The 56,594-nt window shown below is 65.5% G+C and carries 54 protein-coding genes and 1 riboswitch (1 of these 55 running past the window's edge); of the genes, 16 read left to right on the top strand and 38 right to left on the bottom strand.

The features are described from left to right. The 6 genes from A7V84_RS13350 to A7V84_RS13325 form a co-directional block, all read right to left on the bottom strand. A protein-coding gene (locus A7V84_RS13350; protein WP_033534969.1) for a multidrug efflux RND transporter permease subunit crosses the window boundary here: on the bottom strand, positions 1-143 show its 5' end (the start). Its footprint begins 2,953 nt before the window's first position; 143 of the gene's 3,096 nt are visible here — the first part of the coding sequence; the start codon lies at positions 141-143; the stop codon falls past the left edge of the window. Next, complete coding sequence (locus tag A7V84_RS13345; RefSeq protein ID WP_063491592.1) at positions 140-3,247, bottom strand: MdtB/MuxB family multidrug efflux RND transporter permease subunit; 3,108 nt, start codon at positions 3,245-3,247, stop codon at positions 140-142. Before A7V84_RS13345 ends, A7V84_RS13350 begins: the two co-directional genes overlap by 4 nt. A 6-nt stretch (positions 3,248-3,253) precedes the next feature. Next, the gene (locus A7V84_RS13340) at positions 3,254-4,510 is read right to left on the bottom strand and encodes an MdtA/MuxA family multidrug efflux RND transporter periplasmic adaptor subunit (protein WP_063491593.1); all 1,257 of its coding nucleotides are present in this window, start codon (positions 4,508-4,510) and stop codon (positions 3,254-3,256) included. 188 nt (positions 4,511-4,698) lie between these two features. After that, the gene (gene zapD / locus A7V84_RS13335) at positions 4,699-5,451 is read right to left on the bottom strand and encodes a cell division protein ZapD (RefSeq protein WP_025515431.1); all 753 of its coding nucleotides are present in this window, start codon (positions 5,449-5,451) and stop codon (positions 4,699-4,701) included. 47 nt (positions 5,452-5,498) lie between these two features. Further along, complete coding sequence (coaE, locus tag A7V84_RS13330; RefSeq protein ID WP_063491594.1) at positions 5,499-6,140, bottom strand: dephospho-CoA kinase; 642 nt, start codon at positions 6,138-6,140, stop codon at positions 5,499-5,501. 10 nt (positions 6,141-6,150) lie between these two features. Then, positions 6,151-6,909 carry a prepilin peptidase gene (locus A7V84_RS13325; RefSeq protein ID WP_033534965.1) on the bottom strand — a complete coding sequence of 253 codons (759 nt, stop codon included), beginning with the start codon at positions 6,907-6,909 and terminating at the stop codon, positions 6,151-6,153. A gap of 136 nt (positions 6,910-7,045) precedes the next feature. Here A7V84_RS13325 and A7V84_RS13320 point away from each other — a divergent pair, with 136 nt between their 5' ends. Next, positions 7,046-7,777, top strand: coding sequence for a copper resistance protein NlpE N-terminal domain-containing protein (locus A7V84_RS13320; RefSeq protein WP_025515425.1), 732 nt, complete (start codon positions 7,046-7,048; stop codon positions 7,775-7,777). Here the strand turns inward: A7V84_RS13320 and A7V84_RS20780 are convergent. The 4 genes from A7V84_RS20780 to A7V84_RS13300 form a co-directional block, all read right to left on the bottom strand. Further along, positions 7,707-8,078, bottom strand: a complete 372-nt coding sequence (locus A7V84_RS20780) for a response regulator transcription factor (protein ID WP_165720825.1) — start codon at positions 8,076-8,078, stop codon at positions 7,707-7,709. The two genes, A7V84_RS13320 and A7V84_RS20780, sit on opposite strands and share 71 nt — an antisense overlap. 108 nt (positions 8,079-8,186) lie before the next feature. After that, entirely contained in the window at positions 8,187-9,029 is an 843-nt protein-coding gene (gene panC, locus A7V84_RS13310) for a pantoate--beta-alanine ligase (RefSeq protein ID WP_025515422.1), read from the bottom strand. Between the two features lie 32 nt (positions 9,030-9,061). Next, positions 9,062-9,949: a segregation and condensation protein A gene (locus A7V84_RS13305; RefSeq protein WP_025515421.1), complete on the bottom strand. Its 888-nt coding sequence runs from the start codon at positions 9,947-9,949 to the stop codon at positions 9,062-9,064. Positions 9,950-9,971: 22 nt separating this feature from the next. Further along, complete coding sequence (locus A7V84_RS13300; protein ID WP_025515420.1) at positions 9,972-10,160, bottom strand: DUF3460 family protein; 189 nt, start codon at positions 10,158-10,160, stop codon at positions 9,972-9,974. A gap of 115 nt (positions 10,161-10,275) precedes the next feature. Here A7V84_RS13300 and A7V84_RS13295 point away from each other — a divergent pair, with 115 nt between their 5' ends. Then, entirely contained in the window at positions 10,276-11,733 is a 1,458-nt protein-coding gene (locus A7V84_RS13295; RefSeq protein WP_025515419.1) for a DHA2 family efflux MFS transporter permease subunit, read from the top strand. Continuing rightward, on the top strand, positions 11,720-13,228 hold the full coding sequence (glpK, locus tag A7V84_RS13290) for a glycerol kinase GlpK (RefSeq protein ID WP_063491595.1): 1,509 nt from the start codon (positions 11,720-11,722) through the stop codon (positions 13,226-13,228). The genes A7V84_RS13295 and glpK overlap by 14 nt, the downstream gene beginning before the upstream one ends. 12 nt (positions 13,229-13,240) lie before the next feature. Here glpK and A7V84_RS13285 read toward each other — a convergent pair whose 3' ends face one another. The 6 genes from A7V84_RS13285 to A7V84_RS13260 form a co-directional block, all read right to left on the bottom strand. Continuing rightward, entirely contained in the window at positions 13,241-13,657 is a 417-nt protein-coding gene (locus A7V84_RS13285; protein ID WP_063491596.1) for a CopD family protein, read from the bottom strand. A gap of 19 nt (positions 13,658-13,676) precedes the next feature. Continuing rightward, positions 13,677-14,690, bottom strand: a complete 1,014-nt coding sequence (locus A7V84_RS13280; protein WP_025515415.1) for a Bug family tripartite tricarboxylate transporter substrate binding protein — start codon at positions 14,688-14,690, stop codon at positions 13,677-13,679. Between the two features lie 76 nt (positions 14,691-14,766). Next, positions 14,767-15,507: an amino acid ABC transporter ATP-binding protein gene (locus A7V84_RS13275; protein ID WP_025515413.1), complete on the bottom strand. Its 741-nt coding sequence runs from the start codon at positions 15,505-15,507 to the stop codon at positions 14,767-14,769. A 51-nt stretch (positions 15,508-15,558) separates the two neighbouring features. Then, positions 15,559-16,656, bottom strand: a complete 1,098-nt coding sequence (locus A7V84_RS13270) for an amino acid ABC transporter permease (protein WP_025515412.1) — start codon at positions 16,654-16,656, stop codon at positions 15,559-15,561. 1 nt (position 16,657) lies between these two features. Beyond that, positions 16,658-17,848: an amino acid ABC transporter permease gene (locus tag A7V84_RS13265; RefSeq protein WP_025515410.1), complete on the bottom strand. Its 1,191-nt coding sequence runs from the start codon at positions 17,846-17,848 to the stop codon at positions 16,658-16,660. A gap of 114 nt (positions 17,849-17,962) precedes the next feature. Beyond that, a complete protein-coding gene (locus A7V84_RS13260) occupies positions 17,963-18,979 on the bottom strand; it encodes an amino acid ABC transporter substrate-binding protein (RefSeq protein ID WP_025515408.1) in 1,017 nt (338 codons plus the stop codon). A gap of 251 nt (positions 18,980-19,230) precedes the next feature. On the opposite strand from A7V84_RS13260, the gene A7V84_RS13255 reads away from it, so the two are divergent. The 3 genes from A7V84_RS13255 (at position 19,231) to cheD (ending at position 21,657) form a co-directional block, all read left to right on the top strand. Next, a complete protein-coding gene (locus tag A7V84_RS13255; RefSeq protein WP_025515407.1) occupies positions 19,231-19,902 on the top strand; it encodes a cell division ATP-binding protein FtsE in 672 nt (223 codons plus the stop codon). Further along, the gene (locus A7V84_RS13250; RefSeq protein ID WP_025515404.1) at positions 19,899-20,807 is read left to right on the top strand and encodes a cell division protein FtsX; all 909 of its coding nucleotides are present in this window, start codon (positions 19,899-19,901) and stop codon (positions 20,805-20,807) included. Before A7V84_RS13255 ends, A7V84_RS13250 begins: the two co-directional genes overlap by 4 nt. A gap of 172 nt (positions 20,808-20,979) precedes the next feature. Further along, positions 20,980-21,657, top strand: coding sequence for a chemoreceptor glutamine deamidase CheD (gene cheD / locus A7V84_RS13245; protein ID WP_025515402.1), 678 nt, complete (start codon positions 20,980-20,982; stop codon positions 21,655-21,657). Between the two features lie 47 nt (positions 21,658-21,704). On the opposite strand, the gene A7V84_RS13240 is transcribed toward cheD, so the two are convergent. After that, complete coding sequence (locus A7V84_RS13240; protein ID WP_063491597.1) at positions 21,705-25,292, bottom strand: indolepyruvate ferredoxin oxidoreductase family protein; 3,588 nt, start codon at positions 25,290-25,292, stop codon at positions 21,705-21,707. 161 nt (positions 25,293-25,453) lie between these two features. Here A7V84_RS13240 and mutY point away from each other — a divergent pair, with 161 nt between their 5' ends. Beyond that, on the top strand, positions 25,454-26,527 hold the full coding sequence (gene mutY, locus A7V84_RS13235) for an A/G-specific adenine glycosylase (RefSeq protein WP_063491598.1): 1,074 nt from the start codon (positions 25,454-25,456) through the stop codon (positions 26,525-26,527). 6 nt (positions 26,528-26,533) lie between these two features. Here the strand turns inward: mutY and A7V84_RS13230 are convergent, their stop codons facing one another. The 3 genes from A7V84_RS13230 to A7V84_RS13220 are packed head-to-tail and all read right to left on the bottom strand — an operon-like array spanning position 26,534 to position 30,006. Beyond that, positions 26,534-27,487 carry a Bug family tripartite tricarboxylate transporter substrate binding protein gene (locus A7V84_RS13230; RefSeq protein ID WP_025515391.1) on the bottom strand — a complete coding sequence of 318 codons (954 nt, stop codon included), beginning with the start codon at positions 27,485-27,487 and terminating at the stop codon, positions 26,534-26,536. 33 nt (positions 27,488-27,520) lie between these two features. Then, entirely contained in the window at positions 27,521-28,276 is a 756-nt protein-coding gene (locus A7V84_RS13225) for a 3-oxoacyl-ACP reductase (protein ID WP_063491599.1), read from the bottom strand. Further along, complete coding sequence (locus tag A7V84_RS13220) at positions 28,273-30,006, bottom strand: acetolactate synthase catalytic subunit (RefSeq protein ID WP_063491600.1); 1,734 nt, start codon at positions 30,004-30,006, stop codon at positions 28,273-28,275. The genes A7V84_RS13225 and A7V84_RS13220 overlap by 4 nt, the downstream gene beginning before the upstream one ends. Before the next feature lie 132 nt (positions 30,007-30,138). On the opposite strand from A7V84_RS13220, the gene A7V84_RS13215 reads away from it, so the two are divergent. Continuing rightward, a complete protein-coding gene (locus A7V84_RS13215; protein ID WP_025515386.1) occupies positions 30,139-30,819 on the top strand; it encodes a GntR family transcriptional regulator in 681 nt (226 codons plus the stop codon). Here A7V84_RS13215 and A7V84_RS13210 read toward each other — a convergent pair. Then, positions 30,816-31,625, bottom strand: a complete 810-nt coding sequence (locus A7V84_RS13210; protein WP_025515384.1) for a helix-turn-helix transcriptional regulator — start codon at positions 31,623-31,625, stop codon at positions 30,816-30,818. The genes A7V84_RS13215 and A7V84_RS13210 overlap by 4 nt on opposite strands. A gap of 85 nt (positions 31,626-31,710) precedes the next feature. Between A7V84_RS13210 and A7V84_RS13205 the strand changes: the two genes are divergently transcribed. After that, a complete protein-coding gene (locus A7V84_RS13205; protein WP_025515383.1) occupies positions 31,711-32,481 on the top strand; it encodes a class I SAM-dependent methyltransferase in 771 nt (256 codons plus the stop codon). Between the two features lie 33 nt (positions 32,482-32,514). On the opposite strand, the gene metH is transcribed toward A7V84_RS13205, so the two are convergent. Further along, entirely contained in the window at positions 32,515-36,288 is a 3,774-nt protein-coding gene (gene metH / locus A7V84_RS13200; RefSeq protein ID WP_063492548.1) for a methionine synthase, read from the bottom strand. A gap of 91 nt (positions 36,289-36,379) precedes the next feature. Further along, a riboswitch (cobalamin riboswitch) is annotated at positions 36,380-36,542 on the top strand. Between the two features lie 77 nt (positions 36,543-36,619). On the opposite strand from metH, the gene A7V84_RS13195 reads away from it, so the two are divergent. The 6 genes from A7V84_RS13195 (at position 36,620) to A7V84_RS13170 (ending at position 43,304) form a co-directional block, all read left to right on the top strand. Beyond that, a complete protein-coding gene (locus tag A7V84_RS13195) occupies positions 36,620-38,572 on the top strand; it encodes a TonB-dependent receptor domain-containing protein (RefSeq protein WP_063491601.1) in 1,953 nt (650 codons plus the stop codon). A 14-nt stretch (positions 38,573-38,586) separates the two neighbouring features. Continuing rightward, positions 38,587-39,480, top strand: coding sequence for a helical backbone metal receptor (locus A7V84_RS13190; protein WP_063491602.1), 894 nt, complete (start codon positions 38,587-38,589; stop codon positions 39,478-39,480). A gap of 117 nt (positions 39,481-39,597) precedes the next feature. Further along, positions 39,598-40,392, top strand: coding sequence for a thiazole synthase (locus A7V84_RS13185; RefSeq protein ID WP_025515374.1), 795 nt, complete (start codon positions 39,598-39,600; stop codon positions 40,390-40,392). Beyond that, the gene (thiD, locus tag A7V84_RS13180) at positions 40,389-41,219 is read left to right on the top strand and encodes a bifunctional hydroxymethylpyrimidine kinase/phosphomethylpyrimidine kinase (protein ID WP_025515372.1); all 831 of its coding nucleotides are present in this window, start codon (positions 40,389-40,391) and stop codon (positions 41,217-41,219) included. Before A7V84_RS13185 ends, thiD begins: the two co-directional genes overlap by 4 nt. Before the next feature lie 72 nt (positions 41,220-41,291). Beyond that, positions 41,292-41,972 carry a protein-L-isoaspartate O-methyltransferase family protein gene (locus A7V84_RS13175; protein ID WP_025515370.1) on the top strand — a complete coding sequence of 227 codons (681 nt, stop codon included), beginning with the start codon at positions 41,292-41,294 and terminating at the stop codon, positions 41,970-41,972. Positions 41,973-41,975: 3 nt separating this feature from the next. Continuing rightward, the gene (locus tag A7V84_RS13170; protein ID WP_033534960.1) at positions 41,976-43,304 is read left to right on the top strand and encodes a TolC family outer membrane protein; all 1,329 of its coding nucleotides are present in this window, start codon (positions 41,976-41,978) and stop codon (positions 43,302-43,304) included. A 6-nt stretch (positions 43,305-43,310) separates the two neighbouring features. On the opposite strand, the gene rfaE2 is transcribed toward A7V84_RS13170, so the two are convergent. The 16 genes from rfaE2 to A7V84_RS21505 form a co-directional block, all read right to left on the bottom strand. Continuing rightward, the gene (gene rfaE2 / locus A7V84_RS13165; protein ID WP_025515367.1) at positions 43,311-43,799 is read right to left on the bottom strand and encodes a D-glycero-beta-D-manno-heptose 1-phosphate adenylyltransferase; all 489 of its coding nucleotides are present in this window, start codon (positions 43,797-43,799) and stop codon (positions 43,311-43,313) included. A 35-nt stretch (positions 43,800-43,834) separates the two neighbouring features. Next, complete coding sequence (locus tag A7V84_RS13160) at positions 43,835-44,722, bottom strand: ferritin family protein (RefSeq protein WP_025515365.1); 888 nt, start codon at positions 44,720-44,722, stop codon at positions 43,835-43,837. A gap of 163 nt (positions 44,723-44,885) precedes the next feature. After that, positions 44,886-46,439 (bottom strand): ubiquinone biosynthesis regulatory protein kinase UbiB, encoded by a 1,554-nt coding sequence (ubiB, locus tag A7V84_RS13155; protein WP_063491603.1) that lies wholly within the window; start codon positions 46,437-46,439, stop codon positions 44,886-44,888. After that, positions 46,436-47,077: a ubiquinone biosynthesis accessory factor UbiJ gene (locus A7V84_RS13150; protein WP_025515361.1), complete on the bottom strand. Its 642-nt coding sequence runs from the start codon at positions 47,075-47,077 to the stop codon at positions 46,436-46,438. The genes ubiB and A7V84_RS13150 overlap by 4 nt, the downstream gene beginning before the upstream one ends. Positions 47,078-47,178: 101 nt before the next feature. Further along, a complete protein-coding gene (locus A7V84_RS13145; protein WP_063491604.1) occupies positions 47,179-48,336 on the bottom strand; it encodes a DegT/DnrJ/EryC1/StrS aminotransferase family protein in 1,158 nt (385 codons plus the stop codon). Beyond that, positions 48,333-48,950 (bottom strand): sugar transferase, encoded by a 618-nt coding sequence (locus A7V84_RS13140; RefSeq protein WP_231886776.1) that lies wholly within the window; start codon positions 48,948-48,950, stop codon positions 48,333-48,335. The genes A7V84_RS13145 and A7V84_RS13140 overlap by 4 nt, the downstream gene beginning before the upstream one ends. Then, positions 48,937-49,572 carry a DapH/DapD/GlmU-related protein gene (locus A7V84_RS13135; protein ID WP_025515356.1) on the bottom strand — a complete coding sequence of 212 codons (636 nt, stop codon included), beginning with the start codon at positions 49,570-49,572 and terminating at the stop codon, positions 48,937-48,939. Before A7V84_RS13135 ends, A7V84_RS13140 begins: the two co-directional genes overlap by 14 nt. A gap of 8 nt (positions 49,573-49,580) precedes the next feature. Then, on the bottom strand, positions 49,581-50,738 hold the full coding sequence (locus tag A7V84_RS13130) for an aromatic ring-hydroxylating oxygenase subunit alpha (RefSeq protein ID WP_025515355.1): 1,158 nt from the start codon (positions 50,736-50,738) through the stop codon (positions 49,581-49,583). Beyond that, positions 50,735-51,343: a PglD-related sugar-binding protein gene (locus tag A7V84_RS13125; protein WP_025515354.1), complete on the bottom strand. Its 609-nt coding sequence runs from the start codon at positions 51,341-51,343 to the stop codon at positions 50,735-50,737. Before A7V84_RS13125 ends, A7V84_RS13130 begins: the two co-directional genes overlap by 4 nt. After that, positions 51,340-52,065, bottom strand: coding sequence for an SDR family NAD(P)-dependent oxidoreductase (locus tag A7V84_RS13120; protein WP_025515353.1), 726 nt, complete (start codon positions 52,063-52,065; stop codon positions 51,340-51,342). Before A7V84_RS13120 ends, A7V84_RS13125 begins: the two co-directional genes overlap by 4 nt. Next, entirely contained in the window at positions 52,062-52,694 is a 633-nt protein-coding gene (locus A7V84_RS13115; protein WP_063491605.1) for a hypothetical protein, read from the bottom strand. Before A7V84_RS13115 ends, A7V84_RS13120 begins: the two co-directional genes overlap by 4 nt. After that, a complete protein-coding gene (locus A7V84_RS13110) occupies positions 52,666-53,754 on the bottom strand; it encodes a ketoacyl-ACP synthase III (protein WP_025515350.1) in 1,089 nt (362 codons plus the stop codon). Before A7V84_RS13110 ends, A7V84_RS13115 begins: the two co-directional genes overlap by 29 nt. Then, the gene (locus A7V84_RS13105; protein ID WP_063491606.1) at positions 53,754-53,993 is read right to left on the bottom strand and encodes a phosphopantetheine-binding protein; all 240 of its coding nucleotides are present in this window, start codon (positions 53,991-53,993) and stop codon (positions 53,754-53,756) included. Before A7V84_RS13105 ends, A7V84_RS13110 begins: the two co-directional genes overlap by 1 nt. Positions 53,994-54,012: 19 nt before the next feature. After that, positions 54,013-54,732, bottom strand: a complete 720-nt coding sequence (locus tag A7V84_RS13100) for an ABC transporter ATP-binding protein (protein ID WP_025515347.1) — start codon at positions 54,730-54,732, stop codon at positions 54,013-54,015. Position 54,733: 1 nt separating this feature from the next. Further along, entirely contained in the window at positions 54,734-55,516 is a 783-nt protein-coding gene (locus tag A7V84_RS13095) for an ABC transporter permease (protein ID WP_052125753.1), read from the bottom strand. 109 nt (positions 55,517-55,625) lie between these two features. Continuing rightward, positions 55,626-55,814: a hypothetical protein gene (locus A7V84_RS21505; RefSeq protein ID WP_127070906.1), complete on the bottom strand. Its 189-nt coding sequence runs from the start codon at positions 55,812-55,814 to the stop codon at positions 55,626-55,628. Between the two features lie 197 nt (positions 55,815-56,011). Between A7V84_RS21505 and A7V84_RS13090 the strand changes: the two genes are divergently transcribed. Then, positions 56,012-56,594, top strand: a 583-nt coding sequence (locus A7V84_RS13090; protein ID WP_204246500.1) for a hypothetical protein, incomplete at its 3' end; no start/stop codon positions are given.

Genomic DNA, 56,594 nt, shown 5'->3' with positions numbered 1-56,594 from the left:
GAGACCGAAATGGTCGGGATATCCACCTGCGGCAACGGCGCCACGGGCAGGAAGCGATATGCCAGCAGGCCCACCAGCACGACTGCCAGCGCCAGCAAGGTCGTGGCGACCGGACGCAGGATGAAGGGGGCCGACAGATTCATGCAGAGGCCCTGGCGGACAACGGATCTTTGCGGCGGTGCGCCAGTCGGTCGAACATCAGATAGATCACCGGCGTCGTGAACAGGGTCAGCACCTGGCTGAGCAACAGCCCGCCCACCATCACCAGCCCCAGCGGCTGGCGCAGCTCGGCGCCCGTTCCGGAGGAGAGCATCAGGGGCAAGGCCCCGAAAAGCGCAGCCAGCGTGGTCATCAGGATGGGCCGAAAGCGCAGCAGCGCGGCCTGGTGGATCGCGGCCTGCGGCGACATGCCCTGCTTGCGTTCGGCCTCCAGGGCAAAGTCGATCATCATGATGGCGTTCTTCTTGACGATGCCGATCAGCAGGATGATGCCGATGATGCCGATCATGTCCAGGTCGGTGCCTGTCAACAGCAGCGCCAGCAGCGCGCCCACCCCCGCAGAGGGCAGCGTGGACAGGATGGTCACCGGATGGATGAAACTCTCGTAGAGCACACCCAGCACGATATACATGGTCACGATGGCCGCCAGGATCAGCCAGAGCGTGCTGGACATGGAGCCCTCGAACGCCAGCGCCGCGCCCTGAAAGCGCGTATCGATGGCGGCAGGCATGCCGATCTCGTGCTCGGCGGCGGCAATGGCCTGCACCGCCTCCGACAGCGATGCCCCAGGCGCCAGGTTGAACGACACCGTCACCATCGGAAACTGGTCCAGACGTGCGATCGCCAGCACCGTGTGGCCTTCGGTAATACGGGCCACGGACGACAGCGGCACCTGCCCGCCATTGGCGGTCGGCACATGGATCTGGCCCAGGGCGCTGGCATCGCGGCGGAACTGGGGCAAGACCTCCAGCACCACGCGATACTGGTTCGACTGAGTGAAGATGGTGGAGATCAGGCGCTGGCCGAAGGCGTCGTAAAGCACTTCGTCGATGGTCGCCGCCGTGATGCCCAGCCGGGAGGCCGCATCGCGGTCGATCTCGACCCAGGTGCGCAGCCCCTGATCCTGCAGGTCATGGCTCACGTCGGCCAGCAGCGGGATCTGCCGCAAGCGCTGCACCAGCTTCGGCGCCCAGGCGCTCAGCTCGGCCAGATCCGGATTGGACAACGTCATCTGGTACTGCGTACGCGCCACCCGGTCTTCGATGGTGAGATCCTGCACCGGCTGAACGTACAGCGTCATGCCGTTGTGCATCTGCGCCACGCTCTGCTGCAGGCGCCGCATGACGTCAGGCATGGCGCTGCTGCGCTCGGCCTGCGGCTTGAGGGCGATCTGCATGCGGCCGGTATTCAGGGTGGCGTTGCTGCCATCGACCCCGATGAACGACGACACGGCCGCCACATCCGGGTCCTCGGCCACCTTGGCGGCCACTTCGCGCTGGCGCTGCGACATGGCGACAAACGAAATGCTCTGCGGCGCCTCGGTAATGCCCTGCAGCAAGCCAGTGTCCTGCTGCGGAAAGAAGCCCTTGGGCACCAGGATGTACAGCAACACCGTCAGGGCCAGCGTGGCAACGGCCACCACCAACGTGAGGGGCTGGTGGCGCAGCACCACCTTGAGCAGGCGATCGTAGCCGGCGATCAACCGGTCGATCTGCGCCCCGCTCCAGCGATGGAAACGGCCCTCGACCCGCTCATCCTCGCGCTTGAGCAGGCGGGCGCACATCATGGGCGTGAGCGTCAGCGAAATGGCCAGCGAAATCAGGATCGCCACCGCCAGCGTGACGGCGAACTCGCGAAACAGCCGTCCCACCACGTCCTGCATGAACAGCAGCGGGATCAGCACCGCGATCAGCGACAGCGTCAGCGACACCAGCGTGAAGCCGATCTCGGCCGCCCCCTTGAGCGAGGCGCGCATGGGCGACTCGCCCTGCTCGATATGCCGCGCGATATTCTCGATCATGACGATGGCGTCGTCGACCACGAAACCGGTGGCGATGGTCAGCGCCATGAGCGTCAGGTTGTTGATGCTGAAGCCGGCCAGATACATCACCCCGAAGGTGCCGATCAGCGACAGTGGCACCACCACGCTGGGGATGAAGGTCGCGGTGGCGCTGCGCAGGAACACAAAGGTCACCAGCACCACCAGGCCAATGGCCATCAGCATCTCGTGCTGCACATCGCGTACCGAGTCGCGGATGGTCTGGGTGCGGTCCGCCACGATCTGCAGGTCGAGGGTAGCCGGCAGGGCGCTGCGCAATTGCGGCAGCATGGCGCGGATGCGGTCGACCACGTCGATGACGTTGGCGCCCGGCTGTCGCTGTACGTTCAGCAGGATCGCCGGCTCGCCGCCCACCCAGGCCGCCTGGCGGACGTCTTCGGCTGCCTCGACCGCCTGCGCCACATCCGACAGGCGCAGGGGCGCACCGTTCTTGTAGGCGAGGATCAGGCTGTTGTAGTCGGTCGGCGTCTTGAGTTGGTCGTTCGCATCGATGGTGGTCGAACGCAAGGGGCCGTCCAGATTGCCCTTGGGTTGGTTGACGTTGGCGCCCACCACGGCGCTGCGCAATTCCGACAGGCTCATTCCGGCTGCGGCCAGCGCCTGCGGGTTGACCTGCACGCGCACCGCAGGGCGCTGCCCGCCAGCCACGCTCACCAAGCCCACGCCCGGCACCTGGGAGAGCTTCTGCGCCATCCGGGTATCGACCAGATCCCGCACCTTGGGCAACGGCACTGTGGGCGAGGTGATGGCCAGGGTCAGCACGGCGGCATCGGCCGGATTGACCTTGTTGTAGACCGGCGGCACCGGCAGATCATTGGGCAGCAAATTGGAGGCCGCATTGATGGCCGCCTGCACCTGCTGCTCGCCCACATCCAGCGGCAGGTCCAGCCCGAACTGCAGGGTGATGACCGAAGCCCCGCCGGAACTGATGGACGACATCTGCTTGAGCCCCGGCATCTGGCCGAACTGACGCTCCAGCGGCGAGGTGACCAGCGACGTCATGACATCGGGACTGGCGCCCGGATACAGCGTCACCACCTGGATGGTGGGATAGTCCACTTCGGGCAGCGCCGAGACCGGCAACAGCCGGTAGGCGATCAGGCCGGCGATCAGGCCGGCGATCAGGATGGCCACCATCGACAGCACGGTGGCGATCGGCCTCAGGATGAAAAGGCGCGACAGATTCACGGCGCCTTACCGGGTGGAGGCAGGGCGCAGGCTGCCCGGCTCGCCAGCAGCCTGCGCCGCGGTGGCGGGCGGCGCATCCGCGGCCGGGCGGCTCACCTGCACCTTGGTGCCGGCGCGCAGGCGATCCGTGCCCTCGACCACCACACGGTCGCCGGCCTGCAGGCCCTTGTTGACCGCGACCCAGGCGCCATTGATGGCGCCCAGCTCCACCGGCCGCACCTCGACGGTATCGTCGGCCTGCACCAGAAAGACATAGCTCCCGATGGACCCTTGCTGCACGGCCGCGACTGGTATGGCGGTGACATCGGGACGCGTTTCCACCAGCAGATGCACATTCACGAACTGGTTGGGGAAAAGCGCCTGGTCGGCATTCTCGAAGCGTGCCTTGAGTTTCACGGTGCCCGTGGCCACATCGATCTGGTTGTCTACGGTTTCCAGCACGCCGCTGGCCACCAGCTCGGTGTCGCTGCGGTCATAGGCCTGCACCACCGGCTGGCGACCGGCGCGCAATTGCGCCAGCACCTGTGGCAGCTGGGTCTCCGGCAAGGAAAACACCACCGCGATCGGTTCGGTCTGGGTAATCACCACCAGCCCGTTGGCGTCGCCGCTGGAGACCAGGTTGCCCTGATCCACCAGCCTCAGCCCCAAGCGTCCGCTGATCGGCGCCGTGATATTCGAATAAGTCAGGTTCAGGCGGGCGCTGTCCACCGCCGCCTGATCACTCTTGACCAGCCCTTCGTACTGGCGCACCAGTGCGGCCTGCGTGTCCAGTTGCTGGCGCGCGATCGAATCCTGCTTGAGCAGGGTCTGGTAGCGCTTGAGGTCGCGCCGCGCATTCTCCAGTTGCGCCAGATTCTGCTGCTGCTGCCCGAGGGCCTGCGCCAGCGCCACCTCGTAAGGACGCGGATCGACCTGGGCCAACAGGTCGCCCGCCTTGACGGTCTGCCCCTCGGTGAAGGCCACCTTGACCAGCTCACCGCTGACCTGGCTGCGTACCACCACCGTGTTGTAGGCCGTGACCGTGCCCAGGGCGCGCAACACGATCTCGATATCCTGGCTGCGCGCGGCCTCGACCTTGACCGGGATGGCCATGTTCATCAGGGAGGCCGGCCCGCCCGGCCCGCGCGGTCCACGCGCTCCTGCCGCAGGCTGGGCGGGCTTGAAGACGATCCAGGCGATGCCGGCGAGCACGGCAAGCAGCACCAGGATGAGCAACAGCCGGCGACGACGCACAGGCGCTTGAACGGACGACGATTCAGACATGGGGCGCAACCACGAAAGCCCGTGGAGAAAGAAGGGACAGGGAGCAGCTATTCTCCCTCAGACCGCTTCCTTGCGGCAGGGTTCTTGCCGGCTTCTGAAATGGAGCGCAACAGGTATGAAGCGTTTTAATGCGTCCCTATATTTGGAACGCTGCTATTGCCCCGTGCGGGGCGCGCCGGCCAGCCGCCTCAGGCCGCACACAAGGCCATCTCGAACCCGACATTGCGGCAGATCTGCTGCGGCTTGAGTTCGCCGCTCTGTGCGGAGAAACGAATCCACACCATGTACTTGTTGGCGCTGATCTCGGGAAAACAGCCGGGTTCCGGGTCAACCCAGACGCGCAACAGCTGATAGACCTTGCCGCCCAGCATCTGCTGGTAGGCGCCGGCCTCGGCCAAGGCCTCGGTGCGATGACCGGCGCCGCGCAACAGGCGCAGCACCAGCGTCAGGCCATCCTGCAGCGCCTGAAAAGGCTGGATCCAGCTTCTCAGATCTGCCAGCCGCTGGGCTTCGGGGCGGTTCTGCCAGGCGTGATAGGAAGGCATGTCCATCTGGGTGGCGCCGCCCGGCACGCTGAAGCGACCCCGCAGGCTGCCGAGCCATTCGTTCTCGCGCAGCACCTGCCCCGTCTTGCCGACGACCGACAAGGCCGCAAACACGCGCTCCAGTTCCTGGAGCATGGACTCGAGGGCGTCCTGGGCCACACCGGGATGATCGCGCAATCCGCCAAGCGCCAGACGCTGGCGCTCAAGATCCTGAAGCACCGCGCCTTTCATGTCGGTGCGCTCGCAAATGTCCAGAATATCGAACAACGTCGTCATCGCCACCTGATGCAGGCGGTGGTCTCCTGCGCCGGAGAAAAACACCAGGCGGTCAAAGAGATACTCCAGCCGCAGATAGGCCCGGATACGTTCGTTGAAGGGATATTCGTAAAGAGTCACGCTGGCAACAAGCCCGTCTGAGATCGGCCGGCAGGCCGGGGTTGTGGTCAAGAATGGCCGGCCGCCGGTTCCTGCGGCCGTCCCTGTCCGCTAGCCATGGACAGATAACGCGTATGCAGATGTCGGGTCCGCGCCAGCAGGGTATCCGTCGTGGTGTTGCCATCGTTGACGATGACATCATCGGCGGCTGCCAGACGGGTCGCTCGCGCGGCCTGTGCTGCCATGATACGCCTGATGACGGCCTCCGTCAGCCCGCTGCGTTGCTGCACGCGGGCGACCTGGGTTTCCGGGTCGCAATCGACGACGCAGATGCGATCGACCTGCTTGCGCCAACGCCCCGACTCTACCAGCAAGGGCACGACGAACACCAGATAGCACCCCTGCGCGCCGGCCACCGCCAGGCGCGTCTGCTCGCCGATCAGGGGATGCAGAATGCCTTCGAGACGCGTGCGCGCGGCCGGTTCGAGAAAGACATGCGCGCGCATCCAGTCGCGATCCATGGCGCCATCGGCACGCAAGGCCTGCGCGCCGAATGCCTCTGCGATGGCGGGCATCGCCAGCCCCCCGGGCTGGGTCAGCGCATGCGCAATGGCGTCCGTGTCGATGACCGACGCGCCCCACTCCGCCAACCTGTCGGCCACCCAGGTCTTGCCCGAGCCGATACCGCCGGTCAAACCTATTTTCAACATGCTTGCCTCATCAAAACCATGCCAGCCCGTCAGGCCGCCACCACAATACGCACACACCGGCCAGGGCAAGACAGGGTGCAAACGGCTGCGGCCTGTCGTGGCCGCGGCGCACGCGATCCCACACCCCCACCGCCACCCCGAGCAGGCTGGACAGCAACAGGACCGGCAACAGCATCTCCACGCCCAGCCAGGCGCCCAGCGCGGCCATCAGCTTGAAGTCGCCCTGACCCATGCCCTCGCGACCCGTGATGCGTCGAAAGGCCTGGAAAAACAGCCACAGAAAACCATAACCCACCACAAGCCCCGCCAGGGCATGGATAGGCGGCGCAAATGCACCACCCAGATTGACCAGCAGGCCAGCCCACATCAGCGGCAGGGTCAGCATGTCCGGCAACAGATAGCTGCGCCAGTCTATCCAGGCCATCAGGGCCAGCGCCAGGCAATACGCCATGGCAGCCCAGGCCAGCCAGCCCATCCCGTAGCGCCACAGGCAACCGCCGAACAGCGCCGCGAGCAACAGTTCGGGCCAGGGCGTAGTCCAGCCGGCCCGGCGGCGCAGCCGTCGCGACGTCAGCCGCCACCCGATGCCCGGGCAGGCGCGCGGCCAACCCGCCGGGCGCGCTGCCGGCGCCACCCGCGCCGCTTCCTGCCCGCGCCAGCGTCGCCGCAGCACCGCGGGCACGCAATGACTCCAGAGCGCCAACAACCCGCCCAGCGAAAAGCCGGCCAGCAAAGCCAGCGCAACGAGGGGAATAGCGGCAGGCAGCATGGTGCAAAACGCTCCGGGATCAACGGACAGGCAGACACGGCATATGGCTGCGGCACCCCTCGCCGCCGCCACGATACCGGTTCCTGGTAATCGTGCGTAAAATCATGACAGATCAACCTAACTCGGACACGCCGCCATGCCAGCCCCAGTGTTTGCCCCCCGCCTTCGCCCCGCCCTGCTGACCGGCACGGTCGTGACGGCGCTTTTCATGGCCGGCTGTGCCCAGCAGCGCAGCGAGGGTTACTACAACCCGCCCGGCGAAAGCACGCTTACCGATGCCCAATCGCAGGCGCAAGGCGCCGGCCACCGCAGCGTGCTGCATGCGCCCTCGCAGGTGCAGATCGCGCTCAAGCCGCGCCAGCCCGGAGGCTCGGCGGCGGTCTCCAGCCCCACCAGCACCAACAACGAAGGCGTGGCGCCGCCCGAGGCCGGGGCCACCGTGGCCGACCCGGCGCCGACGCCGCCGCCCGGTCCCAAGGCCCTGATCCCGCAGGCCCAGACCTTCCAGGGCACCCTGCCTTGCCTGACGCCCGAGCTGAACTGCGACGCCCAGCGCATTACCCTGACGCTGGCGCCCAATGCCCAATGGCGCGCCCGTATCGCCTACCTGGACGGCCACCCCAAGGCGGACACCCCCACTTACGAACAAGGCTGCTGGGACGTGCTGCCAGAGCGCCCGCCGCGCGTGCTGCTGCTGGACAGGCAGGGCAATCTGCGCGCCGACCTGGCGATGCCCCAGAACAACACGCTGCGCGTGCGCTCGGTCAATGGCCGCACGCCCAACCTGAACTACACCCTCACTCGCCAGCCGGATCTGGATCCGATCGCCGAACTGAAAGACTCGCCGGACCTGCGCTGCAGCCGCTGAGCGTATCGCAGCCTGCCCCCGCGGCAGGCGCGCCGGGCTCGCCCGGCGCCGGCTCGGCCAGGCTGGCGAGCCGGTGGGGGCACATATGGCACAGCAGTTCAAGGGCGTTGCGCACGCCCAGTTTGCGAAACACCCGCGCCCGGTGGGCCTCCACGGTACGCATGGAAATGCCCAGCTCTATGGCGATGACCTTGTTGGCCCGGCCACGGGCCAGATAATCCAGGACCTCGCGCTCACGCGGTGTGAGGCCGCCCCGGCAGGCGGTGTGCAGAAAGACAAGAGGAGTGGGAGAGGGGCGCATATCGACAAAGTTGCAATCCAGTATTGCAACCCAGTCTCGCAGCCCCGCTGCGGGCCGGCCATCTGATCATTCCGAGGCCAGACCGCTTTTGCGACATTGCCGCGTGCGTCAGATTTCGAGGTTGTCGATCAGGCGCGTCGCCCCAAGACGGGCGGCAGCCAGCACCACCAGCGGCTCCCGGGCGTCGAAATCGGCCGCCAGCGGCGCCTTGAGGTCGCGCTGGCGGCGCAGCGAAACGTAATCCACATCCCAGCCACGATCGGCCAGCGCCTGGCGCGCCTGACCTTCCAGGGCGATCACGTCGCGCGCCCCATCGAGCACGCGCTGGCGCAGCTCGCCCAGCTCGGCGTACAGGCGCGGCGCTTCGGCACGCTCGTCGGCCGTGAGGTAGCGATTGCGCGAGGACAGCGCCAGGCCATCGCTGGCCCGCACGGTTTCGTGCGCCAGGATCTCGATGGGCAGCTGGAACTGGCGACACATGGCGCGCACGATCATCAGTTGCTGGTAATCCTTTTTGCCGAACACCGCCACGCGCGGCTGGACACAGGACAGCAGCTTGAGCACCACGGTGCACACACCCTGGAAGAATCCGGGGCGAAACTCGCCTTCCAGAATATCGCCGAGGTCGTCGGGCGGCAGCACGCGATAGCTTTGCGGCTCGGGGTACATCTCGCGCTCATCGGGCGCGAACACCATGTAGACGTCGCGCTCGCGCTCCATCTTCTCGACGTCGGCCTGCAGCGTGCGCGGGTAGCGATCGAAGTCTTCGTTGGGACCGAACTGCAGGCGATTGACGAAAATGCTGGTGACGACAGGATCGCCATGCTGGCGCGCCAGTTTCATCAGCGCCAGATGGCCCTCGTGCAGATTGCCCATGGTGGGCACGAACGCGATGCGGTTCTGGCCGCGCAGGTGATCGCGCAGATCCTGGATGGTATGGACGACTTTCAAGAAAATTTCTCCGCAATCGGGAATGCCGCGCCTCAGGCTTCGGCCGTGACGCTGGTATAGGCCAGCCGCACGTAGATCGGCGCGTAGGGTTCGGCCTGGGTAATGTCGAGCAGGGATTCGCGCGCCAGCTCCAGCATGGCAATGAAGTGCACCACCACCACGGCCACCGGCGCGCCCTCGGCAATACGTTCGAGGAACAGCTCGGTGAACTCCATGAAGCGCACATCATTCAGACGCCGCAGGATATGCGTCATGTGATCACGCACGGAAAGCTGTTCGCGGGTGATGTGGTGATGCTGGTTGAGGCGGGCGCGCTTGATGATATCGGCCCAGGCCAGACGCAGATCCTCGACCGTGACGTCGGGCATCATGCGCTCGACGCTGATCTCAGCCACGCCCTGAGCGCGCTGGAAGTCGCGCCCCAGCTGCGGGATCGCGTCCAGCTGCTTGGCAGCCAGCTTCATCTGCTCGTATTCGAGCAGGCGGCGCACCAGTTCGGCGCGTGGGTCCTCGGCTTCCTCGCCGGTATCGCTCTTTTTGACCGGCAACAGCATGCGCGACTTGATCTCGATCAGCATGGCCGCCATCAGCAGGTATTCGGCGGCCAGTTCGAGATTGTGCACCCGGATCTGCTCCACATAGGAGAGATACTGGCGCGTGACATCCGCCATCGGGATGTCCAGCACATTGAAGTTCTGTTTTCGGATCAGGTAGAGCAGCAGATCCAGCGGCCCTTCGAAGGCCTCGAGAAAGATCTCCAGGGCATCGGGCGGGATATAAAGGTCGGTCGGAAGCTGGAACAGCGGCTCGCCGTACAGGCGTGCAAACGCCACGCTGTCCACGGTGTCCGGCGTGCTGTCGACCGAGGGCTGGACCAGGGCATCCAGGTCGCCCTCAGGAATCATCGCATTCTGCGACATGCGAACCCGCCGCTGCCAGGGATCAGTCTGCCTGGTAGACGTACGGTTTCTGCGGGACGCGAGCTGCGCGGAAACCCTCCTGCAGTTCGGTGTCCTGGGCCTTGTCCCAGAGGCGGGCGCGGCCTTCGCGCTGACGCTCCTCGGTGCCGGGATGGTCGGCCTTGTATTCCTTCAGAAACTTGGTGATCTCGGATTCGTAATTGTTGGCCATGGCGCAAGCAGGCAAGAAGGTTGGCGGAATGGCCCATAGTGTACTGTAGCCCGCGCTGCTGCCGGTCTCGGACGAGGTTACAATCGAGCGGGCCTCCCCAGCTGCCGCCCCCCTCATGTCCGCAGAACCTGCCTCAGCCGCCGCATCCCTTTCCGCCACTGATCGCAAGGCTGCCCGGGCAGCGCGCATGATCCCCTTCATTGTGGGCTGCGCCCTGTTCATGCAGATGCTGGACGCCACCGTCGTGGCCACGGCGCTGCCCGCCATGGCGGCCGCGCTAGGCTCGACCCCGGTGCGCCTGAATGTGGCGATCACCTCCTATCTGCTGGCGGTCGCGGTCTTCGTGCCGGTCAGTGGCTGGGCCGCAGACCGTTTCGGCGCGCGGCGCGTATTCATCATCGCAATCGGACTGTTCTCCTTGAGTTCGGTCGCCTGCGCCCTGTCTCAGAACCTTTCCCAACTGGTGCTGGCCCGCATCGTGCAGGGCATGGCCGGCGCCATGATGGTGCCGGTCGGACGGGTGATCCTGTTGCGCACGGTGCCCAAGGAAGGCCTGCTCAAGGCCATGTCCTTTCTTTCCATCCCCGCACTGATGGGCCCGGTCATCGGTCCGCCGCTGGGCGGCTTCATGGTCACCTATATGTCATGGCACTGGATCTTCCTGATCAACGTGCCCATCGGGATCATCGGGATTTTCCTGGTGCTGCGCTTCATCGAGGAAATCCGCCTGGAGAACACCCCCCGCCTGGATACCCTGGGGTTCATCCTGAGCGGCATCTGCCTGGCAGCCCTGGTCAGCGGCTTCGAAGCGCTGGGGCACGGCCTGCTCGAACCGCTGATGCTGGCCTCGCTGCTGGGCGGCGGCCTGCTTTGCGGCCTGTTCTACCTGTGGCACGCCCGACGCGCCGCGCACCCCATCCTGGATCTGTCGCTGCTGCGTATCCCGACTTTTGCCATTTCCACCCTGGGCGGCAATCTGTGCCGCTTCGCCGTGGGCGCGGTGCCCTTTCTGCTGGCCATGCTGCTGCAGGTGGGTTTCGGGCTGTCGCCGTTCTCGGCCGGCCTGATCACTTTCGCCAGTGCCGCCGGCGCCCTGCTGATGAAGTTCGTCGCCACGCCGATCGTCCAACGCTTCGGATTTCGTCGCGTACTGACCGTCAACGCCGTGCTGACTGGCGTATTCGTGGCCTGTTGCGCCTTTTTCACCGCGCAGACACCCGTCTGGCTGATGATCCTGATCCTGCTGGTGGGCGGCTTCTTCCGTTCCCTGCAATTTACCGGGGTCAACACGCTGGCCTATGCCGACATCCCGCCGGAGCGCATGAGCAGCGCCAGCAGCTTCTCGGCCATGGCCCAGCAACTAGGCATCAGCCTGGGCGTCGGGACCGCCGCCATCAGCCTGAACCTGAGTATGATGGCCCGGGGCGACACCCACCTCGAAGTCCCGGACGTCATCGTGGCATTTGTCGTCATCGGTGTGCTGTGCGCGCTGTCCACTTTGTCTTTCCGCCGCCTGGCGCCAGACGCGGGCGAGCAGCTCAACCGCAACAAGGCCCAGAATGACGACAAATGACTATGTCCTGGCCCTGGACCAGGGAACCACGAGTTCGCGAGCCATCGTTTTTGACCGTGGCGGGGCGGTGCGCGGCATAGGCCAGCGCGAGTTCCATCAGTACTATCCGCAGCCCGGCTGGGTCGAGCACGACCCCATGGACATCTGGCACAGCCAGCTCGAAGTCGCACGCGAGGCGCTGCGCAATGCCGGCATCTACGCCGCCGACCTGGCCGCCATCGGCATTACCAACCAACGTGAAACCACCCTGCTGTGGGAGCGCGCCACAGGCCGGCCGCTGGCGCGCGCCATCGTCTGGCAGGACCGGCGCACTGCCGCCCTGTGCGAACAATTGCGCGCCGACGGCCATGCCGACTGGCTGCAGCAGCGCACCGGCCTGGTGCTGGACGCCTACTTCTCCGGGACCAAGCTGGCCTGGCTGCTGGAGCACACCCCCGGCGCGCGCGAGGCTGCCGAACGCGGCGAACTGGCCTTCGGCACGGTAGACACCTGGCTGGTCTGGCAGCTCACCGGCGGCGCGGTACACAGCACCGACCCCAGCAATGCCTCGCGCACCCTGATGTACGATCTGCACACGCAGGACTGGAACGACGACATCCTGGCCCTGCTGAACATCCCGCGTTCGGTGCTGCCCGGCATCGCTCCCAGCAGCGCCGTGGTGGGCCACAGCATCGCCGACTGCCTGGGCGGGCCGGTGCCCATCGCCGGCGTGGCCGGCGACCAGCAGGCCGCCACCTTCGGGCAGGCCTGCTTCACGCCCGGCATGGCCAAGAACACCTATGGCACAGGGTGCTTCATGCTGATGAACGTCGGCAACGCTCCGGTGCCTTCGCACAACCAGCTGCTGGCCACCATGGGCTGGACCCTGCCCGGCGCCGGCGCCACCTACATGCTGGAAGGCGGCGTATTCATGGCCGGCGCAGCCGTGCAGTGGCTGCGCGACGGCCTGGGCATCATCCAGCGCTCGGCCGACGTGGAAGCGCTCGCCGCCAGCGTGGCCGATACCGACGATGTCTTCCTGGTGCCCGCCTTTGCCGGGCTGGGCGCGCCCTACTGGGATCCTTACGCCCGTGGCACCCTGGTGGGCATGACCCGGGGCACCACCCGGGCGCACATTGCCCGCGCCACCCTGGAATCGATTGCCCTCCAAAGCGCCGAGCTGCTGGCCTGCATGAATGCCGACAGCGGCATCGCGCTGTCGCAGCTGCGCGTCGATGGCGGCGCCGCACGCAACGACCTGCTGATGCAGATGCAGGCCGATCTGCTGGGCGTGCCGGTGGTCCGCCCGCGTGTGGCTGAGTCGACCGCGCGCGGCGCGGCCGGTCTGGCCGGTCTGGCGGTGGGTTTCTGGAGCGAGCTGGACGAATTCGCCAGCCAATGGGAAGTCGAGCAGGTGTTCGAGCCGCAATGGCCCGAGGCGCAACGTCAGGCGCGCCTGGCGCGCTGGCAGCAGGCGGTGGCCCTGTCGCGCGGCTGGAACCGCCCGCAACCCTGACGCCGGCCGCCCTCAGAAGAAAGGTTTGACCACCGCCAGCATGATGACCATGACGGCCAGCAGGAAGGCCAGCGCCCCCGACAGACCCATCCAGCCGGGCGGGCGGTAGTCGACGTCGCGAGCCAGCCGTCCCAGTACACGGGTCTGCCACAGCTGCAGCACCGTCAGCACGGCCACCAGGCCCATCTTGACGTCCAGCCAGGGCTGGCCCAGCCAGCCCACCATCTTGGCCATCACCAGGCCGAACACCCAGGTCAGCACCATCGCGGGCAACACCAGGCGGCGGTTCCATCTGACCAGCCCCGCCAGCGAACCTGGCTGGCGGTTGGCGCTGGCGAAACCATTGGTCGAAGAAAGCAGCAACAGGCCGAGGACCCAGGTGGTGATCGCCAGGATGTGCAACATCCTGACGCTGGAATACAGCAACATCGGGCCGATCCCTGCGGGGTCAGTTCAGGCTGGCGCCCGAGGCCTTGACGATTTCCTGGTACTTGTCTTTCTCGGTTTTGACGAAGTCGCGGAACGCCTCGGTGGACATGGGCGCCTGCTCCGAGCCCATGATGAGCAGACGCTCACGCACCTCGGGCCGCTGCATCGCCTGCGCATAGGCCTGGTTGAGTTTCTCGACCACCGGAGCCGGCGCGCCACCGGTCGTGAAGACGCCGAACCAGGTGCCCAGGTCGAAGTCCTTTACGCCGGCTTCCTGCACGGTCGGCACATCGGCCAGCAAGGAAGAGCGCTGGGCAGTGGTCACCGCCAGCGCCTTGACCTTGCCGTCCTTGATGAGCGGCGCAGCGGCGGCCAGATTGTCGAACATGAAGTCGGACTGGCCTGCCAGCAGGGCAAGCTGAGCCGGTGCGGCGCCCTGATAGGGCACGTGGACGGCATCGATGCCGGCGCGGGCTTTGAGCAGTTCGCCCGACAGGTGGCCTGCGCTGCCATTGCCACCCGAGCCGTAATTCAGGCTGCCGGGGTGCTTCTTGGCATAGTCGAGCAGATCAGCCAGGCTGTTGATGCGGTGGCGCTGCGCGAAATCAACGTTCATGACCAGCACATTGGGCACCGAGGCCACAATGGTGACCGGCTCGAAGTCCTGGATCGGATCAAAGGGCAGGTTGGCGAACAGGAAAGGGTTGATGGCGTGCGTCGCCACCGCGCCCATCACCAGGGTGTAGCCGTCCGGCGTAGCCTTGGCAACGAAATCCGCGCCGATGTTGCCGCCTGCTCCCGCCTTGTTCTCGACCACCACCGGCTGCCCCAGGGAGTCGCGCACCTTCTCGGCCAGCAGGCGGGCCATGGTGTCCAGCGGACCGCCGGGCGGATACGGCACGATGAAACGCAATGGCTTGGAGGGATAGTCGGTCTGGGCGGCTACGGGCGCCATCAGCGCACAGCTGGCAGCCAGGGCCACGGCGCCGCCAAGCAGCGCACGGCGCGTGGCGGACACGAAAGAGCGGGGCATCAGAGTCTCCGGGCAGGAAAAAGGGCAGCCGCCGGGGATGGCGGTGCCCGTAGCATAACGCAGCGCTTGCCCAAGCCTAGTGCAGGATCTGGCTCAGGAAGAGCTGGGTGCGTTCGTTCTGAGGGTTGTCAAAGAAAGCATCGGGCGTATTCTGCTCGATGATCTCGCCACGATCCATGAAGATCACGCGGTTGGCCACTTTGCGCGCAAACCCCATTTCGTGGGTCACGCAAAGCATGGTCATGCCGCTTTCCTGGGCCAGGCTGACCATCACGTCGAGCACCTCCTTGACCATCTCCGGGTCGAGTGCCGAAGTCGGCTCGTCGAACAGCATGATCTTGGGGCTCATGCACAGGGACCGGGCGATGGCCACGCGCTGCTGCTGGCCGCCGGAGAGCTGGCCGGGAAATTTGTGCGCCTGATCGGGGATACGCACCCGCTCGAGGTACTTCATGGCGGTGGCCTCGGCTTCGGCGCGCGGTTTCTTCAGCACCCACACCGGGCCAAGCGTGAGGTTCTCCAGCACCGTCAGGTGGGGAAACAGGTTGAAGTGCTGGAAGACCATCCCGACATCCTTGCGGATGGTCTCGATGTGCTTGAGGTCGTTGGTCAGCTCGGTGCCATCGACGATGATCCTGCCCTTCTGGTGCTCTTCAAGCCGGTTGATGCAGCGGATCATGGTCGACTTGCCCGACCCCGAAGGGCCGCAGATCACGATGCGTTCGCCCGGCGCCACGTCCAGGTTGATGTTGCGCAGCACGTGAAACTGGCCATACCACTTATTGACGTCCTGCAGGCGGATGATGGCATCTGACATGCCTAGACTCCCGAAAAATTCACCGGCCGCCGCCAGGCGGCCGGCGCATGCTTAGCGTTGATGGCCGGTTGCCAGACGGCGCTCCAGGTTCTGGCTGTAGCGCGACATCGAATAGCAGAAGACGAAGTAGATCAGCGAAATGAAGATGTAGGCTTCGATGCCGAATCCGCGCCATGCCGCATCCGACAGCGCCGCCTTGGCCGCGAGCGTCAGGTCGAAAATGCCGATGATGACCACCAGCGAGGTGTCCTTGAACAAGGAGATGAAGATGCTCACCAGGGGCGGAATCACGATCTTGAGCGCCTGCGGCAGCACGATCTTGCCCATTTTCTGCCAGTAACTCAGGCCGAGCGAATCGGCGCCCTCGTACTGGCCCTTGGGAATCGCCTGCAGGCCACCGCGCACAGTCTCGGCGATGTAGGCGGCGGCGAACATGATGATGGCGATCTGCGCCCGCAGCAGCTTGTCGATCGAGAACCCTTCGGGCAGAAAGAGCGGCAGCATCACCGAGGACATGAACAGCAGGCTGATCAGCGGCACGCCACGGATCAGCTCGATGTAGACCACGCACAGCGCCTTGATTGCCGGCATGTCGGAGCGCCGCCCCAGGGCCAGCAACACGCCGAACGGAAAGGCGAAGGCAATGCCGAAGGTCGACAGAATCAGGGTCAGCGGCAGGCCGCCCCAGCGCGCATTCTCGACATAGGTCAGGCCCAGCACGCCGCCCCACATCAACACCGCCACCACGCTCAGGCCCACCACCCAGATGAGAATGAGCACGGGCCGCCAGAAGCGCCGCATGCCGCTCATGATGATGACGGCAATCAGCACGAACATCGCGATCAGCGGACGCCATTGCTCGTCGTAGGGATAGGTGCCGAACAGGATCAGGCGATGCTTCTCGACGATGAAGGCCCAGCAAGCCCCGCCCGAAGCGCGGCAGGTCTGGGCGTCAGGCGCGCTGAAGTCGGCCCGGATGAAGGCCCATTCGACCAGGGCCGGCACCAGCATGATGAGCAGCCATGCCAGCAGCACCGTGGCCAGAACGGACAGCGGCGACGAGAACAGGCGCGTCTTCAGCCAGGCCCAGGGGCCGGTATGTTGCCGCGGAGGCAGATCGTCGCGATCGGTTTGCGTTGCGGGGCTCATCTCAACGCTCCACCAGCGCGATGCGCTTGTTGTACCAATTCATGAATATCGAGATCGACAGGCTGACCGTCAGGTAGGCCGCCATGATGATCAGGATGCCCTCGATCGCCTGCCCGGTCTGGTTCAGGGTGGTGTTGACCACGGAGACGATATCCGGGTAGCCGATGGCCACGGCCAGCGAGCTGTTCTTGGTGAGGTTGAGATACTGGCTGGTCATGGGCGGAATGATCACCCGCAGGGCCTGCGGCAGCACCACCAGGCGCAGCACCAGCGGGCGGCGCAGCCCCAAGGCGCCGGCAGCCTCCCACTGGCCGCTGTTGACGGCCTGGATGCCCGAACGCACCACCTCGGCGATGAAGGCCGAGGTGTAGATCACCAGCCCCGCCAGCAGCGCGGCGAACTCCGGCGTGAGAGTCAGGCCGCCCTGGAAATTGAAGCCCTTGAGCTGGGGCATGTCGAGCGACAGCGAGGCGCCGCTCAGCAACCAGCCGGCCACCGGCAACGCGATCAGCAGACCGATGGCCGCGCGCCCCAGCGGGAAGACCTTGCCGGTGTCGTGCTGACGCTTGCGCGACCAATGGCCCAGCACCAGGATGGCCACGATGGCCAGCCCCAGGCCAAGCAGCATGGCGTCCAGCGAGCCGCCCTCCAGGCCTGGCACCTTGATGCCCCGGTTGGAGATGAACACCCCCGGCAGCGGGTTGTGCGCCTGGCGCGGCCCGGGCATGTTCTCGGTGATCAGGGCGTACCAGAAGAACAGCTGCAGCAGCAGCGGCACGTTGCGCATGACTTCGACATAGATCGAGGTCAGCCGCGCCACCAGCCAGTTCTTGGACAGCCGCCCGATGCCGATCACGATGCCCAGCAGGGTCGCCAGCACGATGCCGATCACGGCTACGCGCAAGGTGTTCAGCAGGCCCACCATGATGGCGCGGCCATAGGTGTCGGCGGGGCTGTAGGGGATCAGGCTTTCGCCGATCGCAAAACCGGCCTCGCGATCGAGAAAGCCGAAGCCGGTGGAGATGTTGCGCACGGCCAGGTTGTGCAAGGTGTTGGACACCAGGAACCAGGCGCCCAGCGCGACCAGGGCCAGCGCAACCACCTGGTAGATCACCGAGCGCAGCCCGGGATCATTCCAGCTCAGGCGGCGCCGCGGCGTTCCGGCAGGCGCGTTCTTCTGGGTTGTCGTCATAGGATACTTCTGCTGATAACGGATTCCAGGCGGCACAGAACGCACCGCCCACTGCCACCCGCTGCACACGGATGCGGCCGGGCGCAGGTCGCGCCCGGCCGGTCTGTCCGGCGCTTAGCGCACCGGCCAGCCGTACATCAGGCCGCCCTGCTTGTACGACGCGTTCAGGCCACGATCCAGCTTCATGGGGCTGTTCTTGCCCAGGGTGGACTCGAAACTTTCACCATAGTTGCCGACCTGCTTGACGATGTTATACGCCCACTTGTCGTCAACGCCCAGGTTTTTGCCCATGCCCGGAGTTACGCCAAGGATGCGCTGCACGTTGGGATTGGCGCTCTTGGTCATTTCGTCGACGTTCTTCGAGGTCAGGCCATACTCTTCGGCTTCGAGCATGGCGTTGAGCGCCCAGCGCACCACGTTGAACCACTGCTCATCGCCCTGGCGCACCATGGGGCCCAGCGGCTCCTTGGAGAAATCCTCGGGCAGGATGATGTAGTTGTCGGGATTCTCGAGCGTGGTCCGGGTGGAGGCCAGCTGCGATTTGTCAGTGGTGAAGGCATCACAGCGCCCGGCCGAGAATGCGCGCACGATTTCATCGTACTTGTCGATCACCACCGGCTTGAACTCGATCTTGTTGCCGCGGAACCAGTCGGCCAGGTTGAGTTCGGTGGTGGTGCCCGGCTGCACGCAGATGGTGGCGCCGTCGAGCTCCTTGGCGCTCTTGACCCCGAGGTCCTTGTTGACCATCACGCCCTGGCTGTCGTAGTAGTTCACGCCCACGCCGATCAGGCCGAGGGTGGTGTCGCGCGACAGCGTGACGGTGGTGTTGCGCGTCAGGACGTCGACCTCGCCCGACTGCAGGGCGGTAAAGCGCTGCTGGGTATTGAGCGGCGTCACCTTGAATTTACTGGCGTCGCCGAACATGGTGGCCGCCACGGCGCGACACATGTCGACGTCCAGGCCCTTCCATTCACCTTTGCTGTCTGCGATCGAAAAGCCGGGGATGCCTGTGGACACCCCACACTGTACGTATCCTTTTTTCTTGACGTTATCGAACGTGGCTCCAGCCTGTGCAGCAGAACCTGCGGCAAACAGGGCGGCGCCCAGGACGGCCAATTTCAGTGCTTTCATGGTGATCTCCTGGTAAGGACAACATGGAAACGCCAGCCTGTTGAGCCAACGCACATCGTCGGATGGTAGCGTTTGGTCAAACCCGGAGACATGCGGGATATCCCTTTCCGACATGATGCAATCTGCACGCCCGGCTCTCGGAAATCCAGGCCCGACCCGGGGGGTTTCCCCAGGGTCGCCCGGCGAGCCTGAACGGCTTATCAATCGATCAACCTCGGAGTTACTATTGTGGATTCTCCCGCCTGCACGCCATGATCGAATTCCAGCACGTATTCAAATCCTATGGACGCGGCCGCAATATCCTGGCCGACATCAATTTCCGCGTCGAGGCCGGAGAATTCGTATTCGTCTCCGGCCCATCCGGCGCGGGCAAGTCCACGCTCCTGAAGCTGATTGCCGGCCTTGAACCGCCCAGCCGGGGCTCCATCCAGGTGCACGGCCAGCGGCTCGACAAGCTGCCGGCGCGCGCGCGCCCTTATCTGCGCCGCGCCGTCAGCGTCATTCTCCAGGACACGCACCTGCTGTATGACCGCAGCGCGCTGGCCAACGTCATGCTGCCCCTGTCGGTCGTCGGCCAGGCCAGCGACGCAGCCGCCGCGCGAGCGCGCGCCGCCCTCGACAAGGTCGGGCTGACCGGCAAGGAAGACCTCAACCCGGTCGAGTTGTCCGGCGGCGAACAGCAGCGCCTGGCTATCGCCCGGGCCATCGTCAGTCGCCCGGCCATCCTGATTGCCGACGAACCCACCGCCAACCTGGACGACGATAACGCCCAGCGCATCATGAATGTGTTCCGCGACTTCAACCGCGTCGGCGTCACGACCCTGATCGCCTCGCACGACCAGCAGCTGATGGGCCGCTATACCCGGCGCACCCTGCGCATTGATCACGGCAAATTCCACGACTCCCAGGGAGAGGCAGCATGAAATCCTGGCTGCGGCAACACCACTATGCGTTGAGCATCACGCTGCGCCGGCTGGCCGCCCAACCGTTCTCCTCGCTGGCCAACCTGCTGGTGATGGCGCTGGTGCTGGCGCTGCCGCTGCTGGGCAGCGCCGTGCTGGTATCGGTGCAGCCTCTGGCGCGGCAGGTGTCGATCACCCCCGAACTGACCATCTACGTGCAGCCCACGGCGGCGGCCGGCTCGGCCGCCGCCATCGCCGAACGCATCCAGCAGGATTTCTCCGAGCAGATCGCCGCGGTACGCCACGTGCCGCGCGAACAGGCGCTGCAGACGCTGCGCCAGAACCCGGCCTGGGAAGAAGCGCTGGCGGTACTGCAGGACAACCCTCTGCCCGACGCGGTGGTGGTGACGCTGGCTGACGGCAGCGATCTGGCCGAGCGCGCCGCCGTCCTGGCCGACACCTGGCGCACCTGGCCGGCCGTGGACCAGGTCCAGCTCGACAGCGCGTGGGTCCAGCGCCTGGAAGCCATCCTGCGCTTTGGCCGCCTGGGCCTGGGTTTTCTGGCCATCTGCGTGGCCGTGGTGGTGCTGGCAACGGTGTTCAATACGGTGCGCATGCAGGCCCTGACGCAGCGCGAGGAAATCGCCGTGGCCCGGCTGGTCGGCGCCACCGAGTCCTTCGTGCGCCGGCCCTTCCTCTACCAGGGTGCGCTGTCCGGCGCCCTGGCGGCGCTGCTGGCGATTGGCGCCGCCGCAGCCGCCCTGATACCCCTGAACCACGCCGTGCTGGGCCTGGCGCGCAGCTATGGCGCCGAGTTCGCCCTGCGTCTGCCCGAGCTGCCCGCCCTGGCCGGCGCGGTGCTCGCCGCGGGCCTGCTGGGTGCGCTGTCGGCGCGCTGGTCGGTCACGCGCAGCACGCGCTTCTGAGCGGATCGCGAGCTTTTCCCGGACGAAGCCCTCAGATCCGGCCTGCCCGGGCCGGATCCTTGATCGCCTTCAAGGCAGGGACTGTCCTTACCCGGTAAAATATCGCGAATCATAATAACAATTTGAAACCGATTCCCGGTTTGTTGCGGCCTGGACCCGCGGAGTCTTCCCTATGCCTGCCCGTCTTGATGCGCGCGCCACGCGCCACTACTACGACAGCACGTTCGAACGCGCTGCCGTCAAAGTGCTGCCCAATGAATACTATGTCACCGCCGGCGAGGACCTCATGCTCTCGACGGTACTGGGTTCCTGTGTGGCGGCCTGTCTGCGCGATCCGGTCACGGGTATTGGCGGCATGAACCACTTCATGCTGCCCGAGGGCGACGCCCAGTCGCCGGCATCCGCCACTATGCGCTATGGCGCCTTCGCCATGGAGGTCCTGATCAATGAACTGCTCAAGGCCGGTGCGGCACGCGACCGCCTGGAAGCCAAGGTGTTCGGTGGCGGCTCGGTGCTCAGCGCCATGCAGCAGATGAACATCGGCGAGCGCAACAGCCAGTTCGTGCTGAATTATCTGCAGGCCGAGGGTATCCCGGTGAAGGCCCAGGACCTGGGCGACAACCATGCGCGCCGCATCCACTTCTTTCCACGCGACGGGCGTGTCATGGTACGCAAGATGGCCGCGCACCATGCCCGCGCCGCCGAGGTGATTGCCCATCGCGAGCGCATCGCCGCGCGCAAGGCCGACGACAACTCGCGTTCGGCTCCGCGCGTCGAGCGCTTCGACCGGCCGAAGATGAAGGTGGAGCTCTTCAACCTGCCGCGGCGTCGCACCAGCGCCCCCTCCTGAGCCTGGCATCAGGCCTGGCCGGCGCCCGCGCGGACGCCGGCCGACGTTCACGCCACGCGCAGGTCGCGCTGCGGCGGTGCGTTGAAGTCACGCAGCAGTTGTTCGCGCCGCTGCGCGGCCTGCGCCATCGCCGCCTCCTTGATATGCCCGTAGCCACGGATTTCCTGAGGCACGTTGGCCAGCGCCACCGCTATCTCCAGATTGTCCGGCCTCAACTGGCCTATGACGCTTTCCATGTGCCGGGCATATTCGCGGATCAGCTCGCGCTCGGCGCGGCGCTCGGCCGTATAGCCGAACACATCCAGCGGCGTGCCGCGCAGCACGCGCAGACGCGCCAGCCACGAAAAGACGCGCATCATGCCTGGCCCATAGGCGCGCTTGCGCAGATGGCCCTCGGCATCGCGCCTGGCCGTAAGCGGCGGCGCCAGATGGAAGTTGAGTTTCCAGTCGCCCTCGAACTGCGCCTCGATCTTCGCCAGGAAAGCGCCATCGCTGTACAGGCGCGCCACCTCGTACTCATCCTTGTAGGCCATGAGCTTGAAGTAATTGTGCGCCACCGCCTCGGCCAGCCGCTGCGTGCCGGTGGCAGCGCGCTCGGCCTGAGCCACGCGTTCGACGAGATCGACATAACGTTGCGCGTAGGCGGCGTTCTGATAGGCCGTCAGGACATCGCGGCGCTGTGCGATCAGCCCCGCCAGACCATCTTGCGGCCGTTTCAGATCGACCACCCTGGCGCCGTCGCGACGCAGTTCCAGCACCTCGGCCATCGGCTGCGCCGGCGCGGCGGTCAGGGCCTGGACCGCCTGCAGGTCATGGGCGGCGCGTCGCCCCCATGCAAAGGCGGCCTGGTTATTGGCGACCTGTTGCCCGTTGAGTTCAATGGCACGCAGCAGGGCCGCTTCGCTCAGGGGCAGCCAGCCTTTCTGATAGGCATAGCCCATCATGAGCGGATTGGCATAGATGGCATCGCCCAGCAGCGCCACCGCCAGTTCGGCTGCGTCGAGATGCGCGACCTCGGCACAGGCGCGGCCGAGATCGGCCTGCAGATCGCCGCCAGGCAGGGCCCAGTCGCGGTCATGCACGAACGCCGCCGTGGGCGCCACGTCGGTATTGACCAGCGCGCGCGTGCGCTGCGGGTTCATGCGGGCGACGGCTTCGGCGCTGGTGGCCACCACCAGATCGCCTGCCAGCACCAGATCGGCTTCGCCCATGGCAACGCGGGTATTGAGCAACTCTTCGGCGCTGGGCGCCAGCACTACGTGCGAATAGACCGCGCCGCCCTTCTGCGCCAACCCGGCCATATCGAGCACCGAGCAGCCCCGGCCTTCCAGATGGGAAGCCATGCCGATCAGCTGGCCGATGGTGACCACGCCCGTGCCGCCTACGCCGGCGATGAAGATGCCATAGTGGCCCTGGCCCGCCTGACGTTGCGGCGTCGGCAGGCCGGCAGCGATGTCGCCGTCCTGGGAGAGCGCGCGCGGTTTGCGCAGCTTGCCGCCCTCGACCGTCACGAAGCTGGGGCAGAACCCCTTGAGGCAGGAGTAGTCCTTGTTGCAGCTGGACTGATTGATGGTGCGCTTGCGCCCGAACTCGGTTTCCAGCGGCTCGACCGACAGGCAATGCGATTTCTCGGAGCAATCGCCGCAACCTTCGCAGACCCGCTCGTTGATGACCACGCGGCGGGCCGGATCGGGATAGGCGCCGCGCTTGCGACGGCGGCGCTTCTCGGTGGCGCAGGTCTGGTCGTAGATCAGCACGGAGACCTCGGGCCAGGCACGCAGTTCGCGCATCACCGCATCGAGCTCATCGCGGTGCCGCACCGGTACATTCGGCGCCAGCCCCTGCACGCCCTGATATTTCTCGGGCTCATCGGTGACGATGATGATCTTGCCGATACCCTCGGACTCCAGCTGGCGGGTGATCATGGGCACGCTGATGGGACCATCCACAGGCTGGCCGCCCGTCATGGCCACCGCGTCATTGAAGAGAATCTTGTAGGTGATCGGCACCTTGGCGGCGACCGAGGCGCGGATGGCGAGCAGCCCGGAGTGGTAATAGGTACCGTCGCCCAGGTTGGCGAACACGTGCTTCTCGTCGGTGAAGGGTGCCTGCCCGATCCAGGGCACGCCCTCGCCGCCCATCTGGGTGAACACCTGCGTATTGCGGCCCATCCAGGTCACCATATAGTGACAACCGATGCCGGCCAGCCCGCGTGAGCCCTCCGGCAGGCGGGTCGAGGTGTTGTGCGGGCAGCCCGAGCAAAACCAGGGCTTGCGCTCGACCACCAGACGCGGACGCGCCAGCGCGCGCTCCCGATCGGCGATGAACTTCAGGCGCGCCTCGATGCCGGCGCGCACATCCTCGGGCAAGGTCATGCGCAGCAAGCGCGCCCCCACCGCCTTGGCCACCATGGCCGGCGAGAACTCATAGTGCGCCGGCAACAGCCAGTTGCCTTGCGGCACGGACCATTCGCCACCGTCCTTGTCGTCGAACTTGCCGACCACGCGCGGGATCTTCTTGCCCGTTCCGATCCAGGAAAACAACTCCTCCTTGACCTGATACTCGATGACCTGGCGTTTTTCCTCGATCACCAGCACTTCGTCCAGGCCTTCGGCGAACTGCTGCACGCCCGTGGCCTCCAGCGGCCACACCATGCCCACCTTGAACAGACGCAGACCAATGTGCTGGCAGACCTGCGGCGTCAGGCCCAGGTCGGCCAGGGCCTGACAGGTGTCCAGGTACGCCTTGCCGGACGTGACGATGCCAAAACGCGCGCGATCCTGCGGTACGTGCCACAGCTCGCGGTTCAGGCCGTTGGCGCGCGCATAGGCCAGCGCGGCATAGAGTTTGTAGTCCAGCAGGCGTGCTTCCTGCTGCAGCGGCGTATCCGGCAGGCGGATATTCAGGCCGTCCGGCGGCAGGATGAAATCCTCGGGCAGCTGGATGCGCACCCTTTCGCTATCGACCTCGACGGAGGATGACACCTCGACGATGTCGGTAATGGTCTTGAGCCCCACCCATACCCCGGCATATCGGCTCATGGCCCAGCCGTGCAATCCGAAGTCCAGCACCTCCTGGACACTGGACGGAAACAGCGCCGGGATCATGCAGGCCTTCAGAATGTGATCGCTCTGGTGCGGCAGCGTGGAAGACTTGGCGGGATGGTCATCGCCGGCCACCACCAGCACGCCGCCATGGCGCGAAGTGCCGGCGGCGTTGGCATGCTTGAACACGTCGCCGCAGCGGTCCACCCCGGGCCCCTTGCCGTACCACATGCCGAACACGCCGTCGTAGCGCGCACCGGGAAACAGGTTGACCTGCTGGGAACCCCACACGGCCGTGGCGGCGAGATCCTCGTTCAGGCCCGGCTGGAATTCGATGTGGTGTTCCTTGAGGTACTTGGCGGCCTTCCACATGTTCAGGTCCACCCCGCCGAGGGGGGAACCGCGATAGCCCGAGATGAAGCCGGCCGTGTTCAGGCCGGCCCGCATATCGCGTTCGCGCTGCATCATGGGCAGGCGCACCAGGGCATGGATGCCGCTCATCCAGGCTCGGCCGTTTTGCAGGGTGTATTTGTCGTCCAGGGTGACGGACTGAAGCGCCGCGCGCTGCGCGGGCGTGAGAGGGGCATTCATGTCTACTCCGTTGGTGTGGAAAGCCTGGCACGGACCGCCCGGCTGGGTCCTTTTGAGACCGACGGGCGACGGTGACGGGCGCTTAACGCCTTGTTCTTATCCCTCCCCTTTTACTCTCACCCCGACCCGTCCCGCAATAGGGCGATGCGATAATCGCGTTTATGGAATTTGCCGCTCTCATCGCCGCCTGGCAGACCCGCCACGGCCGCCATCTCCTGCCCTGGCAGAACACCCGCGACCCGTACCGCATCTGGCTGTCGGAGATCATGCTGCAGCAGACCCAGGTCGCCACGGTGATCCCCTATTACGAACGCTTCCTGGCGCGTTTCCCGGATGTGCAGGCGCTGGCGGCCGCCAGCCAGGAAGACGTCATGCCCTACTGGGCCGGGCTGGGCTACTACGCCCGCGCGCGCAATCTGCACCGCTGCGCCCAGGAGGTGGTGGCCCTGTGGGGCGGGCGCTTTCCGGCCCGCGCCGAAGATATCTCGACCCTGCCCGGCATCGGACGCTCGACGGCCGCCGCCATCGCCGCCTTCGCCTACGGCGAGCGCTCGCCCATCATGGATGGCAACGTCAAGCGGGTATTCGCGCGGCATTTCGGCATCGAGGGCGATCCGGCGCGCCGCGCCACCGAGCAGCAGCTCTGGGCGCTGGCCGAAGCCCAGGTCGAGGCCGTGCCCGGGCTCGACATGACGGCCTACACCCAGGGGCTCATGGACCTGGGCGCCACGCTCTGCACCCGGGGCAGGCCCGACTGCGAGCGCTGCCCGGTGCAGGCCACCTGTGTCGCACGCCGCGACGGGCGCCAGCTGGAGCTGCCCACGCCCAAGGCGCGCCGCGCGGTGCCCGAACGCAGCACTGGCATGCTGGTGCTGGATTTCGAGGGGGCCATCCTGCTGCAGCAACGTCCGTCGCCCGGTATCTGGGGCGGCCTGTGGAGCCTGCCCGAGTTCGACCCCGGCCAGGACGCCGCCAGCGCCTCGCGCGCGCTGGGCCTGGAACCCACGGCGCGCTACGAACTGGCCAGCTTCGCCCATACCTTCACCCACTACCGGCTGCACATCCAACCCTGGTACGTACCGGTGCGCCCGGGCGATCTGCGCAGCGCCACCGTGCCCGAACGCTGGGTGCCGGCCGACACGCTGAGCGAGATCGCCCTGCCCGCCCCCGTGAAGAAACTGTTGCTGGGCCTGGCCGAGGCCGGCCTGCCCGGCGACACGGGGCTATTGCGCTGAACGGGCCTACTGGCTCATGCGCGGCAGATTGGCGGCCTTGATCGCCTTGCCCATCTGCCCGTGCGTCTGCTCGGCCAGCTTGAGATAGTCCGCGCCCGACAGCCAGACGGGATCAACGCCCATCTGCTTGTAGATCCCCTGCAGGCGCTCCGACTCCACCGCGGCCTGCGCGGCTGCTTCGAGCCGCTGGCGGACCGCCTCCGGAGTGCCCCTGGGCACGGCCAGACCCAGCCAGGAATCGATCTCCACGTCATAGCCTTCCTGCTTGAGCGTCGGCACATCGGGGTACTCCGGCCAGCGCAAGGGGCTGGCCGAGGCCAACAGGCGCAGACGCCCGCTCTTCAGGTAGGGAATGACATCCGAAGGATTCTGGACGATCACCTCAACCTGCCCGCCCAGCAGGGCAGCCACCGTCTCGCTCCCAGACTTGTAGGCCACCTGTTCGAACTTGCCCCCGCTGACCCGCCCCAGATCGAACATGGCGAGATTGTTCGGGGCGGAGGGCGCGCCGAAAAAGATGCCCGGCCCGGCCTTGGCCGCCGCCACCAGATCATCGATGGTCTGGTAAGGAGAATCCGCCCGCACCACCACGCCGTAGCGATAGCGGCCATAGGCGGCGACAAAATCGAAACTATCGGTGTCGTACGGCACGTCCATCAGATGCGGCATGATGGCGATCGACGAGAGCGTCACCACGCCCACGTTATAGCCATCGGCAGGCTGTTTGGTGACATAGGCCGGACCGATGGTCCCCAGGGCTCCGGGCCGATTGAACACCACCACCGGCTTGCCCAGCTCGGCCTCCATGGCGCGCGCCACTTCGCGGCTTGCGACATCGGTATTGCCGCCTGCGCCGTAGTTCACGGTCAGGGTGATCTCACGGTCCGGCCAGGCCCAGGCTGGCGCCGCAAGCACGGCCAGGCTGGCCGACACGGCAGCCAGCAACATGCGGTATTTCATGGTTGTCTCCTCGGATTTTCTTAAGGGGCGGCCTCAAGGCATGTAGAAGCCGCCGTTGATATCGAGAATGGCCCCGTTGATGAAGCCGGCTTCCTCCGCCGCCAGAAACACCATCGCGGCGGCCACTTCTTCCGGAGTGCCGAGACGGCGCACCGGAATTTGTGCGGCATAACGCTGATTGACCTCGTGACCGGCCTGCTGGGCCATCTCGGTCAGGATGCGGCCCGGGGCCACAGCGTTGGCCGTCACGCCCCAGGGCCCCATTTCGGTGGCGATGGCCCGGGTCAGGCCTATCAACCCCGCCTTGGACGCCATATAGCTGCCGCCCGCCACCAACGACTTGGTCCGTCCCGCCAGGGAAGCCACGTTGACGATGCGCCCGAAGCCCTGCTCGCACATGCCGGGCAGCACCAACTGGCACAGGCGCAGGACGGCGGTCAGGTTCACCTCCAGCACCTGGGCCCATTCCTGCGGCGTGATCTGCAGGATGCCGGCCGAACTGCCATCGGCGAGCTTGGGCGAGACGCCTGCGTTGTTGATCAGCACCGATACGGGCCCCCATTGATGCGCCAGCGTTGCGACCAGTTCCTGCATGGCCGCGCCGTCGCAGACGTCAGCGGCAGCGCACAGCAGCTCGGGCCTGACGCCGCCCAGGATGCCGGGGTCCACGCCTTCGCGGCTGACGGCCGCGACCCGGTAACCCTTGGCCAGCAGCAGGCGCGCCGTTTCCAGGCCGATGCCACGCCCGGCGCCCGTCACCAGGGCGACACGTTGAGCCGTTGCCGTCATACCTGGTTCGCCGTAAAGAAGGTGATGGGGGGGAAGGCATTTTCATCGCAGATGACCTCGATGAGCGTGGTCGTCTCGGCTTGCCGCGCCTGGGCCAGCGCCTGGGGCAGCTGGGCCGGATCGGTCACGCGCACGCCCGCGCAGCCGCAGGCCTGGGCGATGGAGGCATGATCGACGTCGTGAAAATGCACGGCCGACGTATGCGCGCCGAACTTGACGTTCTCGGCATGCTTCTGGAAGCCCAGAATGCCGTTATTGATGACCACCAGGGTGACCTTGATCTCCATGCGCCTGGCCGTCTCCAGCTCGGACCAGACATGCCCGAAGCCACCGTCGCCCACGACGCACACGACATGCGCCTGCGGCCGGGCCACCTTGGCGCCCATGGCCATCGGGAAGCCCCAACCCAGGCCAGCCAGCCCGCGGGGGGTAATGAAACGCTGGCCGACACGGCGCGCCCGCAGATAGTTGGCGATCCAGATCGAGGAGTAGCTGGCATCCGCCACCACGATGCTGTCGCCATCGATGCAGCGGTCGATCTCGGCCATCAGGCGTTCGGGCCGGATGGGCGCAGCCGACGATTCGCGCCAGCTCGCCGAGCCGGCCCAGGATTCGCGACGTCCCTTGGCAATCCGCTCCTGCACCTCGGCGCGCCGCCGGCTGGCGCCCGACAGGTCGCGCGCGGCCATGGCCTGGCTCAGGGCCAGCAGCGTTTCGCGCGCATCGCCGGCCAGGCGCAGCGCTTCGTAGTTGCGGCCGATTTCGGCGCCATCGACATCAATATGGATGTAGCGGGCCGAAGACGGATACAGCTTCCAGGAATCGGTGGCGTTCTGGTTAGTGCGCGTGCCGACCAGCAGGATGACGTCGGCCTCGGACACCAGGGGACGCAATTCGCGCGTGGCGCTGCCCGGCCCCATGAAGTAGCCCACCACGCCCAGCGACAGGGGATGGTTTTCATCCACGCTGCCTTTGCCCATCACGGTGGTGGCCACCGGCAGATGGGCGGCTTCCTGCAAGCCGGCCAGCGCCTCGCTGGCGCCCGAAATATGCACGCCGCCGCCCGCGATCACAAGCGGACGGCTGGCGCTGGCCAGCAACTCGGCGGCGGCCTCGATCGCCTGCGGCGCCGCCACCGAACGATCCAGCGGGAACACCCCCAGCGAAGCCTGGCGCTCGCCGCAGCGTACCGCGGCCTCGTTGAGCAGATCGGCGGGCAACATCAGGGCCACCGGTCCCGGGCGACCCGAACAGGCGATGGCGAATGCCTGATCGATGTAGTCCTCGACCCGCGACGCCTCGGTAACCCGGCGCACCCACTTCGTGCAGGAGGCAAACAGCGCCTGATGATCGAACTCCTGGAAGGCGTTCTTGTCGGTCTGGTCGCGATTGACGTCCTGCACCAGGGCGATCACGGGTATCGAGACCTTCAGCGCCTCGGCCAGCGGCGCCACCAGCAGGGTCGCCGCCGGGCCGTTCTGCGCCGTCACCACGGCCGGCTTGCCCGTGATGCGCGCGTACCCGTCGGCCATGTAGCCGCCGGCATTCTCGCTGCGGTAGGCGATCTGGGTCAGGCCCAGGGCTTCGCAGGCCAGGTGCAGCATGCTCGGCAGGCTCTGGCCGAAAACGTGCGTTACGCCATGGCGGATCAACGCCCGGGCGATGACATGCGCCACGGTGTCATGAAGAACCAGGCCGGGTGCGGCCAGCGGTTGCAGGGTTTGGGACATCTCAGCTCCTTTGTATTTTATAAAATATAAAAAGTTTGCATTGACACCGTCAAGACTTTTATTTTTTATAAAATCAGGAGAAGACAATTCCGGCCCGGGTAGAATCCGGCCATTGCAGCCCAGGACCCCAGGATGAGCATCCAATTGGCGCCGATGCAGCGGGAAAACATGACCGCCCGCATCTATCGGGAAATCAAACAGAAAATCATGATGGGCGAGCTACGCCCCGGCGAGACGATCACGCTGCGCTCCATCACGGAAAGCCTGGGCGTGAGCCAGACCCCCGTGCGCGAAGCCCTGTTGCAGCTGGTGTCAGAGCATGCCCTGGCCCCCAGCCCCGGCAAATCCGTCAAGGTGCCGGAGCTGACCGAAGCCCAATTGCTGGAGCTTCGCGCCATCCGCCTGGAGCTCGAGTCCTTCGCCACCCGCCGCGCAGTGCCCCTGGCCACCCCCGCCCTGGTCGAGACGCTGCGCGAGATTCATGCGCAACTGATGGAAAGCCGTCGCCAGCAGGCCATGGCGCCGGTATTGGCACGCAACTTCGATTTCCACTTTGCGCTGTACCGGGCCGCCCAGATGCCCCAGCTGGTTTCCATGATTGAAAACCTCTGGGTGCAAACCGCCTCATACCTGTCGTATGTCTATACGCCGCCCTTTCCGACGCTGCCGGGACGGCACCCCCACGAGGCCATCATCGAAGCCGTGCAGGCCCGCGACGTCGAGGCCGCCCTGCGGGAGATACGCCGCGACATCGAAGGCCATGGCGAGTACCTGATGCGCTATCTCACCGAGCACCAGCTGCTGCACCGTTAATCCGTCTCGCGCAGCAGCATCACCAGTTTGAGTTCCGGGTGGGTCGCCAGCCGGAACGTGACCTGCTGGAACAGCAGGCGGCCGCGGCGTGGATGCTGGAACTCGCGCAGGCCGCCTTCCCGTTCGACCACCGCGTGGCGGGTCCACCAGTGGGCGAAGACCGCGCTGTCGCGGTTGAGCGCATCCAGCAACAGGCGCACGTCGGGCTCGTCCAGGTGCGCCCCGGCATCGGCGCGGAACTCGGCCACCACGCGCCGCGCGCGTTGCTCCCAATCGACCACCAGGTCGCGCGCGGCCGGATCCAGGAAAATGTAGCGCAGCAGGTTGGGCTCGGGTTCACGCTGCGGCCAATGATCAAACAGTTCCTGCATGGCCGGGTTGCTGGCCAGCACATTCCAGGCACGGTCCAGCACGTAGGCCGGCGCAGCGATGGCGTCGACGCACTCCTGCAGCAGCAGCCCGGCCGCGCCGGCCGGCTCATCGCGCGGATGCTGCGGATCGGCGCATTCGGCCAGCTCGAACAGATAGGCGCGCTCGGCGCGCGCCAGCTGCAACACATTGGCGATGCGCGACCAGACCGCCGGCGAAACCGACACCTCGCGGCCCTGCTCGATCCAGGTATACCAGGTGACGCTGATGTCGGAGAGCTGCGCCACCTCCTCGCGGCGCAGCCCGGGCGTGCGCCGGCGCGAGCCGGCCGGCAGGCCCGCCATCTGCGGGGTGATGCGCGAACGCGCGCTGCGCACGAACTCGCCCAGGTTCTGGCGCCGCAGGGTCGCGCCCTGCCCTCGGGTGGCACTATTCATACCAGGATCGACTATGGCCTTGTACGGGTACTGTGGATTGCCTATCTTAGCGGACATTCCTCTTACCCTTGCGACAGGAGTCCGCATGACCACCCCCAGCCACGACGACGCCGTACAGCGTCAATTCAGCCCTCGCGCCGAGGCCTATCTGACCAGCGCGGTGCATGCCCAGGGGGAGGATCTGCGCCAGATGGCCGAGATTGCCTCGGCCCATCCCCAGGCCCGGGTGCTCGACATGGGTTGCGGCGGCGGCCATGTGAGCTTCCATATCGCGCCCCTGGTGGCCGAAGTGACGGCCTACGACCTCTCCAACGCCATGCTGGAGGTGGTGGCCGCCGAAGCCGCCAAGCGCGGCCTGAGCAATCTGCGCACCTGTCAGGGCAAGGCCGAGAGCCTGCCGTTCGCCGATGCGTCCTTCGATCTGGTCATGTGCCGCTACTCCACCCATCACTGGGAAGACGCTGGCATGGGGCTGCGCGAAGCGCGCCGCGTGCTCAAGCCGGGCGGCGTGGCGGTATTCGCCGATGTCGTCTCGCCGGGCGAAGCCTTGCTCGATACCTGGTTGCAGACCATCGAGATCCTGCGCGACACCTCGCACGTGCGCGATTACTCCCAGGCCGAATGGCTGACCCTGCTGTCGGACGCCGGCTTCACGGTCCAGAGCATGACGCTGCGACGCCTGGCGCTGCAGTTCGACACCTGGGTCAAGCGCATGCAGACGCCGGAACCGCTGGTGCAGGCCCTGCGCGACATGACTGCCATCGCGCCGCAACCGGTCAGGCGCCACTTCGCCATCCAGGAAGACAGCTCGTTCAGCAGCGACACGGCCGTATTCGTCGTGAACAAGGCGGCCTGAAACGGCGGCCCGGCACGGTGCCGGGCCCCTCGGTCAGCCCAGGTTGGGCGCCAGCGTACGCCGCAGATCCTCTTCGCTGCGGCCGCTGCGCGCAACGTAGTCGGCCAACTGGTCCGCGCCGATCGTGCCGACGTTGAAGTACTGCGAATCAGGGTGGCTGAAATAGAACCCCGACACGCTGGAGGCCGGGAACATGGCGTAGCTGTCGGTCAGGTACATGCCGATGTCCTCGGCCTGCAGCACCTTGAACATATCGGTCTTGACCACATGCTCCGGGCAGGCCGGATAGCCCGGCGCCGGACGGATACCGACGTATTTCTCGGCGATCAGGGCTTCATTGTCCAGGTCTTCCTCGGCCGCATAACCCCACAGATCGCGCCGCACGCGCGCATGCAGGCACTCGGCGAAAGCCTCGGCCAGGCGATCGGCCAGCGACTTGATCATGATGCTGGAGTAATCGTCCAGGGCCGCCAGATACTCGGCTTCCTTTTTCTCGATGCCCAGGCCCGCCGTCACCGCGAACATGCCGATGTAATCCAGCTTGCCGCTGTCTTTGGGCGCGATGTAATCGGCCAGGCACTTGTTGCTTACGCCCTCGCGCTTGACTCCCTGCTGACGCAGGTTGCGATAGGTGAAAAGCACTTCGCTGCGGGTTTCGTCACGATAGATCTCGATGTCTTCGTCGTTGACGCGGTTGGCCGGGTAGAACCCGACCACGCCGTTGGCGGTCAGCCAGCGGCCCTCGATGATGCGCTTGAGCATGGCCTGCCCTTCGGCGAAGACCTTGCGCGCCTGCTCACCCACCACCTTGTCGTCGAGAATGGCCGGGAAGGGCCCGAACAGACTCCAGGTCTGGAAGAAGGGCCCCCAATCGATGTAGCGCGCCACTTCGGCCAGGTCATAGCTCTTGAAGGTGCGTCGCCCGATGAACTTGGGACGCGGCGGCGTATAGGCAGCCCAGTCGATCTGCGGTCGCGCCTCGCGGGCCTCCTGCAGCGAAATGAGGGGCGTGGCCTTGCGATTGGCGTGGCGGCGGCGCACGTCCTCATATTCTTGCGCCAGCTCGTCGAGATAGGCCTGGGCCTGATCGGACATCAGGCTGGTGGCCACTCCCACCGAGCGGCTCGCATCCGGCACATAGATCACCGGCCCCTCGTAATTGGGCGCGATCTTCACGGCCGTGTGCACCCGGCTGGTGGTGGCTCCGCCGATCATGAGGGGAATCTTGCGTTCGCGGAAATACGGGTCGCGCTGCATCTCGGCGGCCACATAGGCCATTTCTTCGAGACTGGGCGTGATCAGACCCGACAGGCCGACGATATCGGCATTCTCGTCCTTGGCCTTCTGCAGGATCTGCGCACAGGGGACCATCACCCCCATGTTCACGACCTCGAAGTTGTTGCACTGCAAGACCACCGAAACGATGTTCTTGCCGATATCGTGCACGTCGCCCTTGACCGTGGCGATCACGATCTTGCCCTTGGCGCGCACATCGCCGCCGGCCGCCGCGATCTGGCGCTTTTCCTCTTCGATGAACGGAATCAGATGGGCCACGGCCTGCTTCATGACGCGCGCCGACTTGACCACCTGCGGCAGGAACATCTTGCCCTCGCCGAACAGGTCGCCGACCACGTTCATGCCGTCCATCAGCGGGCCTTCGATCACTTCGATCGGACGCCCGCCGCGGTCGGCGATTTTCTGGCGCACCTCCTCGGTGTCCTCGACGATGAAAGCGGTGATGCCATGCACCAGCGCATGCGACAGGCGCTGCTCGACCGGCGCCTCGCGCCACGTGAGGTCTTCCTCTTTCTTGGTGCCCGAGCCCTTGATGGTATCGGCCAGCTCCACCAGGCGCTCGGTCGGCGAGCGCGTGTCGCCGGCATCGGTCCTGCCCAGCGGCGGATCGCGATCCAGCACCACGTCCTCGACCAGTTCGCGCAGCGGCGATCCCAGGTCGGCATAGACGCCCAGCTGCCCGGCATTGACGATGCCCATCGTCAAGCCCTCGCGGATGGCGTAGTACAGGAACACCGTATGGATGGCCTCACGCATCGGCTCGTTGCCGCGGAACGAGAAGCTCACATTGGAGATCCCGCCCGAGATGCGCGCATGCGGCAGGTTCTGGCGTATCCAGCGCGTGCCTTCGATGAAATCGACCGCGTAATGGTTGTGCTCGTCGATGCCCGTGGCCACGGCGAACACGTTGGGGTCGAAGATGATGTCTTCGGGCGGAAAACCTTCTTCCTCGACCAGGATGCGATAGGCCCGGCCGCAGATCTCCTTGCGCCGCTCGAGGGTGTCGGCCTGGCCGGTTTCGTCAAAGGCCATGACCACCACCGCCGCGCCATACAGCCGGCACAGACGGGCATGCTCGCGAAACGGCGCCTCGCCTTCCTTCATGGAAATCGAGTTCACCACTGCCTTGCCCTGCACGCACTTCAGGCCGGCCTCGATCACTTCCCATTTGGAGCTGTCGATCATGATGGGCACGCGCGCGATGTCAGGCTCGGAAGCGATCATGTTCAGGAAGCGCGCCATGCAGGCCACCGAATCCAGCATGGCCTCGTCCATGTTGACGTCGATGATCTGCGCGCCGTTCTCGACCTGCTGGCGCGCCACGGCCAGCGCCTCGTCGTATTTCTCTTCGCGAATCAGGCGCGCAAACATCTTCGAGCCCGTGACGTTGGTGCGCTCGCCGACGTTCACGAACAGGGACTGCTCATCGATATTGAGCGGCTCCAGGCCTGACAGGCGGGTCTTGACCGGCACCTCGGGCACAACCCGTGGCGTCAGGCGCTCGATCTTGTCGGCAATGGCCCGGATATGCTGCGGGGTGGTGCCGCAACAGCCGCCGGCCATGTTCACCAGCCCCGAGGCCGCGAACTCTTCCAGCAGCGCGGAAGTATCGGCCGGCGTCTCGTCAAAGCCCGTCTCGGCCATGGGGTTGGGCAAGCCGGCGTTGGGGTAGACGCACAGATAGGTGTCGCAGATCTTGGAGAGCTCGGCCACATACGGGCGCATGAGCGCAGCCCCCAGGGCGCAGTTCAGGCCGACCGTCACCGGGCGGGCATGTCGCACCGAGTTCCAGAAGGCCTCGACCGTCTGGCCCGACAGGATGCGGCCGGAGGCGTCGGTCACCGTGCCGGAGATCATCACCGGCAGGCGCACGCCGCGCTCGGCGAAGACTTCCTCGACCGCGAAAATGGCCGCCTTGGCGTTGAGCGTATCGAAAATGGTCTCGATCAGGACGATGTCGATGCCACCGTCCAGCAGCCCGTTGACCTGCTCGATATAGGCCAGGCGCAATTCGTCGAAGGTGATGTTGCGCGCGCCCGGATCATTGACGTCGGGCGAGATGGAGGCGGTCTTGGGCTGCGGGCCCAGTGCACCGGCCACGAAACGCGGGCGCTCGGCACTGCTGAAGGCATCACAGGCCTGGCGCGCCAATTGCGCCGACACCAGGTTCAGCTCGTAGGCCAGCCCGGGCAGATCGTAATCGCCCTGGGCGATCGACGTGGCGCCGAAGGTGTTGGTCTCGATGACATCGGCGCCGGCCTCAAGGTACTCGCGGTGGATTTCGGCAATGATGTCCGGGCGCACCAGCGACAACAGCTCGTTGTCGCCCTTCACATCCTTGTGATGGTCGGCAAAACGCTCGCCGCGAAAGTCGGCCTCGCTCAGTTTGTAGCGCTGGATCATGGTGCCCATGGCCCCATCCAGGATCAGGATGCGCTCGCCCAGCAATCGGACGAAATCAGCACCGCGCGTATAGGCGGCCAAGGGGTAGGGCATGCGGGGATATGACACAGCGGGGTCCCAGTGTGGCGAAAAGGCAAAAAACACGGATTTTCCACGCAAGATGGTAACAAAATGACGTGAGGGCCCCGGCAGCGATGATAAAGTTCCCGGCCGAATCGGTGCTTTCGGCGCATCCGCGCGCAAAGTAAACGGGAAACAGGAAGGCGTTCTCGCCCAGCCTGTGCTGCCCCCGCAACGGTCCCCATGATGCCGCCTCACCGGCCTCATGGCAGCCCGACACCGGCCGGTTCGCCCACCGGGCCGGCCTCTCGCTCCCTCATGCAGCCAGCCCACGTCCCGAGCCTGACGTGCGGGGTCGCGCGTCCAACGAGAGCAGTTGATGAAAAACCGCAATTTCCGGCGCTGCGCCGGCCTTCTTGCCTGTGTCGCCCCCGTTGTCGCGAGCGCCCAGCAAACCCCTGCCCAAGCCCCCCTGATGGCGCCGGTCGTCGTGACCGGCAGCCTGACCCCGCAAACCCAGCTCAATTCGCTGGGCGATATCAGCGTGATCGACCGCAGCGCCATCGAGCGCGCCGGCCAGAGCAGCGTGGCCGATCTGCTGCAACACCAGCCCGGCGTCGAAATCTCCACCAACGGCGGCCCCCAGACCGCCACCAGCGTCTATCTGCGCGGCGCCAACGCCAACCAGACGCTGCTGCTGATCGACGGACGCCGCATGAACAGCGCCACGCTGGGCGCCGGCGAGTTCCAGGGCATGCCGCTGGACGACATCGAGCGCATCGAAATCCTGCGCGGCGCTGCCAGCAGCCTGTACGGGGCCGATGCCATCGGCGGCGTCATCAACATCATCACGCGCAAGGGCGGCGGTGAGCGCCCCCTGAGCGTGCATGCCAATGTCGGCTACGGCACGCATGACACCAGCCGCGTCAGTGTCGGCCTGGATGGGGCCCACTCCGGCTGGCGGTATGCGCTGGATGCCGGCTATGGCCGCAGCCGTGGTTTCAACGCCACCGCCAAGACCGTGGGCGGCGCCCCCAACCGGGGCTATAACGGCGATCGCGACGGCTACGAACAGAACAACGTTTCCGGCATGCTGGGCTACACCTGGCGCGCAGGCCACGAAATCGCCTTCGATTTCTATCACAGCAAGCTCGACGGCCGCTTTGACGCCGGCGGCGGCTCGGCGCCGTTCAATGAGTACAACGACCGCCTGCGTCAGGTGGTCAACCTGTACACCCTGAGCAGCACCAACCAGATCACCGAATGGTGGCGCAGCACCCTGCGCCTGAGCCACAGCAACGACACCCAACGCAATCTGGTCGCGCCCGGCTCCTACGGCTATCCGGCCGATGGCCGCACGCGCTTTGTCACCCGCCAGGAGCAATACACCTGGCAAAACGACTTCCGCCTCGATGCCGACCAGTCGATCACGCTGGGCTACGAATTCCTCAAGCAGCGCGTCTCCGGCGACCTGTACGACGCCTCGGCCCCCTGGCCGGCGCCGGCCGTCATCGACGACTACCGCCTGGACTCGCGCATCACCAACTCCTTCTTCGGCCAGTACCGCCTGGACCTGGACCGTCATCATGTCCAGCTGAACCTGCGCAGCGATCACAACACGATCTACGGCAACAAGGTAACCGGCGGCGCCGAATATGCCTACGCGATCACCCCGGAACTGCGCGCCGGCATCGGTGCGAGCACCGGCTTTCGCGCGCCGACCTTCAACGATCTGTACTGGCGCAATGACGGCGGCACGGTGGGCAACCCCAACCTGAAACCGGAGAGCTCACGCAATATCGAACTGAGCCTGCAGTACGCCGACGACACCACCACGGCCGGCATCGTCGCCTACCGCAACCGCGTCAAGGACATGATCGTCTGGGCCGACCTGAATGACGGCTCCTACCTGTGGTCGCCCATGAACGTGGGCCGCGCCGAGTTGCGCGGCATCACCCTGACCGGCAGCCAGCGCTTTGACCAGACCACGCTGCGGGCCAGCGCCGACTTCCAGGACCCGCATGACCGCGACAACGGCAATACGCTGTCGCAACGTGCGCGCCAGATCTATCGCGCCAGCGTCGAGCACCGCTTCGGCCCGGCCGCCGCGGGCGTGGAATATCTCTGGACCGGCAAGCGCTACGCCGACGCGGCCAACAAGCACCAAATGGGCGGCTATGGCCTGCTCAATCTGACGGCCTCCTACGACATCAGCAAGCAGCTGACCGCCCAGGTGCGCTGGAACAACGTGTTCAACAAGGACTACACCCTGGCGCGCGGCTACAACACGCCGGGTTCGACCGTCTTCGTGAACCTGGCCTGGCGGATGTAAGCCGGCGACCCGCCATGTTCCCGCGCCCCTCCCGCCTGCGTCGTTGGCTGGCGCTGTGCCTGCTGGCCAGCCTGCCGGCGGGCGCCCGGCCCCTCGTCCTGGACGATGACGCCGGCCGCAGCGTCAGTCTGGCCGGGCCGGCCCGCCGGGCCGTCAGCCTCAGCCCGCACGCCACCGAACTGATCTACGCGGCGGGCGCCGGCGGGCATCTGGCCGGCGTCACGCGAGGCAGCGACTACCCCCCGGCGGCAAAAACGCTGCCCAGCGCCGGCGACGCCCTGCGGCCCGACCCGGAAACGCTGCTGTCGCTGCGGCCCGACCTGCTGATCGCCTGGCAGCCGGGCAACGACGCCTGGAACCGGCTGAGCAGCCAATGGGGCATCCCGGTGTTCTACAGCGACCCCCGCCGCCTGGACGACATCCCGGAGGCGATCGAACGCTTCGGAAAACTCTTTGACACCCGCGCCAGCGCCGACGCCGCCGCCGCGCGTCTGCGCGCGCAACTGGCGCAACTGCGCCAGCGCTACAGCGGCCTGCCGGTGTTGCGGGTGTTCATGCAAACGGGCAGCCAACCGCTCTACACCATCAACAACGACAGCATCCTGGCCGACGCGCTGCGCCTGTGCGGCGCCGTCAGCGTGTTCGGCGACGCCCCCCTGCTGGCGCCGTCGGTCAGCCTGGAAAGCGTGCTGGCCGCCGCCCCGCAGGCCGTGATCGCCGGCGTGGCCGACGAGGCCGAGACGCGCCGGCTGCAAGCCGACTGGCAGGCCAGCGGCCTGCCGGCAGCCCGCGCCGGCCATGTCTATGGCCTGCCGGCCGACGCCCTCTACCGGCCAGGCCCCCGGCTGATCGACGCCACCGCCGCGCTATGCGAGGCCATCGACCAGGTGCGCCACGCCTCCCGATGACCCGCCCTCAGCCAGGGGCAAAGCCGGCTGCCGCGCCGCTCGTGCTTTATCATTGCCACATCCACCAGCCCTTTTTCTATGCGCCGGGCCCTGCCCGCCGCCCAGCCACGCATCGCTATGAGCTCACAAGACCTTCTCACCATTGCCGGCCGCAGCTACCAATCGCGGCTCCTGGTCGGCACCGGCAAATACAAAGACTTTGAACAGACCCGCGCTGCGCTGGACGCCAGCGGCGCCGACATCGTGACGGTCGCCATCCGCCGCACGAACATCGGCCAGAACCCGGGCGAACCCAGCCTGCTGGACTACGTGCCGCCGTCGCGCTTCACGCTGCTGCCCAACACCGCCGGCTGCTACACGGCCGACGATGCCGTGCGCACGCTGCGCCTGGCGCGCGAACTGCTCGACGGCCATGACCTGGTCAAACTGGAGGTGCTGGGAGATCCCACCAACCTCTTTCCCAACATGCCGGAAACGCTCAAGGCCGCCAAGACCCTGATCGACGACGGTTTCAAGGTGCTGGTCTACTGCACCGACGACCCCATCCAGTGCCGCATGCTCGAAGATATCGGCGTGTCGGCCATCATGCCGCTCGCCTCCCTGATCGGCTCGGGCATGGGCATCCTGAATCCCTGGAACCTGCGCCTGATCATCGATCAGACCAAGGTGCCGGTCATCGTCGATGCCGGCGTCGGCACGGCATCGGACGCCACTGTCGCCATGGAGCTGGGCTGCGACGCGGTGCTCATGAACACCGCCATCGCCGCAGCCGGCGACCCCATCCTGATGGCCAGCGCCATGAAAAAAGGCGTGGAAGCCGGCCGCGAAGCCTTCCGTGCCGGCCGCATGCCGCGCAAGCTGTACAGCGGCGCGCCGTCCTCGCCCACCGAAGGCCTGATCACCGCGAAATGAGCCAGAACGCCGAACGTCCCATCCCGAATGTGCTCAGCATTGCCGGGCTGGATCCTTCCGGCGGGGCCGGCATGCTGGCCGACATCAAGGCCATCGGCGCGCTGGGCGCCTACGGTTGCGGCGTGGCCGCCGCGCTGACCGCCCAGAACACCCAGGGCGTGACGGGCGTGCTTCCGGTCGACCCCGCCTTCGTGGGCCGGCAGATCGACACGCTGTTCGAAGACGTACCCATTGCCGCCGTCAAGATCGGCATGCTGGGGCAGCAGCCTGTCATCCAGGTCGTAGGCGAGAAGCTGGCGCGCTGGCGTCCCTCTCACATCGTCCTGGACCCGGTCATGGTGTCATCCAGCGGCGAGCTGCTGCTCGAGCGTGGCGCCATCGGCATGCTGCGTGAGGCGCTGCTGCCGCAGGTGACCGTGCTCACGCCGAATCTGCCCGAAGCCGGCGTCCTGCTGGACGCACGTCCGGTCGAGACCCTCAAGGAAATGCGCCGGGTCGCCGAAAAACTGCGCGAAAGAATGGCCTATGATGGCCACCGCTGGGTACTGCTCAAGGGCGGCCACCTGCCGGGCGAGGAAACCATCGATCTGCTGCATGACGGCGACCGCATGCTGGAGCTGCCCGGCCGGCGCATTGCCACGACCAACAACCACGGCACCGGTTGCACGCTGTCGGCGGCCCTGGCCGCCCTGATCCCGCAGACCGGCGACGTGCCCGAAGCGGCTCGCCGTGCCAAACACTACCTGACCGAGGCGCTGCGCCACGCCGACCGCCTTCAGGCCGGCAAGGGCCATGGCCCGCTGCACCACTTCCATGCCTGGTGGTGAAGCCGCTGGCGCAGTCTGCCAGTACCAGTACAATGCCCTCGTTAGCTTAATTGTCTTTTCCCTTCTGTCGACATGAACGCTTCAACCCTGCCCGACGTAGAGCAAGCCCGTTTCAACATGGTGGAGCAACAGATCCGCCCCTGGAATGTCCTGGACACGCGCGTCCTGGACGCGCTGTTCGCCGTGCGGCGTGAACAATTCGTGCCGCCAGCCATGCGCGCCCTGGCCTTCTCCGACCTGGAAATCCCGTTGGAAATCAACGCCGTCGATACGCGCCAGAACATGCTGTCGCCCAAGATGGAAGCCCGCCTGGCCCAGGAACTGCAATTGCAGCCCACCGACTGCGTGCTCGAGATCGGCACCGGCTCGGGCTACCAGGCCGCCCTGCTGGCCCATCTGGCCCAGCAAGTGACCAGCGTTGAGATCGACAGCCGCCTGGTGGCTTTCGCCCAGCAGAACCTGCAGCTCAACAATGTCAGCGACGTCAAGATCGAGACGGGCGACGGCCGCAATGGCTGGGGCTCGACCGAATACGACGCCATTCTGGTGACGGGTTCGGTGCCGGTCGTGCCCGATGCGCTCAAATACCAGCTTCGCGTAGGCGGCCGTCTGGTCGTCGTGGTCGGCGAAGCGCCCCTCATGACGGCCTGTCGCATCACGCGCACCACGGCCGCCAGCTTCGAGACGGTCGAACTCTTCGAGACCGTCATCAAGCCCCTGCGTGGCGTGAGCGTCTCCCAGTTCAAATTCTGAACGATGCCCGCGCGGTCCGTTGCGGCAGTACTGTTTCTGTTCTGCGCCGCAGCGGCCGCGCCGGCGGCGCATGCGCAAGATCTCATGCAGGTCTGGCGCGATGCGCTTGCCAATGACCCGGTCTACGCCGCCTCGCGCGCGGCCTACCGGGCCCAGACCGAAAAACTGCCACAGGCTCGCGCCGATCTGCTGCCGCTGCTGACCGGCGAGGCCGGCGGCCGCTACGACGAAGCCCGCAGCACGCGCGGACTGGCCTACGACCATAGCGGCAGCCGTGCAACCTGGGACCTGAAACTGACCCAGCCGCTGTTCGACTGGTCGCGCTGGCAACGGTTCGAACAATCCAAGCTGATCGTGGCCGATGCCGAGGTGCAGTTGCGTCAGTCCCAGCAGGATCTGGTGCTGCGTGTGGCTGACGCCTATTTCGGCATCCTGCGCGCTCAGGATGCGCTTGCCGCCACCGAGACCGAAAAAGCCGCCGTCGCCGAACAGCTGGCCGCCGCCAAACGCAAATTCGAACTCGGCACCGCCACCATCACCGACACCTACGAGGCCCAGGCACGCTACGATCTGGTGGTGGCCGAAGAACTGCGCCTGCAGAATGCCGTGCAATCGCAACGTGAGCTGCTGGCCAAGATCATCGGCTCTGTGCCCGGCGCACTGGCCGAACTGCCCCCTGGCGTGACCCTTCCGGCCCCCCAGCCGGCCCGTCTGGCCGATTGGAGCGAACAGGCCCAGCAAGCCTCGCTGGATGTGCTGCGTGCCCAACTGCAGACGCGCATTGCCGGACGCGACATCGAAATCGCCCGCGGACGCCACTATCCCACCGTGAACCTGCAGGCCTCCAGTGGCAGCGCCTCCGATAGCCGGCTGCGCGGCGACGGCGCCGGGCGACCGATCGACAACTCCGTGGGCGTGACGCTCTCCATCCCGCTGTATGCGGGCGGCGGCATTTCTTCGCAAGTCACCGAGAAAGTCCAGCTCGAACAGAAATCGCGCCAGGACTACGAAACCGCCAGGCGCGAAGCCCTGCGCGCCTCGCGCGAGTACTACAACGGCGTGATCACTGGCCTGGCCCGGGTCAGGGCGCTGGAAGCCGGCGAGAAGTCCAGCCGCGACGCTGTCAGCGCCAACCAGACCGGCTACGAACTTGGCGTACGGATCAATCTGGACGTGCTCAACGCGCAGCAACAGCTGTACGCCACGCAACGCGACCTGGCCCAGGCCCGCTATCAGGCGCTGCTTGACGGGCTGCGCCTGAAGGCCACCAGCGGCACCCTGAGCGATGCCGACCTGGAGGCCATCAACAGGCTGTTGCGGCTGCCGCGCTAAGGCGTCTCAAGCGCCGCGTATCTTGCGCAACAGCTTGGTAGTGGAGCGCTCGAACTGAAACGGGATCGCCACGGCATCACCACCCCAGCTGCGCACCAGCGCCGTCTCGGGCAGGGTTTCCATATCGTAGTCCCCTCCTTTGACGATCAGGTCCGGCCTTAACTGCGCGATCAGCGCCTCGGGCGTGTCTTCGCCGAAGGTCGTCACGGCGGCGACGCATTGCAGCGAGGCCAGCAAGGCAGCGCGGTCCTGTTCCGTATTGAGCGGACGATCATCACCCTTGCCCAGCCGGCGTACCGACGCGTCGGTATTGACGGCCACGATCAGGGTCGCGCCCAGCTGCGCCGCCTCGTCCAGATAAGTGACATGGCCGCGATGCAGCAGGTCGAACACCCCGTTGGTGAACACCAGCGGGCGGGCGAAGCGCCCGGCGGCTACGGCAGCCACCAGGTCGTCGCGGGTGAAGATCTTGGATTCGAAGCGGGCGTGTGACATGGCGCGATTGTAGCGGCCCGCCCGGCTTAGCGGCGCTACACGCTCAGCAGAATCCCCGACTCGGTCCGCTCAGGCTGCGGCGCCAGACGGCCCAGCAGGGCCTTGCGATAGCGATTCAGATCCTTGACGTTCTCGAAGGGGCTATCCAGCAGCTTGGACAGAATATGCAGGATGCGCGTCACCACGCGTTGCTCCCAATCCGGGCCGAAACGGATCTGGGTATCCAGCCAGTGCTCCAGCCACCCCGGCTCGGGCAGGCGCGACTGCACCGTGTCGTTGGGAAAGAGCGCCTTGTTCACATGCAGGTTGGTCGGATGCATGGCCTGGGCACTGCGGCTGGCCGAGGCCATCAGCACGCCGATCTTGGCAAAGGCATTGCGGGCATCCGTGCTCACCGCGTCGCCCTGATTGTGCAGGGCGCGCCGCATGTACTGAAGATAGGCCCCGGCATGGCGCGCCTCATCCTTGGCGATGGTCTTGTAGATAGCCTGGATGACCGGCTCGGTATGCCAGTCGGCCGCGCAGCGGTACCAGTGGTTGAGCCGGATTTCACCGCAGAAGTGCAGCATCAGCGTCTCAAGCGCCGGCGCCTTGTCGAACTCGAAGCGCACCTTGTGCAGCTCTTCCTCGGTCGGCACCAGATCCGGACGGAAGCGGCGCAGGTACTCGATCAGCACCAGCGAGTGCTTCTGCTCCTCGAAGAACCAGACCGACATAAATGCGCAAAAATCGCTGTCGTCGCGGTTGTCGCGCAGGAACATCTCCGTGGCAGGCAGGGCGGCCCATTCGGTGATGGCGTTCATCTTGATCGTCAGCGCCTGTTCTTCCGTCAGCTTGCTGCGATCGAAGTCATCCCAGGGAATGTCGTTCGCCATATTCCAGCGCACGGCTTCCATGGTTTTGAAGAGTTCCGGATAAAGCATGAATCGCCCTTTCTGATTTCCCGCTCGAAAAGCGCATGGATGACCGCAAGGCAGCGCGCCCAGCGGGTTCCATTGGTTATGAAAAACGTTTAGTGGTTATCGCCCGTTTGCACGAATCTGTCGTGACAGTGCGATGAACAAAACATGACAGCCCCCACGCCGGTCAGCGCGTCAGGGCCCACAAGGCGACCGCGATACCGACGGCAAGCACCGCGGTCAAGGCGGCCATCAGCCGGTTGCCCTGCTCCTGCGCACGGCGCAGGCGCTTCATTTCCCCCAGCATCGAGGGAGAAACATTGGGGCGGCTGAGGTAGTCGTGCATCAGACGGGGCATGGCCGGCAGCATCTGCGACCATTGCACCGCCTCCTTGGCCAGGCTGCGCTTCAGGCCAGCCAGACCGACGCGCTGATGCATCCAGCGCTCCAGATAGGGCTTGGCCGTCTTCCAGAGATCCAGATTGGGATCCAGCTGACGGCCCAGCCCCTCCACGTTGAGCAGTGTCTTCTGCAACAACACCAGCTGTGGCTGGATTTCGACATTGAAACGACGCGATGTCTGGAACAAGCGCAACAGCACCTGCCCCAGAGAGATTTCAGCCAGGGGACGGTCGAAATAAGGCTCGCACACCGCCCGCACGGCACCCTCGAGCTCTTCCTCGCGCGTATCGGGCGGCACCCAGCCGGATTCGATATGCAACTGCGCCACGCGCCGGTAATCGCGACGGAAAAAGGCCAGGAAGTTCTGCGCCAGATAATTCTTGTCGAATTCCGAGAGCGACCCCACGATGCCGAAATCCAGCGCGATATAGCGGCCCAGCGTGGCGGGGTTGTCGGAAACATAGATATTGCCCGGGTGCATGTCGGCATGGAAGAAGCCGTCAGTGAACACCTGGGTAAAGAAAATCTCCACGCCACTGCGCGCCAGGGTCGGGATATCGATGCCAGCGGCGCGCAGCCGATCGATCTGCCCAACCGGCACGCCGTACATGCGCTCCATGGTGAACACGGTGCTGGCGGTATATTCCCACACCACCTCCGGCACGATCAGCATCTCGCCGCGCCCCGATTCGGGGCTGAAGTTGCGCCGCAACTGGCTGCAGTTGGAGGCCTCGCGCACCAGGTCCAGTTCGTCGTGCAGGTATTTGTCGAACTCGGCCACCACTTCGCGCGGCTTCAGACGCCGCCCGTCCGGCCCCAGTCGCTCGATGATGCGCGCCACGATGCGCAACAGGCCCATGTCCTTGTCGATCACCTCGCGCATGCCGGGGCGCAGCACCTTGACCGCCACCTCGCGGCCGTCATGCAGCACCGCGAAGTGCACCTGGGCGATCGAGGCCGACGCGACCGGATCCCGATCGAACTGGGCAAATAGTTCCGCCGGCGGCGCGCCCAGCGCCGCCTCGATGGATGCCGCCGCCTGCGCCGAGGGGAAAGGCGGCACACGGTCCTGCAGCGCAGCCAGTTCGTCGGCAATGTCGGCTGGGATCAGGTCCCGCCGGGTGGACAGCACCTGCCCGAATTTCACGAAAATCGGCCCCAGCGACTCCAAGGCCAGACGCAGACGCTCGCCACGCGGCGCCCGCGGGCGAAAGCCCAGGCGCATCACGCGCAGCAGGCAGGTGGCCAGCGGATGCTTCAGGCTGGAGAGCACCAGTTCATCCAGCCCGTAGCGCAACGATACGCAGATAATGCGCAACAAACGCAGAAAGGTCATCATCGACGGCCTCCTGCCCCAGGCAGGCCCGCCAGGCGCGCCTGCAAGCCGCGGGTTGCCGCCGACAGCTGTTCGGTGCGCTGCTCCAGCTCGGCCAGATCCAGGCGCATCTGCGCCAATGCCGGCCGCCCGGTCAGGGTGCCGCTTTCCTCGCTCAGGTATTCGGCCACATTGCCCGCAAGCCGGCCCGATGCCTGACGCGCGCCCTGCATAAGCCCGCGCAAACCGCCGATCAGCTTCATGGCCGGGATATCGCCCAGCACGCGGGCCAGGTCGTCTTCGGCATCCCAGCGCAAGTCGCGGCCCAGATCAGCCACCACCTGCGCCAGGGCGGCATCGCCTGAAATATGCGTCACTTCGGCCAGGTCGCCGCGCTCGGCGCCCGGCAGCAGGCGGCCCAGACTGAGACGTTCCGGCACACCAGACAAAGTCACATCGGGAACGATGGCCGGATCCGCGCTCTGCAGATAGCCCTCGCTGTCGATGGTAAGCGTCATGCCCAGTCCGCCCAATGCAAAGCGCACGCTCTTGCCGCTATGACGGGCAAGGCGATCACGTGCCCAGGACTCTCGTCCCAGCATGAAATTGAGCGCGCGCACCGCTAGGCGGGTGGGCGTAGGCAAGGCGAAAAACGGCAGCATCAAGGACACGCACACATAGGAATCGGCCACACACGGCCCGGCCGGCCAAGAGTGGCGACCCATCCGAAGTGTACCGGTTTAAGGCCCCGGCGACCCACCCCCTAGCGAGAGGCCAGATGCATGACCCTGTCGAGGGCCTTCAGACGGACCTGCTGCTCGCTTTCCCCCTGTCCCGGATCGACCGGAAATGTCAGGCCGGTCAGGCCCAACTGCCGGGCAACAGGCAAGGTTCGAGCCGGTCCCAGGCCCGCTCTCATGAAGGCGGCCTCTCGATAGATCTCGGGACAGCTTCCCTGGAAACAACGCACCCCCTGCTGCTGCAGGGCCAGCAACAGGCGGTCGCGCGTCCAGCCCCGGCGCAGGTGCTCGGGCCGCACGAAAACATAGGCACGATAATAGGCGTGGCTCAGATGCGCCGGCGGCAGCGGCACCCGCAGGGCCGGATGGCGCGCGGCGGCATCGAAGAGACGCTCGGCCCGGGCCTGGCGACCCGCGACCCAGGCCGTGCATTTGCCCAGTTGCAAGCGGCCGATGGCCGCCTGCATCGCCGTCATCCTGGCATTGGTCCCGAAACGCTCATGCACCCATCGGAAATGCGGCCCCGGCTCGGCCAGGGCCATGCGCTCGGGGCTTTTGCCGTGGTCTTTCAGCATCCAGACGGTACGCCACACTTCGGGATCGGCCGTCGTGAGCATGCCCCCCTCCCCGCCCGTGGAGATGATCTTGTCCTGACAGAAGGACCATGCCGCAGCATGGCCGAAACTGCCTGCCGGGCGCCCCTGATAAGTGGCCCCGTGGGCCTGGGCACAGTCTTCCAGCACCTTCAGCCCATGCCGGGCAGCCCAGACCAGAATGCCGTCCATCTCGCACATCCAGCCAGCCAGATGCACCAGCACCACAGCCCGCGTCCGGGCTGTCCGAACGGCCTCCAGGGTCGATACGGTGACATTCTGGCTGTCTGCATCGACGTCGGCGAATACCGGCCGCGCGCCCACCGCCACGATGGCGCTGGCCGAAGCCATGAATGAGCGCGCCGTCACCAGCACTTCGTCGCCCGGGCCGATGCCCAGCGCCCTGAGCCCCAGCTCCAGCGCCACCGTGCCGTTGCTCAGGGCCACCGCGTGGGGCACCCCGACATAGGCGGCATAGGCAGCCTCGAAGGCGGCCACGTCCGGACCGGACCAGGCATTGCCCTGACCGCGACGCAGCACATCGAGAACCGCATCGATCTCATCCGATGCGTAAATGGGCCAGCTCATGAGGATGGCCCTCCCTGGGGCGGACGCAGTTCCTGGCCGGTCTCGTGGCCCGGCGCGGCAACCCCCTGCCCGCTGCACACCACCCGCAAGGTGCGCCAGAGAATACGGGCATCGACGCGCCAGCCGGCGTGATCGACATACCAGCAATCCAGGCGCAAGCGCTCCTCCCAGGCCAGGGCGTTGCGTCCGTTGACCTGGGCCCAGCCCGTCATGCCGGGCGGCACCAGGTGCCGGCGTGCTTCCTCGGCGCTGTAGCGCGGCAGGTAATCCAGCGGCAAGGGACGCGGACCGATGAAGTTCATCTCGCCACGTACGATATTCCAGAGGCCGGGCAGTTCATCAAGGCTGCTGCGCCGCAAGAACCGCCCCCAACGGGTCAGTCTGGACGCGTCCGGCTCACCGTCATAGGCTGCCACCCGCATGCTGCGGAACTTGCACAATTGGAAAGGCCGGCCGCGATAGCCCGCGCGCCACTGCCGGAACAGCACGGGTCGCCCCATGGTCCACCAGACCGACAGGGCGAGCGCGCCCAGCAGGGGCGACAGCGCCGCCAGCAACAGCGCCGCACCCAGACGGCGCAACAGCCCGGCCAGCAGACGGCTAACGGATGACACGAACGCGATCCGCCAGTTGCCCGTCGTGCACCTCGCCGATCACGAGGTCGCGCCGCACATGCGTGGCATCGTAGATGGCCGCGCCGCGCCCCACGGTGATCCCGGTGGTCTCGCCGCGATAGCCATGCACTCCGCCCACGATGGTGCCGTCGGTCAGATAGACCTCGCTGCCGATCACGCTGCCCCGCTTGATGACACAGTTGGCCCCGATGAAGCAATGGTTGCCGATGGACACGCCGGCCTCGATCACCGCGCCCGGGCCGATGATGACGTTGAACCCCAAAGACACCCCCTCGTCCAGGATGGCATGGGGGTAGACCAGCGAACCGATGCCGATGCGCACGTCAGGGCACACCAGGGCATGATCGAACACCATGGCATGGATCGTGCAGCCCAGGGCCTTCAGACGCCCGAATAAGGCGATACGGGTCGAATTCGCGAACATGCCATCGCCAAACAACAGGCAGTCGTGGCTGGCCGGAGCAAGGCTTGCAATATCGTTTGGATTCGGGCCGAGCAGGTCGGCCGACGGTAGTTCGAACCACGATGCATCGGGATGCCGGGCGGCCACCTGCTGGCGTACCAGCCCGGGCAGATAGGGTTGAGCAAGAATGATCTGCATACGAGCTCCTACTGGAAAGGAGTTTCCTGATAGACGTTCTGTGCGAGGTAAGTCATGAAATCCATCACCTCTATTTCCCGGTCGCTCTGGGAAAAGCGGAAATCCTGCTCAGCCATCGCCGCCATATTGGCCTGCACCTTGCGCAGGATGACCGAGTCTTCATCGATGACGAAGCGCTCGGAGCGAGCAATCGACAAGAGCAATGAGCGGGCATCGAATTTGCGGGCCATCTCGGGCAGGGCGATGCTCAGTCGATAATCGAACGAGTCGGGACCGGTTGGCAGGTATTGCTGCAGGGCGTAATACCGCCCGCACACCGAGTACAGATTGGTGTTGGGGAAGCAGAGGACGTTCAGGAACCCATCCACGGGCATGGTTCGCTTGAGGTTGTCGTCGTACCAGTAGCTGCCTTCATCCTGCGGCGTATTGGCTGCCCAGCTCACGTTGCGTACGTCCGAGATATCCGCCAAGTAGCGGTCGTAGGCGATGTGCTCGGTTTCCTGTACCCGAACGATGCGGTCGGTCTTGCCAATGCCGTCTATCGTCGGCAACAACTTCGCGAAGCTGCCGGTATGCACGTAGAAAAGGTGCAGGTAATCGCGCACATTCTCGGCGTTGAGCTTCCAGTTGAAATCCGCCTTGAACTCAAGCTGGATCATCGAGGAGACGGCGCCCATTCTTTCGTACCAGCCAATGACGTCGGCACTGAACTGCGCCTCGAAAGGCAGCGGATCGGGATCCAGGTTGATGAAGATGAGCGGACCCACCACATGCACGGCCACCGGCCTCAGGCTGCGGCCACAAGATTTGTCGAACAAGTCTTCGCGCGTCTCGAAGACCCGGCCCTGCGGTATGCCGGTCAAGGCACGGCCTTCGCGAAAGGCCCAGCCGTGGTATTTGCACACCGGACGGGTGTTGCCGCTAGGCTCAAGCGCCACTACCCCGGCACGGTGCGGACAGATGTTGAGATAGGCGACGATCTTGTCGTGCAGACGCTGGACCACGACCTCCTGACCGTAGACGCGGAACATGAAGTAATCGCCATCGGACTTGATCGCCGAGGTGAAGCCGGCAGCCAGCCACAGCTTGTTAAAGATGTGAGTGCGCTCCAGCTCGGCGTACTTCTCGTCGACGTACCATTTGGGGTTGAAAACAGCTTCTTTCAATTGATTCTCCTGGCTGGATTACCCAGCACAACCGCCCCCGGCGGCACGTCGCGCAACACCACTGCACCCAGGCCGACCTCGGCGCCCGCGCCGATGGTCAGGCCACGCGCGATACAGGCCCTAGGCTGGATCAGCGCACCGGCGTGGATCACGCAGCCGCCCGCGATGAAGGCGCCATCGCCAACATGGACGAAATCCTCGACACACGTGTCATGACCCACAATGACACCCGTTGCCAGGTGCACGTAGTCACCAACGCGACAATCGGGCGAAATGCGTACCCCGGCCAAGGCACAGGACAAACCGAAGTGCGAACGCGCACCCAGCGTGCCCAGCATCACCCGAGCAAAACGACCGCCGTGGGTCTTCACCCCGGCCACCATGCTGGCCTTGAGCGCCGGGTCGCCGACCGAACAAAGAAAGAGCAGCGTCTCATCCTCAGGCCGCATCTGAGGCGTGCCCAGCACCGGCACCGCTCCTACCAGGCGCTCCTGCATGTCCTCACGGGTGTCCAGATAGCCCGCGATGTCGTAGTGGGCCTCAAGCATGGCCTGCACCTCGCGGCCCAGCCCTCCGGCGCCCAGCAGGCAAAGACGCGGTTTCATACTTCGAGGGCTCCGCCCGCCATCACGATGTCATTGCCATTCAAAAGGGTTGACTCGGCCGACAGCAGGAACAGGATGGCATTGCCCACATCCATGGGCTCGGCGACGCCGATCGGATAGCGCGCCTTCTCCATGGCTTGCAGATCGAAAGCCCGGCCGCCCGCCGTCATCTTGGTGCGTACCATGGCCGGCGACAGGGCATTGACGCGGATTTCGCGCCTGCGCAGATCAAGTGCCAGATTGCGTACCGCAGCCGACAGCGCGGCCTTCGAGAGCGCATAGGGCGCCACGCCTTCGGTCGCCGTATGCCCGCTGATCGAGGACAAGGCCACTACCGAGGCGCCCCGGCTGAGCTTGCGGGCCCTCAGCATGACGGCCAGCATTTCCATGAAGACGCCGACGTTGACGTCGGTCGACTTGCGGATGCAGGCGAGGTCTATCAGATGAGCCGGGGTCAGCAGGGCCTGCCCGATACAAAAGACCAGGCCATCGACAGGCTGAGTGATGGCGGCGACCGTGGAGGCCACGCCCTGGGGCGCCAGCAGATCCGCCTCGAGCACCGTGAAGGCCGCGCCGGCGTCGCGCAGGGCCTGCCCATCGCGCGTGATGCCGATCACTTCAGCGCCCAGGGCCACGGCCGCATCGGCAGTCGCCCGCGCGATGTCGGAGCCTGCGCCCACGAACAGCAGACGCCGCCCCTGGAGTGAAAACCATGCGTTCATTGCATCGGCACCTTTCTCAAAGACGCGCCGCCATCGGCGGTGAGCAGGCTGCCGCTCATCCAGCGCGCGCCCTGACTCAGGAGGAACAAAAGCGGGCCTGTCATGATCTGTGGCGGAGCCGACATATCCAGCCCGGCCACGAAATGCACGCGCACGCCCTCGGGCGACATTTCCCGTCGCTCGTGAAACAGCGCATGGTGCAAGGTTGCCGAGGCGGCCGCGGCCATGCCCCGGTCCGCTTGCGGCAAGAGCAGCACTACCGCGCCACCCGGCAGCAGCCGGCCCGTCGCCCTGAGCGCACGCAGCAACCCGAGCGGCTCCAGCGCGTTCACGCGCAAGGCCTGGGCCCACAGACCGACATCGGGCGTATCGAGCAGTTTTGACTCGATGCCGGGCGAGCCGGGCGCCACCACCACGCCGTGCAAACCCGGCAGACACGGCACGTCCGTCAGAATCTGCTCGGGATCCCGACGCAACGGCTCAAGGTCCGCATCGAGCGGCTGGCGGCAGACGATATGCACCTGCGCACGCAAACGCAGCAGCCGCCTCGCCAACTCCATTTCGGGACCTTGCGCGCTGCCATAGACGAGGTACGCGTGCTCAGCAAATTCGCTGTGGCTGGAAGGCATACTTTTCATCGAGACGATAGGGTTCTGGCGCGAAGAAGGGCGCCGTTTCGAGATACAAGGTGCCGCAGCTCAGACCAATACCGAAACCGCACCAGATCCAGCGCACACGGCGGCTGGAGGCCACCTGGCTGAGTGCAGCGGAGATGGTCACCGGGATGCTGGCCGAGCTGGTATTGCCATACTCTTGCAACGACGACGGCCAGCCGTCCGGATCGCCGCCCATCTTCATGCGGATGGTTTCGTTGATCATGCGGTTGGCCTGATGCAGCACGAAGTAATCGACGTCGGCCATCTCCAGGCCGACTTCGCGCATCAGGCCTTGCATCGATTTCGGCGCACACGACGTCGAGAAGTTGAGGATGGCCGGGCCATCGAGCCAGACGTCATCCATGCGACGCAACACGCCATCGGCACACAGGCGCAGATCCTGGCTTTGCGGATTGAGGGGATAACGCTTGCCGCCATGCGGCACGATGATGGCCTCATAGCCTGAGCCGTCTGAGAAACCGTCGAAGTACATCGGGCTGGCCGTGGGGTCGTACTCCAGCGCCGTGGCAGTGCAGGCATCGCCAAACAAGATATCGCGCCCGACATCGCTGGCATCGACGGAGGCGGCCTGATCACCGACCAGCACGATGACCCGCCGGAAGCGATGCTCGCCGATCAGGGAAGCGCAGTTGAAAATACCGTAGGTGTAGCCCGAGCAGCCCAGGTTGATATCAAAGGCCGACGTGGTCACGGACAGACCCAGCCGGTGTTGCAGCACGATGGCGGTGGCCGGGATGGGAAACTCCGAGGACTGCGTCACCAGGATGAGCGCGTCGATGGTGTCTTTTTCCCAGCCCAGGCCGTCGATGAGCTTTTCGGCCGCGTGCTGAGCCAGGTCGGAAAAAATCATGCCATCAACGCAACACGGCCTCCAGCGGATGCCGACGTTGCGCACCAGACGCTCACGCTGGCGCAGGTCTGCGGGATGCACCGCGAGATTGTCCACCCGGTGGTTCGGCACCACGGTCGTCAGGCCGCGAACGGCGACGTGATCGATACGGGCCAATGGCATCAGCCCTCTCCTTGCGCCAGGGCATGCAGCGCCGCCACACTGCCCAACGCAAAGACCTTGTCCGCCGTGACGACGGCGTCGAACTGAGTTTCCATCATGATGATGACCCCCAGCATGGCCAGGGAATCGAAATCGGCCATGTCTTCGAAGCGGGTATCACCCGTCACCACGACGTCATCGATGAAGTCGCAGGCGACCAGAAAACGTTCTATGAACTCTTGCAAACTGACTTGACTCATTTGAATCCTCGGAGAAAACCTAAAACGCTTGAGCGTGGACTTCCTGCAAGTTGCCTTGATCCAGAAGAAAGAACCGGTTGCAGTACCGACGAAGCAGACCGGGATCGTGCGAAGCCAGGACCGTGATGCGGGTCTGGTCGATCATCTGGTTCAGGCGGGAAAGACTTTTCTGCTGGAATTGCGCATCCCCGGTGGAAAACCACTCGTCCAGCAACAGGATGTCGGGGGTGACGGCCGTGGCGACCGAGAACACCAGCCGCATGCGCATGCCGCTGGAATAGGCGCCGGTGGGGATGTCGTAGAAGGACCCCAGGCCGCTGAACTCGGCGACCGTGGGCACGATGGCGCGACACTGCGCCAGCGGCAGACCCATGATCAGACCCAGCGTGATGGTGTTCTCGCGGCCGGAAAGTTCGGGATCGAGGCCGGCTTCGATATCGAGCATGGTGGCCACGCTGCCCTGCACGTCCACCCGCCCCTCTTGGGGCCGGTAGATGCCCGCCATGGTGCGCAGCAGGGTGCTCTTGCCGGCGCCGTTCTGGCCCGCCAGGCCGACGCGGTCGCCTTCGCGGAGCTCCAGGCAGACCCCTTTGAGCGCCTGGATCTGGCGCACCAGCCCCGCACGATGACGCAACAGGCCGAAGGACAGCCATTTGGCCACCTGGTTGCGCAGAAAGGCCGCCTGCATGTCCAGCAGCGGATAGCGCAGGGAAACACCGTCCAGCCGGATATGTGCCATGTCAGATCCAGAACAGGATGCGCCGGGGATTGCGCAGGTAGATGAGGAGTGCCGCAAGCCCCAGGACGACCAGCAACGCCACACAGCCCTCGTAGACCATGGCGGGCGGGCGCAGCGGCCCGCCCAGCGTGGAGAGCAACGGCACGCGCAGCACTTCGATGAGATAGGACACCGGGTTGAACCAGATGTAGTCGCCCACCACGCTTTCAGGACGGAAGAGCACCGGGCTGACGAAGAACAGCAAGGGCAGGCTGACCTCGACCGCATAGCGGACATCACGGTAGCGCGCGCCCAGAGCGGCCAACAGCAGGCTGAGCGCGGCACAGGCCATGATCAGCAGCAGAAAACCCGGAATGGCCCACCACAGGCCAACCGTTGGCCGCGCGCCATAGAACAGCAATACCACCGCCACCAGCACGAGGTTGTGCGCGAAGTTGATGAAGTGATAGCCATGCGTACGCAGGGCGAAGAACCAGACGGGAATGCGCGTGTTGCGCATGACCTGGGCATTGAGGGTGTAGGCGCTGGTGGCCGAGGCCATGACGCCTGCGACGTACTGCCAGATAACCAGGCCGACGGTCAGGGAGGGCACGAAGACCGAGCGAGGCAGATTGAGCAACTGAGCCCAGACCGCGCCGAAACCGACGATGGCCACGGCATTGCCCAGCGTAAGCCACAAGGGGCCGAGCACGCTCTTGCGATAGCGTGTCTTGACGTCGACCCAGCTCAGGTAGAACGCATTTCGGGCATAGCGCAAGGAAGAAGAACAAGACCGACCCAGCATGCCGCGCGTACGCCTCCGACAAATAACGCGACCGCGAAAGGAATATAGACGGCAGCGAACGGAGTGATTCTAGGGAGGTGTCATACGGTCGTATGTAGGAATACGACCATTAAGTCGTAGGCTTATTCAGTATCCCATCAGACCCCGGGTTGACGGCCAGACATAACCAAGCCCACGCAAAGCGCAGGACAGAAACAGGATCGGGCTGTCCGGCGTACTCGACCGGAATCTGTGAAATCCCGGCCAGCAGCCATCCGCTGCGGTTAATGCGGCGTGCCGGAAGCTGCTTGATGAACATTCCGCTGCTTCAGATATCACTGGATGGCAGTCAGGAAGAAACCCGCTTACTACCCATCCCTATCCCGCAAAAACTTTCAGACCGTTGGCCGGAAAATTAACGCGCCCATTTTCAGCACGCCATTACCGCGCAGACGGGTACAAGCGCAGGAATAGCAACCCTAAAACGACCTGACCGTTAGGGAAAGGAATATCAAGATGAGTCATACCTTGAAAGAAAAAACGGACAAACGGTTCAGCAGAAACCTGTTGGCCGCGTCAGTTTTCTTGGCATTGGGGGGATACTCCGCGCTCTCTGCTGCGGAAGGCGCCTCCCCAGCCGCTGCTCCGGTCGCTTCCGCCCCTTCCTCATCCCTGCCGGCCAAGGCGCCCAAGGCCGAGGCCTCCCTCATCCTGGGGAGATTAGCGAAAAACGGGGATAAGGATATATTCGTTCCGGACACGAGGGGCGGCGTCCTCAGCAATATCATGTATCCCCTGCCGACCTCAGCCAAAGACAAGGTGGCTTTTAGTGTTTTCGACGGCGGAACATCCCGGCCAGAGGGGCCCCGGAAAGAATCCGCCCTGATTCTCGACAAGTACCTGATTCGGGTCAACTCGCCCGGTTATGTGTATCTGAAAAATAAGCTTCCCATAGATTCGAGCACGCAGATAATGATCGGCGAGATGACGTTCTCCGACGCCCATCTGCAAGGCTCGGTGCTCAACAACGAAAGCTGCATCCTCTACAAGGGTTGCTCCAATGTATTCAGGCTATCCCTGAAGGACTCAAGCCTTGCCG

Source organism: Bordetella trematum (genome assembly GCF_900078335.1).
Taxonomy (GTDB): Bacteria; Pseudomonadota; Gammaproteobacteria; order Burkholderiales; family Burkholderiaceae_B; genus Bordetella; species Bordetella trematum.
This window is presented reverse-complemented; position numbering and strand designations above follow the sequence as displayed.

Excerpts from the sequence above, each read along its gene's own strand:
- A7V84_RS13225 (WP_063491599.1), bottom strand. The coding sequence starts at position 28,276 with ATGACGGCAACGGCTCAACGTGTCGCCCTGGTGACGGGCGCCGGGCGT.
- A7V84_RS13340 (WP_063491593.1), bottom strand. The coding sequence starts at position 4,510 with ATGTCTGAATCGTCGTCCGTTCAAGCGCCTGTGCGTCGTCGCCGGCTG.
- A7V84_RS13325 (WP_033534965.1), bottom strand. The coding sequence starts at position 6,909 with ATGCTGCCTGCCGCTATTCCCCTCGTTGCGCTGGCTTTGCTGGCCGGC.
- A7V84_RS13230 (WP_025515391.1), bottom strand. The coding sequence starts at position 27,487 with ATGAAATACCGCATGTTGCTGGCTGCCGTGTCGGCCAGCCTGGCCGTG.
- A7V84_RS13110 (WP_025515350.1), bottom strand. The coding sequence starts at position 53,754 with ATGCCATTGGCCCGTATCGATCACGTCGCCGTTCGCGGCCTGACGACC.
- cheD (WP_025515402.1), top strand. The coding sequence starts at position 20,980 with ATGCCTGCCCGTCTTGATGCGCGCGCCACGCGCCACTACTACGACAGC.
- mutY (WP_063491598.1), top strand. The coding sequence starts at position 25,454 with ATGGAATTTGCCGCTCTCATCGCCGCCTGGCAGACCCGCCACGGCCGC.
- A7V84_RS13105 (WP_063491606.1), bottom strand. The coding sequence starts at position 53,993 with ATGAGTCAAGTCAGTTTGCAAGAGTTCATAGAACGTTTTCTGGTCGCC.
- A7V84_RS13095 (WP_052125753.1), bottom strand. The coding sequence starts at position 55,516 with ATGCTGGGTCGGTCTTGTTCTTCTTCCTTGCGCTATGCCCGAAATGCG.
- A7V84_RS13265 (WP_025515410.1), bottom strand. The coding sequence starts at position 17,848 with ATGACGACAACCCAGAAGAACGCGCCTGCCGGAACGCCGCGGCGCCGC.
- A7V84_RS13205 (WP_025515383.1), top strand. The coding sequence starts at position 31,711 with ATGACCACCCCCAGCCACGACGACGCCGTACAGCGTCAATTCAGCCCT.
- A7V84_RS13260 (WP_025515408.1), bottom strand. The coding sequence starts at position 18,979 with ATGAAAGCACTGAAATTGGCCGTCCTGGGCGCCGCCCTGTTTGCCGCA.
- A7V84_RS13115 (WP_063491605.1), bottom strand. The coding sequence starts at position 52,694 with ATGCCTTCCAGCCACAGCGAATTTGCTGAGCACGCGTACCTCGTCTAT.
- A7V84_RS13170 (WP_033534960.1), top strand. The coding sequence starts at position 41,976 with ATGCCCGCGCGGTCCGTTGCGGCAGTACTGTTTCTGTTCTGCGCCGCA.
- A7V84_RS13210 (WP_025515384.1), bottom strand. The coding sequence starts at position 31,625 with ATGAATAGTGCCACCCGAGGGCAGGGCGCGACCCTGCGGCGCCAGAAC.
- A7V84_RS20780 (WP_165720825.1), bottom strand. The coding sequence starts at position 8,078 with ATGCGCCCCTCTCCCACTCCTCTTGTCTTTCTGCACACCGCCTGCCGG.
- A7V84_RS13160 (WP_025515365.1), bottom strand. The coding sequence starts at position 44,722 with ATGCTTTATCCGGAACTCTTCAAAACCATGGAAGCCGTGCGCTGGAAT.
- A7V84_RS13270 (WP_025515412.1), bottom strand. The coding sequence starts at position 16,656 with ATGAGCCCCGCAACGCAAACCGATCGCGACGATCTGCCTCCGCGGCAA.
- A7V84_RS13185 (WP_025515374.1), top strand. The coding sequence starts at position 39,598 with ATGAGCTCACAAGACCTTCTCACCATTGCCGGCCGCAGCTACCAATCG.
- A7V84_RS21505 (WP_127070906.1), bottom strand. The coding sequence starts at position 55,814 with ATGTTCATCAAGCAGCTTCCGGCACGCCGCATTAACCGCAGCGGATGG.
- A7V84_RS13285 (WP_063491596.1), bottom strand. The coding sequence starts at position 13,657 with ATGTTGCTGTATTCCAGCGTCAGGATGTTGCACATCCTGGCGATCACC.
- A7V84_RS13250 (WP_025515404.1), top strand. The coding sequence starts at position 19,899 with ATGAAATCCTGGCTGCGGCAACACCACTATGCGTTGAGCATCACGCTG.
- ubiB (WP_063491603.1), bottom strand. The coding sequence starts at position 46,439 with ATGATGACCTTTCTGCGTTTGTTGCGCATTATCTGCGTATCGTTGCGC.
- rfaE2 (WP_025515367.1), bottom strand. The coding sequence starts at position 43,799 with ATGTCACACGCCCGCTTCGAATCCAAGATCTTCACCCGCGACGACCTG.
- A7V84_RS13275 (WP_025515413.1), bottom strand. The coding sequence starts at position 15,507 with ATGTCAGATGCCATCATCCGCCTGCAGGACGTCAATAAGTGGTATGGC.
- A7V84_RS13320 (WP_025515425.1), top strand. The coding sequence starts at position 7,046 with ATGCCAGCCCCAGTGTTTGCCCCCCGCCTTCGCCCCGCCCTGCTGACC.
- glpK (WP_063491595.1), top strand. The coding sequence starts at position 11,720 with ATGACGACAAATGACTATGTCCTGGCCCTGGACCAGGGAACCACGAGT.
- A7V84_RS13145 (WP_063491604.1), bottom strand. The coding sequence starts at position 48,336 with ATGAGCTGGCCCATTTACGCATCGGATGAGATCGATGCGGTTCTCGAT.
- A7V84_RS13240 (WP_063491597.1), bottom strand. The coding sequence starts at position 25,292 with ATGAATGCCCCTCTCACGCCCGCGCAGCGCGCGGCGCTTCAGTCCGTC.
- A7V84_RS13215 (WP_025515386.1), top strand. The coding sequence starts at position 30,139 with ATGAGCATCCAATTGGCGCCGATGCAGCGGGAAAACATGACCGCCCGC.
- A7V84_RS13280 (WP_025515415.1), bottom strand. The coding sequence starts at position 14,690 with ATGCCCCGCTCTTTCGTGTCCGCCACGCGCCGTGCGCTGCTTGGCGGC.
- A7V84_RS13195 (WP_063491601.1), top strand. The coding sequence starts at position 36,620 with ATGAAAAACCGCAATTTCCGGCGCTGCGCCGGCCTTCTTGCCTGTGTC.
- A7V84_RS13120 (WP_025515353.1), bottom strand. The coding sequence starts at position 52,065 with ATGAACGCATGGTTTTCACTCCAGGGGCGGCGTCTGCTGTTCGTGGGC.
- A7V84_RS13220 (WP_063491600.1), bottom strand. The coding sequence starts at position 30,006 with ATGTCCCAAACCCTGCAACCGCTGGCCGCACCCGGCCTGGTTCTTCAT.
- A7V84_RS13135 (WP_025515356.1), bottom strand. The coding sequence starts at position 49,572 with ATGCAGATCATTCTTGCTCAACCCTATCTGCCCGGGCTGGTACGCCAG.
- A7V84_RS13125 (WP_025515354.1), bottom strand. The coding sequence starts at position 51,343 with ATGAAACCGCGTCTTTGCCTGCTGGGCGCCGGAGGGCTGGGCCGCGAG.
- A7V84_RS13150 (WP_025515361.1), bottom strand. The coding sequence starts at position 47,077 with ATGCTGCCGTTTTTCGCCTTGCCTACGCCCACCCGCCTAGCGGTGCGC.
- thiD (WP_025515372.1), top strand. The coding sequence starts at position 40,389 with ATGAGCCAGAACGCCGAACGTCCCATCCCGAATGTGCTCAGCATTGCC.
- A7V84_RS13295 (WP_025515419.1), top strand. The coding sequence starts at position 10,276 with ATGTCCGCAGAACCTGCCTCAGCCGCCGCATCCCTTTCCGCCACTGAT.
- A7V84_RS13190 (WP_063491602.1), top strand. The coding sequence starts at position 38,587 with ATGTTCCCGCGCCCCTCCCGCCTGCGTCGTTGGCTGGCGCTGTGCCTG.
- A7V84_RS13300 (WP_025515420.1), bottom strand. The coding sequence starts at position 10,160 with ATGGCCAACAATTACGAATCCGAGATCACCAAGTTTCTGAAGGAATAC.
- A7V84_RS13305 (WP_025515421.1), bottom strand. The coding sequence starts at position 9,949 with ATGTCGCAGAATGCGATGATTCCTGAGGGCGACCTGGATGCCCTGGTC.
- A7V84_RS13255 (WP_025515407.1), top strand. The coding sequence starts at position 19,231 with ATGATCGAATTCCAGCACGTATTCAAATCCTATGGACGCGGCCGCAAT.
- A7V84_RS13100 (WP_025515347.1), bottom strand. The coding sequence starts at position 54,732 with ATGGCACATATCCGGCTGGACGGTGTTTCCCTGCGCTATCCGCTGCTG.
- coaE (WP_063491594.1), bottom strand. The coding sequence starts at position 6,140 with ATGTTGAAAATAGGTTTGACCGGCGGTATCGGCTCGGGCAAGACCTGG.
- A7V84_RS13175 (WP_025515370.1), top strand. The coding sequence starts at position 41,292 with ATGAACGCTTCAACCCTGCCCGACGTAGAGCAAGCCCGTTTCAACATG.